Source organism: Pseudomonas brassicacearum subsp. brassicacearum (assembly GCF_008801605.1).
Taxonomy (GTDB): Bacteria; Pseudomonadota; Gammaproteobacteria; order Pseudomonadales; family Pseudomonadaceae; genus Aquipseudomonas; species Aquipseudomonas brassicacearum.
This window is the reverse complement of record NZ_VZPJ01000009.1, coordinates 114,020-169,914: the sequence shown is the minus strand read 5'-3', so window position 1 is coordinate 169,914 and position 55,895 is coordinate 114,020. Positions and strand designations below refer to the sequence as shown.

At 60.4% G+C, this 55,895-nt stretch carries 57 protein-coding genes and 1 pseudogene (2 of these 58 running past the window's edge); 29 read left to right on the top strand and 29 right to left on the bottom strand.

Annotation, left to right across the window (positions count from 1 at the left end; translation table 11 throughout):
- Window positions 1-67, bottom strand: the 5' portion of a protein-coding gene (locus F7R20_RS20760; protein WP_032833301.1) for a hypothetical protein. 134 nt of this gene lie to the left of the window's left edge; the window shows 67 of its 201 coding nt (coding positions 1-67); its start codon is at window positions 65-67; its stop codon lies off the left edge, out of view.
- Window positions 68-168: 101 nt separating this feature from the next.
- Between F7R20_RS20760 and F7R20_RS20755 the strand changes: the two genes are divergently transcribed.
- The 8 genes from F7R20_RS20755 (at window position 169) to F7R20_RS20715 (ending at window position 5,494) form a co-directional block, all read left to right on the top strand.
- On the top strand, window positions 169-924 hold the full coding sequence (locus F7R20_RS20755; protein ID WP_003203802.1) for a hypothetical protein: 756 nt from the start codon (window positions 169-171) through the stop codon (window positions 922-924).
- A 467-nt stretch (window positions 925-1,391) separates the two neighbouring features.
- On the top strand, window positions 1,392-1,937 hold the full coding sequence (locus F7R20_RS20745; protein ID WP_003203800.1) for a DUF4410 domain-containing protein: 546 nt from the start codon (window positions 1,392-1,394) through the stop codon (window positions 1,935-1,937).
- 61 nt (window positions 1,938-1,998) lie between these two features.
- On the top strand, window positions 1,999-2,217 hold the full coding sequence (locus F7R20_RS20740) for a hypothetical protein (protein ID WP_003203797.1): 219 nt from the start codon (window positions 1,999-2,001) through the stop codon (window positions 2,215-2,217).
- 253 nt (window positions 2,218-2,470) lie between these two features.
- Window positions 2,471-2,896: a hypothetical protein gene (locus F7R20_RS31975; protein ID WP_003203795.1), complete on the top strand. Its 426-nt coding sequence runs from the start codon at window positions 2,471-2,473 to the stop codon at window positions 2,894-2,896.
- A 105-nt stretch (window positions 2,897-3,001) separates the two neighbouring features.
- The gene (locus F7R20_RS20730) at window positions 3,002-3,202 is read left to right on the top strand and encodes a hypothetical protein (protein WP_013693816.1); all 201 of its coding nucleotides are present in this window, start codon (window positions 3,002-3,004) and stop codon (window positions 3,200-3,202) included.
- Between the two features lie 362 nt (window positions 3,203-3,564).
- Window positions 3,565-4,071, top strand: a complete 507-nt coding sequence (locus F7R20_RS20725) for an AAA family ATPase (RefSeq protein WP_033028133.1) — start codon at window positions 3,565-3,567, stop codon at window positions 4,069-4,071.
- 63 nt (window positions 4,072-4,134) lie between these two features.
- Window positions 4,135-4,572: a GNAT family N-acetyltransferase gene (locus F7R20_RS20720; RefSeq protein WP_033028208.1), complete on the top strand. Its 438-nt coding sequence runs from the start codon at window positions 4,135-4,137 to the stop codon at window positions 4,570-4,572.
- 190 nt (window positions 4,573-4,762) lie between these two features.
- A complete protein-coding gene (locus F7R20_RS20715; RefSeq protein ID WP_003203790.1) occupies window positions 4,763-5,494 on the top strand; it encodes a polyphenol oxidase family protein in 732 nt (243 codons plus the stop codon).
- 137 nt (window positions 5,495-5,631) lie between these two features.
- Here F7R20_RS20715 and F7R20_RS20710 read toward each other — a convergent pair whose 3' ends face one another.
- Together F7R20_RS20710 and F7R20_RS20700 are read right to left on the bottom strand one after the other, a co-directional pair.
- Window positions 5,632-5,841 carry a hypothetical protein gene (locus tag F7R20_RS20710; RefSeq protein ID WP_003203789.1) on the bottom strand — a complete coding sequence of 70 codons (210 nt, stop codon included), beginning with the start codon at window positions 5,839-5,841 and terminating at the stop codon, window positions 5,632-5,634.
- 625 nt (window positions 5,842-6,466) lie between these two features.
- Window positions 6,467-7,351 carry a LysR substrate-binding domain-containing protein gene (locus tag F7R20_RS20700; RefSeq protein WP_003203788.1) on the bottom strand — a complete coding sequence of 295 codons (885 nt, stop codon included), beginning with the start codon at window positions 7,349-7,351 and terminating at the stop codon, window positions 6,467-6,469.
- A gap of 106 nt (window positions 7,352-7,457) precedes the next feature.
- On the opposite strand from F7R20_RS20700, the gene F7R20_RS20695 reads away from it, so the two are divergent.
- The 4 genes from F7R20_RS20695 (at window position 7,458) to F7R20_RS20680 (ending at window position 9,416) form a co-directional block, all read left to right on the top strand.
- On the top strand, window positions 7,458-7,907 hold the full coding sequence (locus tag F7R20_RS20695; protein WP_003203787.1) for a PACE efflux transporter: 450 nt from the start codon (window positions 7,458-7,460) through the stop codon (window positions 7,905-7,907).
- Window positions 7,908-8,026: 119 nt separating this feature from the next.
- Window positions 8,027-8,434 (top strand): hypothetical protein, encoded by a 408-nt coding sequence (locus F7R20_RS20690; RefSeq protein ID WP_003203785.1) that lies wholly within the window; start codon window positions 8,027-8,029, stop codon window positions 8,432-8,434.
- Window positions 8,435-8,582: 148 nt separating this feature from the next.
- Window positions 8,583-8,951, top strand: a complete 369-nt coding sequence (locus F7R20_RS20685; protein WP_003203784.1) for a hypothetical protein — start codon at window positions 8,583-8,585, stop codon at window positions 8,949-8,951.
- A 183-nt stretch (window positions 8,952-9,134) separates the two neighbouring features.
- Window positions 9,135-9,416, top strand: coding sequence for a hypothetical protein (locus F7R20_RS20680; protein ID WP_003203782.1), 282 nt, complete (start codon window positions 9,135-9,137; stop codon window positions 9,414-9,416).
- Between the two features lie 240 nt (window positions 9,417-9,656).
- On the opposite strand, the pseudogene F7R20_RS20675 reads toward F7R20_RS20680, so the two are convergent.
- Window positions 9,657-10,025, bottom strand: a pseudogene (locus tag F7R20_RS20675) (aminoglycoside phosphotransferase APH(3')); the annotation flags it as partial.
- 168 nt (window positions 10,026-10,193) lie between these two features.
- On the opposite strand from F7R20_RS20675, the gene F7R20_RS31695 reads away from it, so the two are divergent.
- Complete coding sequence (locus F7R20_RS31695; protein WP_167780664.1) at window positions 10,194-10,346, top strand: hypothetical protein; 153 nt, start codon at window positions 10,194-10,196, stop codon at window positions 10,344-10,346.
- Window positions 10,347-10,446: 100 nt separating this feature from the next.
- Here F7R20_RS31695 and F7R20_RS20670 read toward each other — a convergent pair whose 3' ends face one another.
- Window positions 10,447-10,875 (bottom strand): DUF2628 domain-containing protein, encoded by a 429-nt coding sequence (locus F7R20_RS20670; RefSeq protein ID WP_003203778.1) that lies wholly within the window; start codon window positions 10,873-10,875, stop codon window positions 10,447-10,449.
- Window positions 10,876-11,113: 238 nt separating this feature from the next.
- Window positions 11,114-12,028 (bottom strand): LysR family transcriptional regulator, encoded by a 915-nt coding sequence (locus tag F7R20_RS20665; protein ID WP_003203776.1) that lies wholly within the window; start codon window positions 12,026-12,028, stop codon window positions 11,114-11,116.
- Window positions 12,029-12,261: 233 nt separating this feature from the next.
- Between F7R20_RS20665 and F7R20_RS20660 the strand changes: the two genes are divergently transcribed.
- The 3 genes from F7R20_RS20660 (at window position 12,262) to F7R20_RS20650 (ending at window position 14,135) form a co-directional block, all read left to right on the top strand.
- Complete coding sequence (locus F7R20_RS20660) at window positions 12,262-13,026, top strand: sulfite exporter TauE/SafE family protein (RefSeq protein WP_003203774.1); 765 nt, start codon at window positions 12,262-12,264, stop codon at window positions 13,024-13,026.
- A 93-nt stretch (window positions 13,027-13,119) separates the two neighbouring features.
- Window positions 13,120-13,830: an AzlC family ABC transporter permease gene (locus tag F7R20_RS20655; RefSeq protein ID WP_003203772.1), complete on the top strand. Its 711-nt coding sequence runs from the start codon at window positions 13,120-13,122 to the stop codon at window positions 13,828-13,830.
- Entirely contained in the window at window positions 13,827-14,135 is a 309-nt protein-coding gene (locus F7R20_RS20650) for an AzlD family protein (protein ID WP_003203770.1), read from the top strand. The genes F7R20_RS20655 and F7R20_RS20650 overlap by 4 nt, the downstream gene beginning before the upstream one ends.
- Before the next feature lie 53 nt (window positions 14,136-14,188).
- Here the strand turns inward: F7R20_RS20650 and F7R20_RS20645 are convergent, their stop codons facing one another.
- Both F7R20_RS20645 and F7R20_RS20640 read right to left on the bottom strand, forming a co-directional pair.
- The gene (locus tag F7R20_RS20645) at window positions 14,189-14,395 is read right to left on the bottom strand and encodes a hypothetical protein (RefSeq protein WP_027912993.1); all 207 of its coding nucleotides are present in this window, start codon (window positions 14,393-14,395) and stop codon (window positions 14,189-14,191) included.
- 234 nt (window positions 14,396-14,629) lie between these two features.
- Entirely contained in the window at window positions 14,630-15,841 is a 1,212-nt protein-coding gene (locus F7R20_RS20640) for an MFS transporter (RefSeq protein WP_003203768.1), read from the bottom strand.
- A gap of 129 nt (window positions 15,842-15,970) precedes the next feature.
- Here F7R20_RS20640 and F7R20_RS20635 point away from each other — a divergent pair, with 129 nt between their 5' ends.
- Entirely contained in the window at window positions 15,971-16,483 is a 513-nt protein-coding gene (locus F7R20_RS20635) for an anti-virulence regulator CigR family protein (RefSeq protein WP_003203767.1), read from the top strand.
- A 465-nt stretch (window positions 16,484-16,948) separates the two neighbouring features.
- On the opposite strand, the gene F7R20_RS20625 is transcribed toward F7R20_RS20635, so the two are convergent.
- Window positions 16,949-18,799 (bottom strand): sigma-54-dependent Fis family transcriptional regulator, encoded by a 1,851-nt coding sequence (locus F7R20_RS20625; protein WP_003203766.1) that lies wholly within the window; start codon window positions 18,797-18,799, stop codon window positions 16,949-16,951.
- 307 nt (window positions 18,800-19,106) lie between these two features.
- On the opposite strand from F7R20_RS20625, the gene F7R20_RS20620 reads away from it, so the two are divergent.
- Genes F7R20_RS20620 through F7R20_RS20595 form a run of 6 tightly spaced genes read left to right on the top strand, consistent with a single transcriptional unit; the run spans window position 19,107 to window position 25,058 of the window.
- Window positions 19,107-20,201 (top strand): ABC transporter ATP-binding protein, encoded by a 1,095-nt coding sequence (locus F7R20_RS20620; protein ID WP_003203764.1) that lies wholly within the window; start codon window positions 19,107-19,109, stop codon window positions 20,199-20,201.
- Entirely contained in the window at window positions 20,201-21,310 is a 1,110-nt protein-coding gene (locus F7R20_RS20615) for an ABC transporter ATP-binding protein (protein ID WP_003203761.1), read from the top strand. Before F7R20_RS20620 ends, F7R20_RS20615 begins: the two co-directional genes overlap by 1 nt.
- Window positions 21,307-22,173, top strand: coding sequence for a carbohydrate ABC transporter permease (locus tag F7R20_RS20610; RefSeq protein ID WP_003179834.1), 867 nt, complete (start codon window positions 21,307-21,309; stop codon window positions 22,171-22,173). The genes F7R20_RS20615 and F7R20_RS20610 overlap by 4 nt, the downstream gene beginning before the upstream one ends.
- A 10-nt stretch (window positions 22,174-22,183) precedes the next feature.
- A complete protein-coding gene (locus tag F7R20_RS20605) occupies window positions 22,184-22,984 on the top strand; it encodes a carbohydrate ABC transporter permease (RefSeq protein WP_003203759.1) in 801 nt (266 codons plus the stop codon).
- Between the two features lie 10 nt (window positions 22,985-22,994).
- Window positions 22,995-23,267, top strand: a complete 273-nt coding sequence (locus tag F7R20_RS20600) for a DUF2160 domain-containing protein (protein WP_003203757.1) — start codon at window positions 22,995-22,997, stop codon at window positions 23,265-23,267.
- Between the two features lie 48 nt (window positions 23,268-23,315).
- The gene (locus tag F7R20_RS20595) at window positions 23,316-25,058 is read left to right on the top strand and encodes an ABC transporter substrate-binding protein (RefSeq protein ID WP_003203755.1); all 1,743 of its coding nucleotides are present in this window, start codon (window positions 23,316-23,318) and stop codon (window positions 25,056-25,058) included.
- A gap of 319 nt (window positions 25,059-25,377) precedes the next feature.
- Here the strand turns inward: F7R20_RS20595 and F7R20_RS20590 are convergent, their stop codons facing one another.
- From F7R20_RS20590 to F7R20_RS20510, 17 genes are all read right to left on the bottom strand, one after another.
- Entirely contained in the window at window positions 25,378-26,316 is a 939-nt protein-coding gene (locus F7R20_RS20590; protein ID WP_003203753.1) for an alpha/beta hydrolase, read from the bottom strand.
- 125 nt (window positions 26,317-26,441) lie between these two features.
- Window positions 26,442-27,236, bottom strand: a complete 795-nt coding sequence (locus tag F7R20_RS20585) for a ChbG/HpnK family deacetylase (RefSeq protein WP_003203752.1) — start codon at window positions 27,234-27,236, stop codon at window positions 26,442-26,444.
- A complete protein-coding gene (locus F7R20_RS20580) occupies window positions 27,208-28,383 on the bottom strand; it encodes a GNAT family N-acetyltransferase (RefSeq protein WP_003203750.1) in 1,176 nt (391 codons plus the stop codon). Before F7R20_RS20580 ends, F7R20_RS20585 begins: the two co-directional genes overlap by 29 nt.
- Before the next feature lie 5 nt (window positions 28,384-28,388).
- Window positions 28,389-29,078, bottom strand: a complete 690-nt coding sequence (locus F7R20_RS20575; protein ID WP_003203748.1) for a GNAT family N-acetyltransferase — start codon at window positions 29,076-29,078, stop codon at window positions 28,389-28,391.
- A complete protein-coding gene (locus F7R20_RS20570; RefSeq protein ID WP_049798030.1) occupies window positions 29,075-31,024 on the bottom strand; it encodes a hypothetical protein in 1,950 nt (649 codons plus the stop codon). The genes F7R20_RS20575 and F7R20_RS20570 overlap by 4 nt, the downstream gene beginning before the upstream one ends.
- Window positions 31,025-31,137: 113 nt before the next feature.
- Window positions 31,138-32,442 carry a lipopolysaccharide biosynthesis protein gene (locus tag F7R20_RS20565; RefSeq protein WP_003203744.1) on the bottom strand — a complete coding sequence of 435 codons (1,305 nt, stop codon included), beginning with the start codon at window positions 32,440-32,442 and terminating at the stop codon, window positions 31,138-31,140.
- Window positions 32,439-33,443 carry a polysaccharide deacetylase family protein gene (locus F7R20_RS20560; RefSeq protein WP_003203742.1) on the bottom strand — a complete coding sequence of 335 codons (1,005 nt, stop codon included), beginning with the start codon at window positions 33,441-33,443 and terminating at the stop codon, window positions 32,439-32,441. The genes F7R20_RS20565 and F7R20_RS20560 overlap by 4 nt, the downstream gene beginning before the upstream one ends.
- Window positions 33,444-33,455: 12 nt before the next feature.
- Window positions 33,456-34,592, bottom strand: a complete 1,137-nt coding sequence (locus F7R20_RS20555; protein WP_003203741.1) for a glycosyltransferase family 2 protein — start codon at window positions 34,590-34,592, stop codon at window positions 33,456-33,458.
- The gene (locus F7R20_RS20550) at window positions 34,585-35,544 is read right to left on the bottom strand and encodes a glycosyltransferase (protein ID WP_003203738.1); all 960 of its coding nucleotides are present in this window, start codon (window positions 35,542-35,544) and stop codon (window positions 34,585-34,587) included. Before F7R20_RS20550 ends, F7R20_RS20555 begins: the two co-directional genes overlap by 8 nt.
- Window positions 35,541-36,911: an O-antigen ligase family protein gene (locus tag F7R20_RS20545; RefSeq protein WP_003203736.1), complete on the bottom strand. Its 1,371-nt coding sequence runs from the start codon at window positions 36,909-36,911 to the stop codon at window positions 35,541-35,543. The genes F7R20_RS20550 and F7R20_RS20545 overlap by 4 nt, the downstream gene beginning before the upstream one ends.
- Window positions 36,908-38,011: a glycosyltransferase family 4 protein gene (locus tag F7R20_RS20540; RefSeq protein ID WP_003203734.1), complete on the bottom strand. Its 1,104-nt coding sequence runs from the start codon at window positions 38,009-38,011 to the stop codon at window positions 36,908-36,910. Before F7R20_RS20540 ends, F7R20_RS20545 begins: the two co-directional genes overlap by 4 nt.
- A complete protein-coding gene (locus F7R20_RS20535; protein ID WP_003203733.1) occupies window positions 38,008-39,600 on the bottom strand; it encodes a GumC family protein in 1,593 nt (530 codons plus the stop codon). Before F7R20_RS20535 ends, F7R20_RS20540 begins: the two co-directional genes overlap by 4 nt.
- A 16-nt stretch (window positions 39,601-39,616) precedes the next feature.
- Entirely contained in the window at window positions 39,617-40,642 is a 1,026-nt protein-coding gene (locus tag F7R20_RS20530; protein ID WP_003203731.1) for a polysaccharide biosynthesis/export family protein, read from the bottom strand.
- 20 nt (window positions 40,643-40,662) lie between these two features.
- Window positions 40,663-41,307, bottom strand: a complete 645-nt coding sequence (locus tag F7R20_RS20525; RefSeq protein WP_003203727.1) for a CpsD/CapB family tyrosine-protein kinase — start codon at window positions 41,305-41,307, stop codon at window positions 40,663-40,665.
- Entirely contained in the window at window positions 41,308-42,054 is a 747-nt protein-coding gene (locus F7R20_RS20520) for a sugar transferase (protein WP_003203726.1), read from the bottom strand.
- Window positions 42,041-43,120 carry an NAD-dependent epimerase gene (locus F7R20_RS20515; RefSeq protein WP_003203724.1) on the bottom strand — a complete coding sequence of 360 codons (1,080 nt, stop codon included), beginning with the start codon at window positions 43,118-43,120 and terminating at the stop codon, window positions 42,041-42,043. Before F7R20_RS20515 ends, F7R20_RS20520 begins: the two co-directional genes overlap by 14 nt.
- Window positions 43,117-44,481: a UDP-glucose dehydrogenase family protein gene (locus F7R20_RS20510; protein ID WP_003203722.1), complete on the bottom strand. Its 1,365-nt coding sequence runs from the start codon at window positions 44,479-44,481 to the stop codon at window positions 43,117-43,119. The genes F7R20_RS20515 and F7R20_RS20510 overlap by 4 nt, the downstream gene beginning before the upstream one ends.
- 375 nt (window positions 44,482-44,856) lie before the next feature.
- Between F7R20_RS20510 and F7R20_RS20505 the strand changes: the two genes are divergently transcribed.
- The 6 genes from F7R20_RS20505 (at window position 44,857) to F7R20_RS31690 (ending at window position 52,290) form a co-directional block, all read left to right on the top strand.
- Entirely contained in the window at window positions 44,857-46,554 is a 1,698-nt protein-coding gene (locus F7R20_RS20505; protein WP_003203720.1) for a sulfatase-like hydrolase/transferase, read from the top strand.
- Between the two features lie 1,026 nt (window positions 46,555-47,580).
- Window positions 47,581-48,249, top strand: a complete 669-nt coding sequence (locus F7R20_RS20495) for an ABC transporter ATP-binding protein (protein ID WP_003203718.1) — start codon at window positions 47,581-47,583, stop codon at window positions 48,247-48,249.
- Entirely contained in the window at window positions 48,249-50,717 is a 2,469-nt protein-coding gene (locus F7R20_RS20490; protein WP_003203716.1) for an ABC transporter permease, read from the top strand. The genes F7R20_RS20495 and F7R20_RS20490 overlap by 1 nt, the downstream gene beginning before the upstream one ends.
- On the top strand, window positions 50,707-51,777 hold the full coding sequence (locus F7R20_RS20485) for a lipocalin-like domain-containing protein (RefSeq protein WP_003203714.1): 1,071 nt from the start codon (window positions 50,707-50,709) through the stop codon (window positions 51,775-51,777). The genes F7R20_RS20490 and F7R20_RS20485 overlap by 11 nt, the downstream gene beginning before the upstream one ends.
- A 65-nt stretch (window positions 51,778-51,842) precedes the next feature.
- Window positions 51,843-52,085 (top strand): hypothetical protein, encoded by a 243-nt coding sequence (locus F7R20_RS20480; protein ID WP_003203712.1) that lies wholly within the window; start codon window positions 51,843-51,845, stop codon window positions 52,083-52,085.
- Window positions 52,086-52,116: 31 nt separating this feature from the next.
- On the top strand, window positions 52,117-52,290 hold the full coding sequence (locus tag F7R20_RS31690; RefSeq protein WP_003203710.1) for a hypothetical protein: 174 nt from the start codon (window positions 52,117-52,119) through the stop codon (window positions 52,288-52,290).
- Between the two features lie 535 nt (window positions 52,291-52,825).
- Here F7R20_RS31690 and F7R20_RS20475 read toward each other — a convergent pair.
- The 3 genes from F7R20_RS20475 to glcF form a co-directional block, all read right to left on the bottom strand.
- Entirely contained in the window at window positions 52,826-53,344 is a 519-nt protein-coding gene (locus tag F7R20_RS20475) for an Hcp family type VI secretion system effector (RefSeq protein ID WP_003203708.1), read from the bottom strand.
- 298 nt (window positions 53,345-53,642) lie between these two features.
- Window positions 53,643-55,019 (bottom strand): 2-oxoadipate dioxygenase/decarboxylase HglS, encoded by a 1,377-nt coding sequence (gene hglS / locus F7R20_RS20470; RefSeq protein ID WP_003203706.1) that lies wholly within the window; start codon window positions 55,017-55,019, stop codon window positions 53,643-53,645.
- A gap of 88 nt (window positions 55,020-55,107) precedes the next feature.
- Window positions 55,108-55,895: the 3' portion of a glycolate oxidase subunit GlcF gene (gene glcF, locus F7R20_RS20465; RefSeq protein ID WP_003203704.1), read on the bottom strand. Its footprint extends 433 nt past the window's final position; 788 of the gene's 1,221 nt are visible here — the last part of the coding sequence; the start codon falls outside the window, past its right edge; its stop codon occupies window positions 55,108-55,110.

Here is a 55,895-nt window from a genome sequence, read left to right as displayed (position 1 = left end):
TGACCCGGGTGGCAATTGCCGGGCGCGCCAGCAGTTCGGCGAGCAGTCGCCAGGAGAAATTGAGCATCGGTAATCCTGACCTGATAGCGTTGCGTGAAAGGGTCATGGATGGGGACAGCGAATGGCCAAACCATGTGTTCCGATGTCTATTCGGAATGAGGACCGTTAATGCCGTACAACTACACGAACGGCCGCTACCTGGTCTTCAAAGGCCGGGGCAGCGATGGGGCGCCCTTTGGCCGGATTCACCAGGACGGAAAAGTTCGAAACCTTCTGGGTGAGCCGCTGTACTACATAGACATGGACGAACGTGCGTTCATTTCGGTCGATTTTGTCTTTCTGGGTGAAATACAAAAATGTCGCGGCACGTTTTGTGTGCTCAGCGACAAAACGCTTTTCACATTTTCCGAGATGAAGGTTAAGCCACTGGGAAACGAGACCGAGGAGCAGGCGCTTCACAGGGAGTTCAAAAGGAGGGCGCTAAGTTTGGCAGGGCAGATCGTTCAGGCGAAGAATGAGATGGTGCAGGCACGCTTGGATATGGCCTGGTCCAATTTAAACCCTTGCCGTCGTTTCCGTGCCTTCTTCACGAGCCGAGCCCGAAGGGGGCGAGCATTAGGGTGGCGTTACAGTGGGTTGGAAAGTGATCATGAGTTCAAATCGGAGTCTGTCTCCATCTCCTCATCATCAATCGCGACAATGGTCTTGTGGGCTGCGGATGCAAGAAAAATGCGGGCAGACCAGGATTATGAAGCGGTCCGATTAGACTTGAACTCAAATCGCGGCCTGTCCCCAGCTTTCTGGTTTTCGTCGATCGAGGTGGGTTCCATAGCGGCACTTGCAGCAAGTCCCCGTCGTAGCTCGCGCTGGGAAAACATCCAGTCAATCTACACTCCGCGTTTTGCCCAGACACTCGTCAATTAATTGGGACTTAAATGAAAAAGGTAGTTTTGACTCTCTCGCTGGTCACACTGGCAGCCTGCATGCCTTATCAATCAGTGACCTCGCCAGATCCAAATTGGATGCGTCTGGGTGGAGATGAGCCTGAAGGTTATCCAAGGTCGTTTGTTGAGAACCTGAGCGGCAATTGCGCTCTGGTTACCGAGTCATGGTCTGAGGGACGAATCAATGGTCGTCTGCTGTGGACCAAGAAGCAGGCTCGAAAGGCTGTTACCTGCCCATAGGCGCCTGCGTAAGGGCTGGTTTCGCGCCGCTAAGAAGTGACAAACCACGATTCTGAGGCCGCTAGATTAATGCACGCACCTGGCCCGCCCTTGGCTCGTAGCAGCGAAGTAATGGTGCTAAATTCTGCGCGTCCAGCATGTGGGCCCATCTGGCTCGGCGGGATATTTAACTCCTCTCTCAACCGATTTTGTGGATATGGAAATTCAATGAACACATCCAAGCTTTCGATTGCGCTGTCCTGCGCGGTAGCTGTTTTGATGTTGAGCGGATGCGCTGCCTCTGTAAAAAGCGGCGGGACTGAAACGCTCGTCATTCAGGAGTCAGCCAAGCAGAACCTGATCGTAAACTTTCAAGGCAACAGCAAGGTTCAACAAAACGAGGACTGGCCTCGCTTGAAGCAAGAGTGGAATGACGCCCTGCAAGTCGAAGCAACTCGCGCCGGCTACAGCCTTAAAGAGGCTCAGGCATCAAGCCTCGAGGGCAAGGACGGTGTCGGTATCAAGATCAACGTAACCAATTTCCGTTACCTGACTCCAGGCGCGCGCTACGGAGCCGGGGTCATGGTGGGAAATGCGTGGGTCAATTCCAGTGCCGACTACTCGGACTTGAAATCGGGTCACCTGATTGGAACTCGCACCTATGACACGTCCTCGTCGGCTTGGGAAGGTGTCATGTCGGCTATGACCAAAGAGCAGGTCCAGGCTATTTCTCAGAAAATCATCAGTGACATCAAGAGCGCAAAAGCCAAGTAATGCGATCCTGGTTAACCGGCGTCCTGAGTCGACGAATAAAGCGGGTTGCGGAAGAGCGCGGATGACTCAATGGAAAACACAGGGGTTCTGGAGTAAGGCGTGGACCTATGCGTTGTTGGTATTTCTCGTAGTGTTTTCCTTTTACTCCGACGCGACCTGGCTGGGCGACGGCCCATCCAAGCCCAAGCGGGTCTTCAGCCCCGGCTTCATCGCGTTCTGCGCATTGGTGGCTGTGTTTGAGCTAATAGTGCTGAATCACTTCTATGGTGCGAGTAGATGAGGTGAGAGTTAAAGGATTGAGGGGACGCGGGGCAGGCCACGATTATGAGACGGGCTGATTACAGATGAACTAAAAATCGTGGTCTGTCCCCCTGTTTCCCACCTCACGCCCGGCTGCATCCCTCCAGCTTCACTCAATCCGGCTCCGGAACTTTTCCTTAAAATGATGTCAATTTGATAGCGTGTCGCGACGCTCAATAAAACAGGATCAACCAGTGCCAGGCTGTTTCCTGGCAGGCCCAGGAACGTATGAAATGAAAGTGATTCTTGCGATGGTATTGATGTTCAGCGGTTACGCCTTTGCCGGTTGTGGCAACATCGATGATCATGACCAGCGCGCTTATTGCAATGCCAGGGAAAGCGGCAGCAGTTGCGGGAACATTGATAATCACGATTTGCGTGCGGCGTGTAACGCAGAGCTGGGAGGCAGTTCCTGCGGCAACATTGATGATCATGACCAGCGTGCCTATTGCAATGCCAAGCAGGGCGGCAGCAGTTGCGGCAACATCGATAATCATGACTTGCGTGCGCGATGCAACGCGGAGACGGGTAGCAGTTCCTGCGGCAACATTGATGACCATGACCAGCGCGCCTACTGCAATGCCACCACCGGCAGCAGTAGTTGCGGGAATATCGACAATCATGACCTGCGCGTCCAGTGTGAGTCCGCGAAGCGCTGATTGGGGGCATCGGCGGGGGATGGGTAGGGAGCACCTGCATAGCGTTCTGCCGTGATGTATCTGCGTCGAAGCTGATGAAGCAACGCCCCCAGGGAGGGTTGATCAATGCCAAAGAAACTTCAGGAAAGCAAAGCAGCGACGGCTGCTGACATTGAGCGCTCCATCCAGGCACTGAACAAAATGGCGGAACGCCTCTGGGGCGATGGTCGGGAGGCTGAGGCGAAAGCCCTGCTCGATGCCTTGGATGCTTTAAACAGGGCGCTCGACAGGATCAGGATTGGGGAGAGTCGCAGGGTTCTTCATTGAAGCATGAAGGGAAATGGGTCACACCCACGATATGAAACGGGCCGATTACAAGGGGGCCAAAATCGTGGTCTTGTCCCTGGTTTCACGGCGTCGGCGTACCTTTGGCGCGCAAAGAAAAGCCCGACTGGGGAGGCCGGGCTAAAAGGGTTTCACTAGGAGCTGAGATGACCATAGGCGCTCGGCTGTGAAAGGGATGTGAAAGATTGCGTTCGGTACGAGTTTTAAAATCGTGTCTGTCCCTGGTTTCATTAACGAAATATTGATCCAGCTGTCGATGCGGCGAGCGAGTGAGATCGGGCAATCGCTACCGCATAAGCGGCTGCTGCCTACACTGGATTAGCTCACTAATCGAAGGACATGGAATGCTCATCGTCTTCAGCGGCCTTCCGGGCACCGGAAAAACGACTATCGCCAATGATCTTGCCGCTACAACAGGCGCCTTGTACCTGCGGATCGATACGATTGAACAGGCGATTCGAAATTCGGGTGCTCTTGCGCATGACGTAGGGCGCAGTGGTTACATGGTCGCCAATGAGCTTGCGCTGAGTAATCTTCGTTTGGGCCGCACAGTCATCGTTGATTGTGTCAATCCTGTCCTCGAAAGCCGAATCGCATGGAGCGAAATCGCCTCACAGGCTGGTATTCGATTGGCAAATATCCAAGTGGTTTGTTCCGATAAAGATGAACATCAGCGCCGGGTCGAAACAAGGATGGTTGATGTTCCCGGGCTGACTCCACCCACTTGGCAGTCGGTACTGGATCATGAATATGAGCCGTGGGAGGAAGCTCCGTTTTGCATAGACACAGCCCTGGCCTCTCCGGTGCAAGCGGTCTCGATGATCATCGACCGATTTTTGTCCAGTGAGTAGCATCCCTGCGCCGCTCGGATATAAATGATGGGCGAGCCTATGCAATACCCAGTTGAGAACAACATGAAAGTGCGAAAAGCCTTACTAGCCGATGCAGAATCGGTATCCAAACTCCTAGGCCAGTTAGGCTACCAAGTCTCGCAAAAGCTAATCCGAGATAAGCTTGAGGCTTTAGAGCTTAGCGCTCGCGATACCGTGCTGCTGGCACAAGACGGTAAAAATATTGTCGGTGTCATAAGCTTGCACGTACTTGAGCTGTTTCATCAGCCGGGTAGGCTCGGACGCATAACTTCCCTTGTCATTGATGAAAATTTCCGAGGACAAGGAGTAGGGGCAATGCTTGTTTCCGCTGCTGACGCGTTTTTTACAGAGCAGCTTTGCGTCCGAGCTGAGGTGACTAGCAGTGATCATCGAATACAGGCTCACACTTTTTATCAACAGCACGGTTACGCGGTCGACGAGCGCCGGTTTGTCAAACGGTATGATTCTTCCGGGGCATAGTAGGTTTAAATTCGGCTAGCACGTCACCCTGACCAAAGAACGTCCTGCGAAGTCACCTTGCGCTCCCTGGCGCTGGACTTAAGCCCATAACTCCGTGGCATCTGCGCGGCGCGGGTATCTACGGGCTTGATCCGCCCTCCATGCCGAAGTTGCGTCGGTATCACGGATTCCCATCAATAGGATCTGCTTTATGACCTACCACGCCTCGTTGCTGCTCGATATCCCCGGCATAGATCATGGTTTCGAAACTTCTGGAAATTTAACGCTGCCGGAAGGAACACGTTACTGCACTCAGGCTCATGGTACGGTCATCATCGATGCTGACGTGGTAGGGCGGGGTGAACGCCCTGTCGCCGATGCACTGTTCTCAAGAGGAGTTCGGGATGCAGTAGCGGTCATCACTGCCGATTGCTTACCGGTGTTGGTGGCGTCGGTAGATCAACCACTTGTAGCGGCAATCCACGCCGGGTGGCAGGGGTTGAAAGCTGGCATCCTCGGCCATTCGTTAAGCCGGTTAGAGAAGGAAGGTGCTCCTCTCGCTGGATTGCGAATAGCAATAGGCCCCTCCATCGGCCCCTGTTGTTATGAGGTGAACAGGACGTTTGTCGAGCGTATTGAACATGCCGATAGCCATCTTTGGCAAAACGATTCTCCTCCGTGGACGGCCCACAGAGTGCCACCCGCGAATACGCCATGGGTCGAGCCCGAGGCCACACATAATGAAGCCTGGTTCGATCTACGAAAATATGCGTTGTATCACCTGGCGGGGAGTGGTGTAAGTCGTGAACAGGTCCAGGTGCTTGGACATTGTACTTATTGCTGCGGCGCTGATCTGGGCAGCTACCGGCGGAGGAGCCATCGAGCCGAACCTAAAACCTTCCAGTATTCTTGGATAAGACGTCAAGGGGAGCAGATTCGCTGAGGGTGGAATATCAGCATGAGGCAGAATGCTTGAGGTAGATAACGCGGACAGGGAACTTACTTTGTGCAGAGAACGGCGGAAACGGCTTTCAAATAGCCTCGTCTCCATTCAAACCCAACATTGTACGGATACGGGGTCTAGAACTGGTGCAGCGCCACCATTATCGCAATCACCACAGCAGCAATTCCTAATCCCATCGTCCAGTTCGACTCGGGCGTATCCTTGAACCACATACCTTTACTCGGGTAGCGGCCCCAACTGATGAGCTTGACTATCGGCCAACCGATTGGATAAAAAATTGCCCGCGCCACAGGTTCGAGAACGAAGTCCACTAATATGTCCAGCATCGTAGCTCCACCTCGCGATCCTCGGTAAGCGTACCGCAAGCACGCCTTGCGTAGTTAAATGGATGCCCACTTATGAAACAGCAATTTCAGTCGCTCGTTTCGTCGGTAGACGAGTCCGGGGGGACAGAGACAGACCACGATGGTCGACGTGCTGCTTTCAGGATCTGCTGGGTGGATTATGGTACCGAACAGGCCTCAGGTATGGATGAAAACAGAAAAAAGCGCCTTCAGATACTAGCAGAGTGGGCAGATAACCATAGTTGGAACAACCGTGAAGAAATAGCGGCAAGTGAACGCTGTCTTTGTACGGGATGCGGTCTATGGTTGAAGCCTTCCGAGATCCTTAAGTGGTATCAGGACAGGCATGCGTGCTGTCCCGACTGCGGTTTGACCGGGGTCATTGTCGGCTCCAGGTCGGGTATTCCGCTTGATGAGTACCGGAGCAATATGGAGATTGAATAGCTCAGTTTTACAGGGCGAGAGCAGATCACGATTATTCGGTGGACCGATAATGGATGGACTTTTAAGCAGTTCCATCTCGCAGCTTTTGGACTTCCAGCTTCTGCGGGAACGATGCTTTCATGGCGCTGAAGGCAGAATGAAAGTTTGTAGTTGCGAATAGGCTTTACTCATTAATCACCCCCAACAACCACTCACTAAACCCCCGCACCGCCGTCTGCCGCTCCCGTCCCGGCACACACACCACCGTATACCGCGCACCCGTCAAGCGAACTTCAGGGCGATATTCAACCAGCTCCCCACGCGCAACAGCCTCAGTAACCAGCACATTGCTGGCAAGTACCAGCCCGTGCCCGGCGATCGCCGCCTGCAGGGCATGCTGCTCCTCGTCATAATGCCGGAAACGCGCGTTCTCCAGCCAGCCCAGGGTGCCGGCCTTGGTGCACCACGCAGGCCAGTCGACTGCCACCTTTGCACTGCTCAGCCACGGCACGTCGATCAGTTCGACGGGCGAGCCCGCTGCGGGCGGTTGCCAGCCGGGGCGGCAATAGACGCCAAAGTACTCGTCCAGCAAAGGCTGTTCGAACAGCTGTGGGTCAGGCGTGAAGAGGGCGCGGATCGCCAGGTCGATGCTGGCGTCACGCTGCAGGTCGACCACGTCGTTGCTGGTATGCAGCCTGACGTCGATCTCCGGGTACAACCGATGAAAATCCCCGAGCCGCGGTATCAGCCACAGGCTGGCGAATGCCGGCGTCGTGCTCACTACCAGCGACTGTGCAGCACAAGGCGGTGACAGCACCTGCAGGCCATGTTGGATATCAAGCAGGGCGCGGTGCATGAACGGCTGAAGGCGCTCGCCATCGGCGCTCAGGCGTACGCTTTGGCTGGAGCGTTCGAACAGCCGCACGCCAAGGAAGGCTTCAAGGCTTTTGACCTGATGGGAGATCGCCGCCGGGCTGACGTTCAGTTCCTGGGCCGCTGCCTTGAAGCTGCCCAGCCGTGCAGCGGACTCGAAGCCGCGCAAGGCGGTGAGGGGCAGTTTGGCGAACATGGGTGGGTAGGTTACTCAGGTTGAGCGTGGCTCAATTTAGCTCAATTGTGCGCGGGTGCTCAACTTGCCAGGCTGTGGTCTCCCACCTCGCTCCAGGAGCCCAGCGATGCAAGGCACGCCCCGTAAAATCCTTCAGGCCATCCTCTACGAAGCCGGCGGCGTGCTGTTCGTGGCCCCGGCGCTCGCGCTGACCTACGAACAAGGGATGGGCTATTCAACTCTGCTGTCGCTGGTGATTTCTGCCGTCGCGCTGGCTTGGAACATGCTTTTCAACGGCCTGTTCGAGTGGTGGGAACGTCGCCAATCCAGTCGCCATCGCAACTGGCAGCGACGGCTGCTTCACTCCCTGGGATTTGAAGGCGGCTTGACGTTGATTCTTACCCCGGTGATTGCTGCGTGGCTAGGTATCAGTCTATGGCTGGCGCTGATGACCAATCTGGGACTGTTTGTGTTCTTCTTTTTTTACTCGCTGGTTTTTCAATGGCTGTTTGATCGAGTGTTTGATGTTCCGCTTTCGGCGCAGGCCGATCAGGGTTCTGTATCCAACGCCCGTTGAGTCAGTTGCAGGAATTTGTATGGGAGGCAGTGAGTTATTCCTGGCCGAAAGTCGTTACAATTTGGCACGACTCGGGGCATTCGCAACGCGCCGCATTTCATTGAACAAGGAAGTACTACGTGAAACGGAATTTCTCCCTGGTCCTCGTCCTGGCTGCAACTCTCCTTGGCTGCGCCGCCAACAAGTCGGCCAACGACCCATCCTTGATCGGTTCATGGAAAGGCCTGCGGGCAGAAAACGGCAAATGCCAGTTCCTCTCCTGGAAAAATGACTTCAAGCCCGACGGTCGTTTCACCATCACCTTTTTCCGGGATGCCCAACAGACTCAGCCAATTCAAACCGAACATGGCACCTGGTCCGCTGCCAATGGCAAGAATGAATTGAGAACCGATGGCGTGCGTATGCCAGATGTCTACGCGTACAAGTTGATCGATGTCGACACGGTGCACTACGTAAGTGTGGCGTCAGACCCTGCCGGCGATTGTCAGGAAGATTATGACTTCACTGAGCGCCGCATTCGTGGTTAAGCCAATTTGACGTGAGATTGCCTTATCGGCGACGTTTTTTCCGTAATGGGACATCCACTCGTTGGCCTGAGCCTGTTTGATCTTGCGTGAATGGATGAAGCTGATAGGGTGGCGCCTCGTTTAAACCAGCATTCCAGAGGGATCTCTTATGCGCTCATTTTTCGCCAAGACTTTTGGCGGTCTTACGACCAGCTACTACATCCGCCAGTTTCTTTTTGGGCTGGTGTTTACAGTGATGATCATCTCCCTGGCGGCCAACAGCCCCGCAGGAATCGGTGCGAAGCCTGGGCTGATCGTGTTGGCGATCATCAATACTTTGCTTTATCCGTACTCTCGGTTCGTCTACGAAAGCGTTGTCGGCTACATCATGGGCAACAATGTTTTTTTCGTGAATGCACTGTTCATGCTGATGGTGAAGGCTTTCACCATGGCCATGTGCTGGTCGTTCGCGATTTTCGTAGCGCCGGTGGGGTTGGCGTACCTGTTCTGGCGCAACAGCCGTTCGGTCGTTGAATAGGTCAATAGCTCAACGCGTTTGCAGTTGAAAATTGGTGTGGGTAGGGCAAACGTGAACAGACCTTGATTATGGGGAGACTCATAATCGTGGTCGGTGCCCGGTTTCCCAGTACGAGGAAAGCCGCAGGGTTCTCTATTGATCCGCTACCGGATGTGAGTCCTCAATTTACGATATGGAAATCTCATGAAAAAAAACCTCGCAATACTTGCTCTCTTGGCCCTGACCGGCTGCGCCTATCAGAAATCTCAGTACGTTCTCGATATCGAGAATGCGCCCCTGCCAACGACTCCTGAAGCAACAGCCAGCGAGTGCGCTCGCATCTACGCCGAGATCGACAAGAATAACCAGGCTATGGCTCGCAGCTACCAGGACGGTAGCTTCACCATGAAGGCTCAGAACGAAAAAGATGCGCGTAATGAAGCGCTATCTATTCGGACATTCAAGATAGGCTGCCCTCGGCGGTAACGTTAGCATTAGCGGTCCCGATGGTTATTAACCGATTCCAATCGAATGCATGGATCGGGAAGAAAGGGGGGATTCCAGTGCTTCGCTGCGCTGAAGCTTTCCTGAAAGGGAGAGCCGTTTTGCTTGGATCAGTTGAGGTTGCCTGGGAAATAAATCTGAGAATCATCTGCCCGGTCTTTATGAGCGATGTGACATTGCGCCTGGTTGTTGCTGATCGTCAGTCATAACCGGGTGCCGGTGCTAGAAGAACTCATCCAGAAGCCGATAAAAATAAATTCGATCCTGATCGGCTTCGAGCACTGCGTATCGCCGCAGAAACGGCGCGATCCATTGTTCTCCCAACTCCTCGGCAATGTCCCGAGTTGCCAGCGCCAGGTCCTGATATCGATCCGCGACGCCCAGCCGACCGCAGTCAATGAAACCCGTAAAACGACCGTCATCGACGATGATATTGGGCATGCACGCGTCGCCGTGGGTCACGACGAGATCTTGTTCGGCTGGTTGACGGTTTAGCAATCTTTCAAAGAGTAGGGCGGGGGAGAGTCCCCTGTGCTCTTCGTCCAATTCCTCCTGATCGACAAGCCGGGCTTCCATTCGAACTCGGGCCTTGGCGGTGCAGGTGTCATTGGTCGGCGACTCGTCTAGACCGGGGGTTTATGCCGGGCTGAGGGTTGCCACACAGGGTGTTGCCGACTACCCTGAAAATGTTTGGATTGTTACGAGAAATTTCAAGCGTGGCGATTTTCGATCAACCCACTTAAGGATGAGGTGAACACAATGTTTTCTCATGAAGGTACTGCAATAGAGGTGTTGCTCTTCATTTTTGGCTTTGCCGGGTTTGCCCTGGCACTGTGGTTTGTTCATGCCTATTTCGAGCGAAAGGCTAAAGATGGTGTAAAAAAACAACATTCAGCTCATAGAGGCAGTTGAGCATCGGCTGATGCTGCTCCCCAAGAATTTTTAACCCTCAGAAACAACAAGCCCGCACACTCATGATGAGGTGCGGGCTCTTGATGACCCCAGCCTGCAATCAGAGACGCATGCCTTTGAACGGGTTCCAGCCTTGCTCGCCTTTCACTTCCTTGAGGTAGTAGGCGTAGTTGGCCATGAGTGCGTACATCATCGACAGGGCAATGCTCAGGCCTGTACTCAACGGCCGAGGAAACTCCATGCCGAGGATTGCGAAAATCACGCTCAATGCGATATTGATCGCCAGGAAAATACCCAGCAGGGCGAGGTTTTTCTTCCAGAGGCCGAGGACGAACAGGTAGATAGGGCCGAAGAAAAACGCAATCACGTTGGCGTTGATGAGGATTTTCTTCTTGACGCCTGGCAGCGTCTTGACGGCTTCCTTGTAGCGCGGGTCGTTTGGTGCACCATAGGTTTCAAAGAAGTCAAAGCGTTCCTGCCACTTGGCGCTGTATTTACCCGTGCTTTGTACTTGTTCAGTTGTGCTCATTTTGCAAGGCTCCTGCTTTCCATTAGTAATTTTTCTTTCTTCCAAGAAATCCTGTGCTCTGTTTCTAGCGCATTGATTGCTTTGATCTTTGACAAAGGGCGCGAGTGAATCGCCTGAGGTGTTTATTTTGCCGTTTTATGGTCATTGGTGTGGAACATTCCGCACTGGCCACTTGAGCGGTCGCCTGGTCTGTGACGTGCTTCACTCTATTTTTTTCAACGGGGGCGCCGGCCGACTTTCAGGAGCGGCTGACGCTGTCTCCGTAGACACGGATCATGTCCAGCAGGTTCTTGACCCGCAACGGCAGGTTGCCGGCTGGATAGACCGCATGCATGCGCGGGTCTTCACCTGTGCTGGAGGTCAGCTTGTACTCGGGGAACACCCGCGCCAGGCGTCCCGCCGCCACTTCCGGCTCCGCCAGCCAGTCGGCCAGGCGGGCAATCCCGGCACCGGCCAGCGCAGCCTGGAACACCGCCGCGCCGGAACTGAAGCGAAACTTGGGGTGCACGCGAAAGCTGCCGGCCTGGCCCGGCCCACGAAAATTCCATTCCTTGAGAATCCGCGGTGCCGTGTGCAGGATCAATGCGTGCTGTTCCAGCGCCTCGATGGAAGCCGGCAGCCCGCATCGTTCCAGGTAGCCAGGGCTGGCGTAGAGGTAGCGCGAATAGCTCCACAGCGGGTAGCCGATCAGGTCGCTGGATTGTGGAAAGGCGCCGCGAATCGAAAAGTCCAGCTTGCCCTTGACCGGATCGACCGCCGCATCGGTGAAGATCACATCCACGCTGACATCGGGATAACGCTGGCTGTACTGGGCGATCAACCCGGGGATCACCGTGTGGGCGAAGGATTGCGGTGCGGAAAAGCGGATCCAGCCGGTGGCCAGGCCGCTGAGCCCGGCCAGGTCCTCGTCCGCCTCACGTTGCAGATCGAGCATTCTGTAGGCGTGGGGCAGTAGCCGCTCGCCGGCCTCGGTCAGCGTCACGGCATTGGCCGAGCGATTGAACAGCTTGACCCCGCTGCGTTCTTCCAGCCCTTGAATGGCGCGGGTCAGCGAGCTGGGGGAGCGCCCCAGGCTGCGGGCTGCGACGACAAAGCTGCGCTTGCGGGCCACCGTCGCAAAGGCTTCAAGATCAGCCAACATATCCAGCGCCACCGGCTACCTCATTGCACTTTTCACAATATGACATTGCAACACAAAAAAGCCCTTTCCGTTAGCCTTCCCGCTCTCAGCACAAGGACGTAGCTAAACAGGAGCGATGGATATGTCGACGCTGGATGAAACACTCAGAAAAGCAACCGCTCTTGCGGGTGAAGCGACCCACGAATGGCGGGTGCCAAAAGCCCCCCTCTCGACCACCCACCCCTTTATTGCCAGAGCCTGATTCAATGTTCGATATCGTCCTGCTATGTGTCTTCGCCTTCGCCGCCGGCCTGATCGATGCGGCCGTCGGCGGCGGCGGCCTGATCCAGATCCCGGCACTGTTCAATGTGCTGCCCAGCGCCCAGCCCGCAGCGCTGCTCGGCACCAACAAGGTCGCGGCGGCCTGCGGCACGGCCTTTGCTGCGCGCTCGTTCTTGCGCAAGGTGGTGATCGACTGGAGCCTGGTGGTTCCTGCCGCTGGCGCGGCCTTTGTCATGGCCTTCGCTGGCGCGGCGACGGTATCGATCGTGCCGCAGGCACTGATGCGCCCGGCGGTGTTGGTGCTAATCATATTGATGGCGATCTACACCTTCTGGAAAAAGGACTTCGGCAGCCTGCACAAGCCCATGCGCATCGGCACCAAGGAGAAGCTGCTGGCGGTACTGATCGGTGGCGCCATCGGTTTCTACGACGGTTTGTTCGGACCGGGCACCGGCAGCTTCCTGATCTTCCTGTTCATTCGCTGCTTCGCCTTCGACTTCCTGCACGCCTCGGCGTCGGCCAAGCTGGTGAATATCGCCACCAATGTCGCGGCGCTGCTGTTCTTTATCCCGAGCGGCAACGTGCTCTACTTGGTAGCGCTGCCGATGGCGCTGTTCAATATCTTTGGCGCGCTGACCGGCACCTGGCTGGCGGTGCGCAAGGGAGTGCCCTTTGTCCGCGCGCTGTTCCTGGTGCTGCTGGTGATCCTGATCAGCAAGCTGTCCTATGACCTGATCTCGGCGGGTTGAGTTGCCCATTGCCCCGCCAAAAAGTGTTCGGCAAGCAGATTCAGCCCCATACTCTCGGTTTTTGCCCCGCAGATATTCAGAAGAGGCCCTGTTTTGTCGAATGTTGAACCCCACCTGCACGCGCTGACGTTGAATCACATCTACGACGGTTTCAAACAGCTGATCCCCATCTCTCTTTTCGTCGTCGTGTTCGGCGTTGCTTTCGGCCTGGCGGCTGCGCAAACGGGCTTGAGTGATACGTCAGCGGTGCTCATGAGCACGCTGGTTTTTGCCGGCGCTTCTCAATTTGCCGCGCTGGACCTATGGGGCCAGCAAGTGCCGGTCGTTCCGCTGATGATCACCGTCTTCGCCATCAACGCCCGGCACTTATTGATGGGCGCGACGCTTTACCCGTGGCTGCGGGAGCTGCCCGTTGCCAAGCGCTACGGTGTCATGCTGGTTGTTTCGGACGCCAACTGGGCCATGGCGATGCAGGCGTTCAGTCGTGGCAAGCCGGGGCTCGGGCTTTTATTCGGCGGCGGCATTGCACTCTGGGTCGCGTGGATCCTGGGCAGTTGGCTGGGGCTTCATTTTGGCAGCGCCATTGAGAACCCGGTCAGTTTCGGGCTCGATATGGTGATGGGCTGTTTCTTGTTGGCGATGGTCGTCGGCGGGAAGAAAAACCTGCGCATGTTCATCATCTGGACCGTGGCGGCCTGCTCATCGCTGTTGGCTTACTGGTACTTGCCGGCGAACAGTCATGTCGTGGTCGGCGCTTTGGCGGGGGGCATTCTGGGCGCGCTGTGGATGGAGAAAAAACAATGAGCATTGAAACGGCGGGTTACGGCACCCTGGTTGTCATATTGATAATGGCCGCAGTGACATTGGCGACTCGGTGGGGCGGTGTTTTCGTGATGTCGTTCGTGCCGATCAACTATCGGGTGCAGCAGTTCATCACGGCCATGTCCGGTTCGGTGTTGGTGGCGGTGTTGGCTCCGCTGGCGGTTAAAGGTGACAACGGCGCGCGCCTGGCTTTGCTGACCACGGCAATCGTCATGCTGACACTGAAAAAACCGCTGCCGGCAATTGCGGCCGGCATACTTGCAGCTGCTTTAGCCAGGCAGTTCTGAAAGGTCGAGTCGCCCGCGAACAAGCGAGCGACGAAACCCCATCAATACCCAGGTCAAAAACTCAGCGCCGCCGCTTCCCCAAACGAGTGATCCTGTACGCCCGTCATGAAGTGCAGCGACATCTCCTGTGGCGCCTCGATGGGTGGAATTTCAAAACTCCCCACCACCTGACCCTGAAGCGCACTCAGCCGCATCGACTCTTCTTCCTTTAACTTTGCCATTCTCGCGTGATTCGCTGCGATTTCGTTGAGAGTTGACACAGTACATCTCCGTTTGCTGACCAAGCATTGATTAATTTGCCGCCGCGTCAGAATTACGTCGTTCTTGGCTGCTGAGACAGGCCAGTGCAAACCCTGAGCCAGACGTGGCCGCCTGTTGGCCCCGATACTCGACAGGTGACGAATGGCGGACAGACGTGCATTGACGTCGGCAACGTTGCAACCATGCCTCAACAATAAGTCACTGATAATACAATCCGGCCCCCCCCGATAGGGTCAGTCGGTCTCGGCGTTGTAGACGCTTGATCGGTATGTCGAATGCCTGTGCAGCACAACCACTGCGGCTCCGATCAGACTGGTGGCAACCGCCAACAGCAGAATCACCTGCTGCGTTCCAACCGGCGCGGCCAGCACCGCGACCAGCAGGCCCGCGAGCGGTTGCGACAGGTTGTTGAGCAGTGTGATGACGCCGACGGTCTTGCCGAAGTCCTGGGGCGGAATGACTTGCTGGCGGAGGGTGCGGAAGTAGACGTTGAACATTTTGTCGAAACCGACAATCAGCAAGAAACCGACGACGTAGCCCCCTGTGTTCGGACTGAGGGCGGTGATGAAGGCGCCGACGGCAATCAGCGTGTAGGAGAGGGCACCCAGTAGTTTCAAGGGCAAGGTGACCCGAGCCAGGAGAAACAGGATGAGGATGGTGGTGACGGCACCGGCTGCCTGTAAACCTGCGTAGTCATCCTTGTCGGCGCCGTAATGGCCGATGACCATGGCCGCCGAGGTGGCGAGGGTGACGCCGATGATCAGGTTGACGCCCACTGCCAGGCTGATGATCTTTTTCAGTTCCGCCAGGTTGCGAATGTGGCCTAAGGCAATGCGCAATGGGTTCAGCCAGAGATCGTGATGTTGCTCGAAGGTTTCCAGGGTGACCGAACTGATGCGCTGCCAGTACAGCATCGCCAGGTCCGCCAGCAGGAACAGCCCGGCAATCGCCAGCACCACCCAGTGCCACGCCCACACCTCAAGCAGCAGCGCAGCGATCAGCGGGCCCAGTACCAAGCCGGTCTGGTCGGCGATTTGCGAGTAGGACAGGGTCTTGGTGTAGGTGTAGTGCTTGAAGATGTACGGCATCACCACTTCGCGGGCCATGATGCCCTGCGTGGTCAGCACGCCGCACAGGGTCGAGAGCGCGACGATCCAATAGATACCGCCGAAGACACCATAGAGCACGACCGTCACCCCGCAGGCGACGGCGCGATAGACCTGGCTGATGTGCAGGATGCGAATCGGCGAAAACTTGTCGCACAGCGCGCCGCAGATGGGGAACGCCAGATAGCGTGGCAAGGACTCGACGAAGAACGCCAGGCCTGCCCAGGCGACGCTGTTGGTGGTCTGGAAAACAATCAGCGGGACGATGAACAGCAAAATCTGGTCGGCCAACCGGGAGAGGAACATCGAGACGAAAAAAGCCAGGTAATCCTTGCGCATGAAACTCCTTGATTGCTGTGTTCAGGTGTTATCCGGTCCAGGCAAACGGCGCTCAGCGTGATATGGAACTAATATCACCGTTAGTCTCTATATCTTTACAGGGGTCATCCCTTTTTTGAGAGAACTGCCATGTTCAAATCGCGCTCGTTGGTTGCTGCAGTGACCTGTTTCGCCCTGGCGGCTGGCCCTGGCATTGTTGTCGCGGACCCGGGCAACGGCAAGGGAAACGCTCAATTCGATCAAGGTCCTGGCCACGGACAGGGAGGCAAAGGCGGGCAGGGCAACAAGGGCGGCCAAGGAAATCCCGGTAACAAGGGTAACCAGGGCGGCAAAGGCAACCAAGGTGGTGGCGGCGGCGATTGGCATAACGGCCCGAGCCTCGACCGCAGCGGCATCCTCGGTGTGATTGGCGGTTATCGCGATTACTGGAGCCCCGGCCCGGCGTTGCCGCCAGGCATCCAGAAAAATCTTGCACGAGGCAAGCCGTTGCCACCCGGTATCGCCAAAAAGCTCGATGGGCGACTGCTGGGGCGGTTGCCGCACTATGACGGCTATGAGTGGCAACAGGTCGGCACGGACCTGATCCTGGTGGCGATCGCCACTGGCATCATCTATGAAGTGCTCAATGGTGCGTTCGACTAAGTCGGAGTAATGCCAATCAGTTAAGCGAAAACACCTGTGGGAGCGAGTATGACCGGGAGAGTCAGGCCGGCCGCAAGGCCGCCTCGCGAGCAAGCTTTGCTCCCACAGATCTGACGGGTGTATGACCGGGAGAGCCAGGTCGGCTGTCAGGCCGCCTCGCGAGCAAGCTTTGCTCCCACAGGTCTGATGGGTGTACGACCGGGAGAGTCAGGCCGGCTGTCAGGCCGCCTCGCGTCGGACGTTGATCGCGGCGGGCCCACGGAGCAATGCCTTCGTTCAGGCATGCCGAGCCTAAGCGAGGCACCGAGTGGTGGGGCATGTAGCGCTTTGGTTACTTTCGACTGGGCCGGCTTCCGGGCTTTTCGAAAGTGACTCGCCGTCAGGGCGGAACCCTAAGTGGCCGTTACCGCAGCAACGGATATGTACTCAATCAACAAGAGCCAGCCCACTCCCACAGGTTTCGTATCAGCTTTCCAGTTGCCGCAAGCGTTTGTACAAGGTATTGCGGCTGACCCCCAGCCGTCGCGCCAGGTGTGAAATATTCCCGCCCACTGCCTGCAACTGACGGTTCAGGTCCTCGGCATCGTTCAGGTCCACCGTCAGCGGCTCAGGCGTTTCCACCGGTTCCATTTCAAGGTCGACAAAGAAGTCGTCGGGCAGGTGTTCCGGGCGGATCGGCTGCTCCTCGGCCATTGCCAGGGCCACTTGCAGCACGCTGCTGACCTGTCGCAGGTTGCCCGGCCATGGATGGCGCTCGAACAGGTCCAGTACCTCGCGGCTCAGGCCGGCCCATTGGGTCGGTTCGCGGTGGTGTTCCCACAGGCGTTTGAACAGGGCCTGTTTATCGCTGCGTTCGCGCAGCGGTGGCAGTTCCAGGGTCAGGCCGCCGATGCGGTAGTACAAGTCTTCGCGAAACCGCCCCAACTGCACCTGTTCACGCAGCGAGCGGTTGGTGGCGGAGATGATGCGGATGTCCACCGGGAACAGCTCCGCGCTGCCCACCGGCTGTACGCAACGTTCCTGCAAGACTCGCAGCAGCCGGGCCTGGGTCGGCAGGGGCATGTCGCCGATCTCGTCGAGGAACAGCGTGCCCCGGTCGGCCTTGCGGATCAGGCCGATGCTGCCTTTCTGATTGGCGCCGGTGAAGGCGCCTTTTTCATAACCGAACAATTCCGATTCCACCAACTCGGCGGGGATCGCTGCGCAGTTGACGGCAATGAACGGCTGCTTGCAGCGCGAACTGGCCTGGTGCAGGGCTTTGACGAAGACCTCCTTGCCAACGCCGGTCTCGCCGTGGATCAGCAGCGGAATGTCCTTCTCCAGCAAGCGCTCGGCCTGGCGCACGGCTTTCTCCACGCGGCTGTCACCGAAGTGCAGGGTGTTGAGGCTGATGACATGGGAGGCAGGAGCCGAGGTCGGCATGGGCGCGGGCTCGGTAAAGACCCGCGCCTTGATAGAAACCTGGCTCGGGCGCCTGAGCAAGCACTGGAAACGATTGCTGCCGGACGCTTGCAGGGCGAACGGCAGGCCGTCGGGCTGGTTCAGCAGTTCCAGCAGCGAGACCTTGAACAGGCTTTCGATGCTGACCCGCGACAGGCTCAGGCCCAGCAGGTTGTCGGCCCGACGGTTGGCGGACAGGACCTGGCCGCTCTCATCGAAGATCAGCAGCCCGGCCCATTGGCTGTCGAGGTTGTTCAGGCCGGTGTTGAAGGTCAGTTGAAAGTGTTCACCGCGAAACAGGTTGAGGATCAGCCGGTTCTCCACGGTCTGGCTCATCATCTTGACCATGCCCAGGGTATGGGAGGGCGGCAGGTAGCTGTCACTGGAGACGTCCAGCACGGCGATGACCTTGCGCTCGGCATCGAAGATCGGCGCGGCGGAGCCGGTCATGAAGCGATTGGCCTTGAGGAAGTGTTCATCGTGCTCGATGTGCACCGCCTGTTCGCAGGCCAGCGCGGTGCCGATGGCGTTGGTGCCGGTGCAGCGCTCCATCCAGCTCGCCCCGGCGCTGAAGCCATGGGCCAGTTTCGGTTCGATGAAGCGCTGGGTGCCCCAGGAGGTCAGCACTTGGCCCTGGTTGTCGGCCAGCATGATCAGGCAGTTGGAGTTGCTCAGGATGTTTTCGTAGTACGGCAGGACTTCCTGGTGGGTGGTCTGCACCAGTGAATGCTGGCTCTCCAGCAACTGGGCGATGCCTTGGGCGGGCAACTGGTCGAAGGCCGGCACGCTTTGATGGTTCAGGCCGAAGGCACGGCAACGGGACCAGGAGGCCTGGATGATTGCCTCGTGAGACAAGGCTGGAGCAGGTGCGGCCATGGGGCACTCTCGCAGGAGCTGTTTTTATTGTTGTGGCAAGTCTCGCACAGACTCCTTGTGCTGGGGCAGATCCAAACACTACTTAAATTGGCTCGCTCCCACTGGTTCAGTGTTGTTCAAAATTGTTCATTGTCAACCCGCTCGTTGTTCAGTTGTTCATTCCTGATTGTTCACTTGTGTTCATCAACGAACGTCTTTTTCCTACGGATAAATAGAAATTTTAAACAGATCAATAGGTTGTGGTTTCTGGCACGGCTTTCGCTTTCTAACTCGGGTCGCTTGACTCCAATAATAAAAAGGCCGAGCCATGTCATTAAAGCTTGAGCACATCTGTCGCACCGTCGAAGGCCAGACCTGGATCGACGATGCCAATCTGAGTTTCGAACCCGGATCCTTCAACGTTTTGCTGGGCCGTACATTGTCCGGCAAGACCAGCCTCATGCGCCTGATGGCCGGGCTGGACAAGCCCGACAGCGGCCGCATCCTGATGAACGGCGTCGACGTCACCAAGCGCCCGGTGCGGCTGCGCAACGTGTCGATGGTCTATCAGCAGTTCATCAACTACCCGACCATGACCGTTTTCGAAAACATCGCCTCGCCGCTGCGCCAGGCCGGTGTGTCCAACGAGGTGATCCAGAGCAAGGTGCTGGAAACCGCCAGGATGCTGCGCATCGAGAAATTCCTGCAGCGTCACCCGCTGGAATTGTCCGGCGGCCAGCAGCAGCGCACGGCCATGGCCCGGGCCTTGGTCAAGGACGCCGAACTGATCCTGTTCGACGAGCCGCTGGTGAACCTGGACTACAAGCTGCGTGAAGAGCTTCGCCAGGAAATGCGCGAATTGTTCCAGGCCCGCCACACCATTGCCGTTTACGCCACCACCGAGCCCAACGAGGCGTTGGCCCTGGGTGGCACCACCACGATCCTGCATGAGGGCCGGGTGATCCAGAGCGGCAAATCGTCCTCTGTGTATCACCAGCCGCAAACCGTGCTGGCCGCCGAATTGTTCTCCGAACCACCGATCAATCTCATGCCGGGACGCATCGCCGGCAACGAGGTGAGCTTCGCCAATTTCGTGCACTTCCCGCTGAACGTCGACCTGCGCCCGGTGGGCGAGGGTGAGTTCCGTTTTGGCGTGCGCCCCAGCCACATTTCCCTGGTGCCGAGCAACGACGACGACCTCGAACTGGCCGTGACCGTCGAGGTGGCCGAGATCAGTGGCTCGGAGACCTTCCTGCACGTGCGCAACGAGCATTTCCTGCTGGTGTTGCACTTGCCAGGGGTGCATGAGTACGACGTGGATGCGCCGATTCGCATCTACATTCCGACCCATAAACTGTTTGTCTTCGACGCCCAGGGCAAGCTGGTCCAAGCCCCAGGGCAGCGTATCGCGAGGGTTGCCTGATGGCCGAAATTCGTTTGCAGAACCTCGCCCACAGCTACACCAGCACGCCGGCGGGCCCCGAGGATTATGCGATCCGCGAGATGAACCACATCTGGGAGCAGGGCGGCGCCTATGCACTGCTCGGGCCTTCGGGCTGCGGCAAGTCCACGTTGCTCAACATCATTTCCGGACTGCTGAGCCCTTCCGAAGGGCAGGTGATGTTCGACAGCAAGGTCGTCAACGAGCTGACCCCGGAGCGCCGCAACATTGCCCAGGTGTTCCAGTTCCCGGTGGTGTACGACACCATGACCGTGTTCGACAACCTGGCATTCCCGCTGCGCAACCAGGGCATGGCCGAGGCGAGGATCCACACCAAGGTGCAGGAAATCGCCGAGGTCCTGGACCTGCAGAACCTGTTGGACAAAAAGGCCCGCAACCTCACCGCCGACGAAAAACAGAAAGTCTCCATGGGCCGCGGGCTGGTGCGCGACGATGTGTCGGCGATCCTGTTCGACGAGCCGCTGACGGTGATCGACCCGCACCTGAAATGGAAACTGCGGCGCAAGCTCAAGCAGATCCACGAGCAGTTCAACATCACCATGGTCTACGTCACCCACGACCAGTTGGAAGCCTCGACGTTCGCCGACAAGATCGCCGTGATGTACGGCGGCCAGATCGTGCAATTCGGCACGCCTCGGGATTTGTTCGAGCGCCCCAGCCACACCTTTGTCGGCTACTTCATTGGCAGCCCGGGGATGAACCTGATCGAGGTCACGGCGCAGCCCGGTGGCGTCGGCTTCGGCTCGACTCACTTGCCTCTGTCCGAAACCTTGCAACGTCGGGTCGCCGAAGCCCAGGGCAAAAGCCTGAAGGTCGGTATCCGTCCCGAGTTCGTGCATGTCTGGGACGGCCCTTACGACGATGCGATGCGCGCTGACGTGGTCCACGTCGAAGACCTGGGCACCTACAAGATCCTGACCCTCAACCTCGATGGCGTACCGCTGAAAGTGCGCCTGGCCGAAGACAAGCCAGTGCCCGAAGGCACCGCGTACATCAGTTTTCCGGGCCAATGGCTGATGGTCTATGCCGATGAATACCTGCTGGAACCGTTGAGTGAGGTGCAGCCATGAACAAGGTGCAGAACAACAAGGCCTGGTGGCTGGTATTGCCGGTGTTCCTGCTGGTGGCCTTCAGTGCCGTGATCCCGATGATGACCGTGGTCAACTATTCGGTGCAGGACATCTTCGACCAGTCCAGCCGCTACTTCGTCGGCGCCGACTGGTACAAGCAGGTGCTGCTCGATCCACGGCTGCACGACTCGCTGCTGCGCCAGTTCATCTACTCGGCGTGCGTGCTGCTGATCGAAATCCCCCTGGGCATCGCCATCGCCCTGACCATGCCGACCAAGGGCAAATGGTCGTCCCTGGTGTTGATCATCCTGGCGATCCCGCTGCTGATTCCCTGGAACGTGGTCGGCACCATCTGGCAGATTTTCGGCCGCGCCGACATCGGCTTGCTGGGCTCCACCCTCAATGGCCTGGGCATCAACTACAACTATGCGGCCAACACCATGGACGCCTGGGTCACCGTGTTGGTGATGGACGTCTGGCACTGGACTTCGTTGGTAGCGCTGTTGTGCTACTCGGGGCTGCGGGCGATTCCGGACGTGTACTACCAGGCCGCGCGGATCGACCGGGCTTCCAGCTGGGCGGTGTTCCGGCACATCCAGTTGCCGAAGATGAAGAGCGTGCTGCTGATCGCCGTGATGCTGCGCTTCATGGACAGTTTCATGATCTACACCGAGCCGTTCGTACTCACTGGCGGCGGGCCGGGCAACGCCACCACGTTCCTCAGCCAGACCCTGACGCAGATGGCTATCGGCCAATTCGACCTGGGCCCGGCGGCGGCGTTTTCCCTGGTGTACTTCCTGATCATTCTGTTGGTGTCCTGGCTGTTCTACACCGCCATGACGCACTCCGACGCCAACCGTTGAGGCCCGCACGATGAGCAAGAGAAAGCTGATACCCCTGCTGATCTACATCCTGTTCCTGCTGGTGCCCATCTACTGGCTGCTGAACATGTCGTTCAAGAGCAACACCGAGATCCTTGGCAGCCTGACTTTGTGGCCGCAGGATTTCACGTTCCACAACTACAAGGTGATCTTCACCGACCCGAGCTGGTACACCGGTTACCTCAACTCGCTGTACTACGTGAGCCTGAACACGGTGATTTCCCTGTGCGTCGCGTTGCCGGCGGCCTATGCGTTTTCCCGTTACCGGTTCCTGGGGGACAAGCACCTGTTCTTCTGGCTGCTGACCAACCGCATGGCCCCACCGGCGGTGTTCCTGCTGCCGTTCTTCCAGCTGTATTCGTCCATCGGGTTGTTCGACACCCATATCGCCGTGGCCCTGGCCCACTGCCTGTTCAACGTGCCGCTGGCGGTGTGGATCCTCGAAGGGTTCATGTCCGGGGTGCCGAAAGAAATTGACGAGACCGCCTACATTGACGGCTACAGTTTCCCCAAGTTCTTCACCAAGATCTTCATTCCGTTGATCGGCTCCGGCATCGGTGTCACGGCATTCTTCTGCTTCATGTTTTCCTGGGTCGAGCTGTTGCTGGCCCGGACGTTGACCTCGGTGAATGCCAAGCCGATCGCGGCGGTCATGACCCGTACGGTGTCGGCGTCCGGTATCGACTGGGGCGTGCTGGCGGCGGCGGGGGTGTTGACCATCCTGCCGGGCATGCTGGTGATCTGGTTCGTTCGCAACCACGTGGCCAAGGGCTTCGCCCTGGGCCGAGTCTGAGGAGTCGATGATGGAATGGATGAATTGGACCGTCCCCACGGCGGTATTTTTCGGGGTTATCGCCTTGTTTCTGGCAGGCATGACCACCTGGGAGTTGCGTTCGCCGAGCATCCCTCGGCGTGGTTTCCTGCCGATTACCACGACCCGTGGCGATCGGTTGTTTATCGGTCTTCTCGGTAGCGCCTACCTGCACCTGCTGGTAATCGGCGCCACCGACTGGAGCATCTGGATAGCGTTCGCGTTGTCTTGGGTGTGGCTGTTGGCAGTGATGCGGTGGGGCTAGTCGCGAAGGTTCGCCGATCAGGCTCTTAAACCCAAACAGGAGGTCTCTATGTTCAATAAAAACAATAAGCTGCGACATAGCGTTTCATTGGCAGCCATGCTGGCACTCAGCGGGCTGAGTGCTGCGGCCTGGGCCGACGCCTATGAAGACGCCGCAAAAAAATGGATCGGCAGTGAATTCAAACCGTCGACCTTGACGCAAGACCAGCAGCTTGAAGAACTCAAATGGTTCATCAAGGCATCCGAGCCGTTTCGCGGCATGAAGATCAACGTGGTGTCGGAAACCCTCACCACTCACGAATACGAGTCCAAGGTACTGGCCAAGGCCTTTACCGAAATCACCGGGATCCAGTTGACCCACGACCTGCTGCAAGAAGGCGACGTGGTGGAGAAGATGCAGACGGTGATGCAGTCGGACAAGAACATCTATGACGGCTGGGTCAACGATTCGGACCTGATTGGTACGCACTTTCGCTACGGCAAGACCGAATCGATCACCGACCTGATGGCCAACGAAGGCAAGGCCTACACTTCGCCAACCCTGGACATCAAGGACTTCATCGGTATTTCCTTCACCACTGCGCCGGACGGCAAGATCTATCAGTTGCCCGACCAGCAATTCGCCAACTTGTACTGGTTCCGTGCCGACTGGTTCGAGCGTCCGGAGCTGAAGGCCAAGTTCAAGGAGAAATACGGCTACGAGCTGGGCGTACCAGTGAACTGGTCGGCCTATGAAGACATCGCCAAGTTCTTCTCCGAAGACGTCAAGGAAATCGACGGCAAGCGTATCTACGGTCACATGGACTACGGCAAGAAAGACCCCTCCCTGGGCTGGCGCTTCACCGATGCCTGGTTCTCCATGGCTGGCGGCGGCGACAAGGGCCTGCCCAACGGTCTGCCGGTGGACGAGTGGGGTATTCGCGTCGAAGACTGCCATCCGGTCGGCTCCAGCGTCACCCGTGGCGGCGATACCAACGGCCCTGCAGCGGTGTTCGCCACCACCAAGTACGTGGACTGGTTGAAGAAGTACGCGCCGCCGGAAGCGGCGGGCATGACCTTCTCCGAATCCGGCCCGGTACCGTCCCAAGGCAACATCGCCCAGCAGATTTTCTGGTACACCGCGTTTACCGCCGACATGACCAAGCCGGGCCTGCCGGTGGTGAACGCCGATGGCACGCCGAAATGGCGCATGGCACCTTCGCCACGTGGTCCGTATTGGGAGCAGGGCATGAAGCTGGGGTATCAGGACGTGGGTTCCTGGACATTCATGAAGTCCACGCCTGAGAAACAGAAACTCGCGGCCTGGCTCTATGCGCAGTTCGTGACGTCCAAGACCGTGTCGCTGAAGAAGACCATCGTTGGCCTGACGCCGATTCGTGAGTCGGACATCAACTCCCAGGCGATGACCGACCTGGCGCCGAAACTCGGTGGCCTGGTGGAGTTCTACCGCAGCCCGGCCCGCGTGCAATGGACCCCGACCGGGACCAACGTGCCGGACTATCCGCGCCTGGCGCAGCTGTGGTGGAGCCACATCGCCGAAGCCGCCAGCGGCGAGAAGACCCCGCAGCAGGCCCTCGATGGCTTGGCCAAGGACCAGGATGCGATCATGACGCGCCTGGAACGCTCCAAGGCCCAAGCCACCTGCGCCCCGAAAATGAACCCCGAGCGCGACGCGCAATACTGGTTCGACCAACCGGGTGCACCGAAGCCGAAACTGGCGAACGAGAAGCCTAAAGGTGAAACCGTGAGCTACACCGAGCTGTTGAAATCGTGGGAGGCAGCACGCAAGTAAAGCCCCAAGCGTGAAAACGAACGGCACCGAAAGGTGCCGTTTTTTTTTGCGTGCGCTTGCACAGTTTTTCCGCGTCGCTCACAGACCTCGCGTACACCACAAATCCCTTGCTCGCGAAGGCGGTGGCACATTCAGCATTGATGCAAGCAGACCCACCGCTATCGCGAGCAAGCTCGGCTCCCACAGGGATCGGCAGTGAGCACTGATCCTGTAAACAACCAAAGAACTGTGTGGAGGGCGATCTGTGGGAGCAAAGCTTGCTCGCGATAGCGGTGTGACAGTCAATGAAGGTATTGGGTGTCAGCCGGGGACCTGTGCGTTAGCCGGCCTTGGCCGAGCTTACCTGGGGGCGTTCGGCCATGGGCGATGGCTTGTTTTTCATCAACGTGTCCAGCGCTTGCCGGTAGTTTTTGCCCGCCAGGCTCATGCTGTTGTTATGCGTGGCCCCCGGCACCAGCAGCAGGCGCTTGGGCTCCCGGGCGGCGTTGAACAGTTGCTCGCTGAAGCGCGGCGGTACGTAGCGATCGGCAGAGCCATGCACCACCAGCAGCGGCATGTTGATCTCGCCGATTTTGTCGATGGAGTCGAATTTCTGCGACAACAACCAGCGCACCGGCAGGGACGTATTCGCCATCGCGGTGGCGACATCGCCCAGGGAGGTGAACGTGGATTCGATGACCAGGCCTCGGACCTGGGCAGCACCATTCTTCGCGGCCTCCTGGCCCAACTGCGCAGCGAGATCCACCGCGACGGCACCGCCCAGAGAATGACCGTAGATCAGCCGCAGGGCCGGGTCCGGTTGCAGTACCTTGAGACGTTCCCAGGCGATGCGCGCATCTTCATAGACGCTGGCTTCCGACGGCAGATCCCCATGGCTTTTGCCAAAGCCACGGTAATCGATAGCCAGCACCGAATAGCCCAGCGCCCTCAGTTGCTGGATACGAAACAACTGGCCGGTCAAATTCCAACGCACACCGTGCAAGTACAGGATGGCCGGCGCATTCTTGCGTTCGGCCGGCCACCACCAACCGTGGATATTTTCCCCGGCCTTGAAGCTCTTGGGCTTGAGATCGAATTCCTGCACGCCGCTGGGAAGCCCACTGAACCAGCTCGCGGTCCCCGGCTCGATGCGAAAGACCAGCTCGCGTTCCTTATGCTGCAGCACTGCACAGCCCACCGGCAGCCCGACCACCATTGCGCTCATGACAAGGAAGGCCAGCCAGCGCCGCCGAAGGCGAGAGAATAAAGGTAAAGGCATCGACGCAATTCGCTACTCGAAACTGAAGATGCCTTGTAGCAGATTCTCCGAAAGCGGCGCAGGGATTTCGGACGGTCGTGGCGAGGTAGCAAACGCCCTCGCCACAGGTATACACCGCGTCCCTGTCAGTGCACATCCCCATACTCAACCAGCGTCAATACCTGCGCGGTCCGGCCGTACGCGACCTTGGGCACGCCCGCCAGGCGCTTGTTCAGTACTTGGGTCAACGACTCGCCTGGCCTCAGGCTGGCATCGCCAAAATCCTCGTCCAGTTGCATCGGATGCACGATGACCTCAAGCGAGCCATATGCCGGTGGCGCGGCGTAGTCCAGGTCGGCCGGGGTGCAAACGTAGTCCGCTGTCGCACCGCACAGGCTGCGAATGCGCCGGTTGAACAGGGTTTTGAAGATACGCTTGGGCGGGGTCAAGTTCGCCCCCAGGTTGCGCGCCAGGCGCATGGGCACGCCTTGCCTGGCGGCGAAGCGGGCCACCAGTTCGCCGATGGGCCAGATGTTGTGCACATGTTGATGGGAGTCGAGATGGCTGGGACGCAGGCCGCGGTCCAGGCAGTGTTGCCATTGCGCCTGCAGTTCATCTTCCACTGCCGCCAGATCCTTTGAACCCAGGCGCAGGCAATAACGCGACAGGTTCAGGTCGAACTGGCCATTGGCGTCGCAAAAAACCGGGCGCGAGGTGATCGCCTGGCCCAGCGGCGGGCCGTAGCTGAGGTTGAAATGCAGGCCAACGTGGCCGTTGAGCAGCGGTTGCCGGGCCATTTCACACGCCTGCTCGAAACCCGGCATGTTGGCCATGGCCGTGGCCGAACTGATCACGCCGGTCTCGAAGGCCCGCAGGATCAGCGCGTTCTCACTGAGGCTGAGCCCGAAGTCGTCAGCGTTGACGATCACTTGACGCGGCATCTGTCTTCTCCTGGTTTTTAGGGGGGGACGATGCCGTCGTCGCGGTCGGTTTGCTTCGGCGTTTGCCAAACCATGGCTTCAAGCTTTTCCAGAGTCGCAAGGCAAATCCCAGAAGCAAACCACCGGGCTGCCATGAATAGAAACTCCAGCGCCAGTGTTCCAGTTGGCCGGTCATGCGTTCGTGTAACTGATGGCTGGAGTTCTCCAGGCTGACCCGTGATGCGTCGATCCAGCGCCAGTTTTCGTCCAGCCCCCAGCGAATCCACTCCTCGAGCAACACCCGGCCGCTGCCCAGGTCGGCATGCTGCGGCAGGAACGCCAGGTTGTAGTCGTACAGCCGCCCCTGGTCCAGCAGGCCGAGGCGATAGCTGATGCATTCGCCGTTCAGCTCCAGCATCACCACCCGCACCAGGCCTTGGGCGGCGAGGGCGGTGAAGGCGAGGTTCATCCATTGCCGGCGCCCGGGGTCGGCGAAGATGCCGACGCCTTCCTCGCCTTTCCAACTGGCCGCCTCGACATCGGCGAGGGTCCGCAACAGCTGGCCCATGCTGATGGCGTCCGGTTTCACCCGGAGGATCTCGGCACCGCAGGCAGCGATCCGCTTGCGGGCCCGGCGCAACTTGTAGCGTGGGTCGCCAGAGATTTCCTGATGGTCATTGTCGCTGATCAAATGCACTGGCACCCGGCAACTCAGGCGGCGCTCCCCGGTGGAGCTCAGTGCCATCCAGGCGCTGAGGACGCTTTGCTCACCGACCGGCTCGATCACTTCATTCAATTGCAGCAGTGCGTGGGGCAAGTGCTGACGGATCTGCGTCAGCGCCTGCCCCATGCCTTCGGCGTCCAGGCGCACCATCAAGGCGATGCGGTCGGCCAATGGATAACCCAAGTGACGCAACACCCGGAACCGCAGCCCGCCGATACGCTCACGCCCCGATACCAAGGGCAGGCACAGGCACAGTGTCTGGTCTTGCCAGCCCAGCAACACGTGCAGCTGCTGGTCCGGCAGCAGGGCGAATTCCGCCGCTTGCAGCCAAGCCAGGGTGTTGAAGGGCGTAGCGTCGGGCACCTGGGTTCGCAGCTGTTCATAAGCTGTCATGGGAAAGTCCTCGGCGCCCAGGGAGCGACACCATTGGAACCGGATCGCCATGGGGGTCAGGCCGCTGCAGTCGAAGCAACCGGCTGGGCCGGTTTACGAAAGGCGTCCAATGCCGAGCCGTTGTAAAGCGTGTCGTGGAAAAAACGCCAGCGACCGAACAGTCGATACATGTGGGTGATCTTGCCGCGCTCCTGGAAGCCCATGCGCAGGTGCATCTTGATCGCCGGGATGTTTTGCAAGTCGCAGACATCGACCATCGTGCTGCAACCTTTGTCCGCCATGACTTTCCACATCTCCAGCTGCATGTCCGCCGATATACTGGAGCCCCAGTATTTACGAATCGCCTCGCCACCGAACTGAAAGTACTCGCCAGGCTTGATCGGGAAGTTGCATTGGTAGAAATGGCGGTCGAAATAGTCTCGCGTACTGCCCCAGGCGAACCCCACGGTGTCGCCTTGATCATCCAGGTACATCAAGCCTGTGTAGCCTTCGGCGGCCAGTTCGCGCATGGTTTTGACGCGGTCGCCGAAATACCGGGCAAAAGCGTCGGCATTGCTGACCGTGATGAACTCCAGGCGCATCGGCGGGTAGGCCTTGAGGTTATGCGGGGGCAGTGGAGTGCGCACATCGTGTTCCAGCCACACCAGTTTCGAGTGGAGAAACACGTAGCGTCTGAGCAGCTGTTTGAAGACGGCGCGCAGGCCTTTTTTCTGAATGCGGTCACGCAATTTCTGCAGAACGTTCATGGTGCCTCCTGACGGGTGGCGGGTTGGGGGGAAACGGGAGCGGTCCAGCTCAGGGCAAACAGGCTTTCTCCTGGCAGGAGAAAGCGGATCTGCCCGGCCTCGCAGTTGAACGGGGCGCTGAGGCTATGGTTGTCGGGGCCGAAATACACTAGCTCGGCTTTCGCCTGGGGGCAGGGCACGCCGTCCAGGCTGACCTGTTGCGGGCGGGTGCTTTTGTTCACGCCCAGCAGGCCGCGTCTTGCGTCGGTGGCCATGGCCAGCACGTCGACTTCAAAGGCGTCGTTGTCCAGGCGCAACACCTGTTCGAGCCAATGCTGTTGGATGAATTGCTGGGCCAGCCCCACCGGCTTGAGTTCCAAGCGCTGGTTGTCCAGCACTCGCACCATGCCTTTTGGGTACTCCGGTTCGTCGGCGGACTGGAACCAGTTGAGCATGTCCAGCCAACCGTCCGCCGAGGCATTGATCACCACGGACGTCCACCACAGGGCGGCGTAATGGGTTTCCTGGTCGTAGGGGCTCAGGCTAGAGCCGCTGGACATGTTGGTCTGATCCAGCAACAAGGCCTTGCGCGGCCGGCCGTTACTGTCCAGGCCCACCAGGTCGGCGGCGCGGCGCACGCTGTTGCGATAGACCCGGGTCGCCAGCAGGTCGCGGATCATCCATTCGTGCCAGGCCAGGGCGTCGATCTGGTCACTGGACTCGGCCAGCAAGCGTCGCGCCCAGTCGATCCCGCGTCGATCAGCGGCGTTTTCCGCCAGGGGACCATTGGTGAACCGGGAGCTGGCCGGTATGGCAATGCGCACCCCGGCGCGGGTGTTGGCGGGGTCGGCGCGAACCTGGCTGGCCATGCTCTTGAACACCTGCTGGAAGCTGGCGAAGTCCGGGTAGTTGAGGTTCGGCTCATCGGCGAAACTGAGGTAGTGGAGGCCTTTGCCGTCCATGGCGCGAGTCGACTTGAGCCAGGCCTGCAAACCGCTGGTGCTGACGCGATCGGCCTGCAGGTCGGCCTTGCGTGCGCTACCGGCCAGCAGGGTGATGTCCCGGGTAATGCCGAAGCGGTCCTGGTACAGGCGCCGGAACCTATCTTCGTGGTCCGGCTTGGCAGCGGTGACGTCGACAAAACTGTAATAAGTGGCGGCCTGGGGCTTGAGGGTATCGATTACCGGGTAGGCAGAGGGCGGGGGCATGGCGTAGGGCAGGGAAATGCCCAGTTTCGGGGTTGTTCCCAGGACGTCGCCATAGAGTTTCAGGTGAGCCTGCCCCGGGTCCTGGCGCAGCGGCTGCAGGTGCTCAGCGGTCTGGGCGAACAGGTTCGCCGTGCCGTCCAGCCAGAACGCTGCCTTGCCGTTGCCCTGCAACTGCAAACGCCAGGTTTGCTCGACGTTGGCAACGGGCAGGGCGACCTGATCGAACTGCCAATAGGCCGGGTATGGCTTGAGGTTCAGCTGCACCTGTTTGCCATCGGCGACGCGCCGGGCTTGCAGGCTGCGCACACCGCCGTGGAACTTGCCTGCCAGCACGGCTTGTTCACCGGGGGCGACCTTGAAGTACAACTCATCGCCGTCATGGGTTTCAGCGCTGAAATGCACCTTGGCCGGGGCGAACATCGCTTGGGTACGGGCGTCGTGCTCGACGGTGTAGCGGCGGAAACTGTAGCCGGGAATTTCCAGTCGATAACTGGCGGCTCCCGGCAGCAAGGGCCACTGCTGCTCGCCACGTTCCTGGGTCGCCTTGATCAAGCGCTCACCCACCAGGCGCCCCTGGCCGTTGAGCAGGTACAGGTGTTCTGAATTGGCGTTGGCCTGCCAGGCCGGGACCCAGCGCACGGTCACGTAATCCGGACGGTCGGTCTGCAGGTACAGGCTGCCGTCGCGGATGCCGGTCCATTGCATCGCCGCGCCCTGGGCCAAGAAGGCCAGGCTCCAGAGGCACAGGCCAGCAGCCATTTTCCACCAACGCTGCATCGGCCCCATCGCGAGCAAGCCCGCTCCCACAGGGCAATCAGCAACCCCTGTGGGAGCGAGCTTGCTCGCGATGGCGGTTTGGCAGGCAACCACACTCATGCCGATTTCCCCAACAGCATCTGGCGCATCGGCAGCAAGTCGCTGGGCAGGATGATCAGTGTCTGCCACAGCGCCACGCCGCTGAGGCGGCAGTACATGGCCAGCAGCGCCACGGTCACGCCCAGGTAGGCGATTGAAGACGCGGCGGCGGCCCCGACGATGCCGTAGCGGGGAATCAGGATCAGGTTCAGCGCCAGGTTCAGCACTGCGCCCACGCCCATCAACAGCGAAACCGTGCCGGGGCGGTTCTTGCCCAGCAGATCCAGGCGCAGGATGCTCGCGTAGCACAGCCCGAACAGCCCCGGCAGTAGCGCCAGCAAGGCGGGATACGCCGGCTGGTAGGCGGCGCCAAACAAGGTAACGATCAACCATTGACCGATCAGCGCCATACTCAGGCAGGCGCCGAGCATCACCGTGGCGGTCAGGCGCAGGGCCAGGGGCGTCAGGCGCTGCATGTCGCTGTCCTGTTGCAACAGGCGTTTCATCAGCGGCGTGGTGACAGCTTCGGGCACGATCAGCAGCAGTTCGGCGGCGGCGCTGGCCATGGCGTAGTGACCCAGGGCCGTGCTGCCCAGCAGGGCACCGATGAACAGGAAGTCCGAGCGCAGCAGCACTTGCTGGAACAGCAGGTCCGGGTGGCTGCGGGCACCGTAGCGCAACAATTCGTTCTGACCGGTGCGATCCCAGCGCAGGGTGACCACATGATCGCGGCGCAACCACACCCAACCGGCCAGCACCACCAGGCTCAAGCCGGCCAGCCAACTGATCAGCGCCGCTTCCAGGGCGGCGTCTTTCCACATCCAGAACAGTGCAACGAACAGCAGCAGGGGCGCCAGGGATTCCATCAGGCGCAAGGCATTGAAGGCGCCCACTCCGCCGCAAGCATTGTGCATCGTCAGCAGACCGCTCTTGAGCACGGTCAACGGCACGGCCAGCAACAGCAACCAGGCGAGCAATCCCAATTGCGTGGCGATGTCCAGTTCGCCGCCGAACTCGCGCACCAGCGCCACCACCAGCAAGGTTAACAAGCCAGCCAACAGGCAGCCGAAGACCAGCACCTGGCTGAGCAGCAGACCCATCGAGCGCTGCTGCGCCGCCTGATAACCCACGGCGGAATTCAGGCCACCGCTGGTGGCGGCGCTGATCAGGTCCGGCAGGGTGCTGAGCAAGGCGAACAGCCCGCGTTCACTGGGTCCGAGAATCCGCGCCAGCAGCACATTGCGCAGCAGGCGCAGGCCGATCATCGCCAGGCGCGTGCCCATGCTCAGTGCCAGGTGCTTGAGGTAATGAGCGCGGCTCATGGGCGTGTTCCTCGGCGAATGCGCCAGGCCAGTAATTCAGGGTGGTGGGCGTTGCTCTGGCTGACGCCGAAACGCGGCAGGTTCAGCGGGTCACCGTCGTTGCGATACAGCCCCGCCTCGGTGCCGAGGGCGAAGGCAAAACCGTGGGCCGCCACCTGTTGGCGTACCCGGGCATCGTGATCGCCGTTGGGGTAGCAATACACCGGCAAAGGATGGGCGCAGCCGTTTTCCAGGGCGATCCAGCTGCGCGTCAGTTCTTCGTGCAGGCGCTGGTCATCCAGCCCGGTCAGGATCGCGTGGCTGGCGCCATGGGGGCCGAAGCGGACCAGCCCGGAATCTTCGAGCATGCGTACCTGGGGCCAGTCCAGGGCCTGGGGCTGGGAACCCTGCGGGCAGGCGTCGGTGAGGTCGCTCAACGTGTGTGCATCGAGACTCTTGAGACTCTGCAGGTAATGCAGCAGCGCCAGGCTGCGGCGCTCGTCGTCGATGTCATCGAGCAGCACCGGCAACGGTCGGCCGACGTGCTGCAAGTGCTCGATCAATGAGCGCCGTGCCACCTGGCCATGGCTGCCCCAGAGGGTTTCACCGATGCTTTCCCACCAGAAGTGCTGGCGACTGCCGATGAAATCGGTGGAGAGGAAAATACTCGCTGGCACCTGGTATTGGCGCAGCAACGGAAAGGCATTCATGGCGTTGTCGCGCCAACCGTCGTCGAAGGTCAGGGCGACCCGCGGGCGGTTCGGAACGCTCTCAGGGTCGGCCAGCAACAAGCTCATCAGCGGCACACACTCGAAATGCCGTAGCAGCCAGATCAGCAGATGTTCAAACGCTTCGGGCCCCACGCACAGCTCGTTGCGATGGGGCAGTTCGGCGGCACGGTCGTTGTTCAGCACGCGATGGAGCATCAGTATGACGCCGGCGCCACGCAATGGATGGCGACCCAGGGACGTGTTCAGGTACAGCCAGCCGCCGGTGCGCTTGAAGACTTGTTTGATCGACATCGGCCGTACTCCTTAGCGATTCTGCTCGGGGTTCCACTGGCTATAGCGCTGGCCCCGCAGGAACTGCCAGAGCCCGATGCTCATGCCCGCCAGCGTCACCAGCACGAATGCGGCCAGGCGAAAGGGCCGGGGCAGGCGGTGGCGCGCGTCCATCAAGCCGATCAGTGCCATGGCGTAGCCGAGCAATTGCGCCACCAGGCTCAGGCGATAGAACGGATGGTCGTTCCACAGCCAGGCATTGCTCAGCAAGAGCGGCAGCAGCAACACCGGCGCCAGGCGGCGGATCAACTTGTGGCTGATCAACCCAATGGCGTAGAGCCCATGGCGCAGCGGGTTGAGCAGTTCCCGGCGCTGAGCCAGGCTCTGCAACCCGCCGACGGTGACCCGCTGGCGACGGCGAAACTGCTTGTCGGCTTCGTCCACACCCTGGTCGGTCACCCGGGCCATGGGGGCATAGACGATGGACTTGCCGGCGGCTGGCGCGCAGGTGCTGAGGAAAAAGTCATCGTTGACCTGGGCCGGTATCGGTTGGAACAGCACCCGGCGCAGGGCCAACAGCGCACCGTCGGCCGAGACCATGCAACCGGTGCGACTCTCCACCCGACGCAACCAGCCTTCGTAATGGCGATACAGGCTGTCGCCCAGGCTCAGGCCCTTGCCCGGCACCGGGATCTCCATGTGCCCGGCACAGGCACCGACTTCCGGATCGCCCAAGGGTGCCAACAGATGGCTGAGGGTGTCGCTGGCCCATTGGTTATCGGCGTCGGTGAACACCAGGATTTCGCCGCTGCTGTGGGCGACACCGGTATTGAGGGCGGCGGCCTTGCCCTGGCGCGGCAGGTCGAGCACGGTGATGCGCGGGTCGATCACCTTGCGTGCGCAGGCCACCGTGTCGTCGGTGGAGCCGTCGCTGGCGAGGATGATTCGCAATGAATGGGCCCGATAATCCTGGGCCAGCAAGGTGCGCAATTTTTCCTCGATGTGCCGCGCCTCGTTGTGGGCGGCAATGACGATGCTCACGTCCATCGGAAACGCCTTGCCGTAGCGCCGCATCGGAAACAGCGGCGCCAGCAGGCTCAACATCAAGGGATAACCGAGGTAGGCGTACACCGGCAGCAACAGGCACGACCAGTAAATGAATTCAGCCACGGGCAGGTCTCCTGGCATTCCAATGACACAGATTGAGCAGCAGGGCGGCGCCGGTCAGGTGCAGGCGCACCCCATGCAAGGCCCACAATTGCAAGGTCAGGCGCGGATCACGCCGGCTCTGGCGCAGGCTCAGGAACAAGGGTGGCAGGGTGGTGACCAGCAACAACGTCAGCGCCAGGTGCAATTGCCCCTGGAGCAACGCGAGCACCGCCAGCAGGTCCAAGCCCCAGGCGCCAATGGACAGCGCCGGGAAGCGCAGCAGGCGCAGGCTCGGGCCATGGCTGCGGAGCAATTGCAGATGGCTGCCCTGGCGCCACAGTTCCTTGCTCATCCACTCGCGCCAACTGCCTTCGTAGCCCCAGTGCAGGGCGACGCTTTCGTTGACCAGCAGCAATTGCGCGTCGGCCTGGCGCAGGCGCAAGGAGAAGTCCTTGTCTTCGCCGGTGCGCAGGGTTTCGTCGAAGCCTGCGACCCGTTCGAACCAGCTGCGACGCATCAACAGGTTGGCACTGGGCAGCCACTGCACCCGATGCAGGAGGCGTGACCCCGGACGTTGGCTGCGGCGCTGCCAGGCTTCGGCGAACCACGGCGCCTGCCGGGGCGTGTCGAGGTCCAGGCCGAGTACGTCGCCCTGGTGGCCTTCGAGTTCCAGCAACAGCTTGAGCCAGTCGGCCGGCATCTCGATGTCGGCATCGATGAACGCCAGCCAGTCACCCTGGGCGACGGCAGCACCGCGGTTGCGCAGGGCGCCGATGTGCACGCCTGGCACGATCAACACCCGTGCCCCCAACTCGTTGGCAATGCGCGGGCCATGGTCGTCGGAGCCGTTGTCCACCACGATCAACTCACATGCCAGGCCTGCCTGGCGGGCGGCTTCCTGCGCTGCGTGCAGCGTACGGCCGATGTGTCGGGCCTCGTTGTACATCGGGATCACAATACTGACGCAGCTCATGGACGAGCCTCCTGCGGCGCGGCCTGCTCGGCGTCGTAGCGCAACACACTGGTGAGGGCGAGCATGATCCACAGCAACTTGTGGTTCGGCGCACTGAGGAACATCAGGAACAACGCCAGCGAGAGGAAACTCATGCCCAGGTGCGTCAGCAGGTCCGCTTGCGCCCAGTCCCGGCGTTGCAGCCAGAGCCGACGGGCGTGCAGCAGGTTGTACAGGCCAAGGCCGATCATGCCGACGAACATCAGCCCGCCCGGGACGCCGATTTCGCTGAAGATTTCCAGGTAGGTGTTATGGGCCCGGCGATACAGGTCCCCCAGCTTGCGGTTGGCCGAGAACGCCTTGGCATAGCCGGTGGGTGCGTAGTGCAGCGGAAAGGTCCCGGGGCCTGAGCCGAGTATCGGGTTTTCGCGGATCATCTGGCTGCCGACGACGATGTACGAGGCGCGGCGGCCGAGGGATTCATCCTGGTGGGCGCTGGCGCCGGCGCTGAGGATGCTCAACGACTGGATGCGCGCGACATAGCCGGCCGGCATCACGGCGATCGCCAGGGGGATGATGAGCGCCAGCCCGAGCATGGCGAAGCCCAGGTGCCGTGGGCGGATGCGCGGCAGCTGCGCGCGGTAGTGATACAGCCCGATCATCAGGCTGAGCATCAACACCACCAGCCCCGAGCGCGATTCGGTCTTGGTCATGCCGCCCAGCAGCAGGATGAAACAGCCGCCCCAGAACAACCGGTGCAGCAAGCTCGGGCCGCGCACCACCAGCAGCAACGCCAGCGGCACGGTAAAGGCAATCAGCAGGGCGAAAGTGTTCGGGTCTTCCAGCAGGCCGGACGCGCGGCCCTGGTCCTGGTACTTGGCCGAGAACATCGCCAATACGCAGGTGGTGGTGACGCTCAAGGTCACCAGGCGACAGAACAGGTCCAGGTTCAATTCACGACCGATCAGCAGGGTGATTACAAACAGAATCAACCCCACCCCCAGTTCGCGAAAATGGGTCATGGACAGGCCCATGTTTTCCGACAACATCAGGCTCAGGCCATAGAGCACCATGAAACCGATCAGCGGCCGCCAGATATTGCTGCGCAGGCGTGTCCCGGGAATCTGGTGCACCGCCAGTTGCAACATCAGGATCATGATCAACGCCAGGCCAAGGAATTTGCTGCCGGAAAAGGCGTTGTCCTTGAACAGGCCTTCGAACGGCACCAGTGCGGCAATGCCCAGCAAACCCCAACCGGGCTTGCGGTACAGCACGGCGACGCCGACCAGGCCGAGCACAGCGCCCGGTGCCAGGAACGGATAAGGGCTGGCCAGCAGCGCCAGGCATACAAGGCCCAGCAGGCTGACGATCGAGAGTGGGACAATCATGAGCGAGCCTCCCGTGCCGTGCGGATGTAAAGCTGCGACCAGCGTTCGGCCAGCGTGCGCAGGTCGTAGCGGTCCCGTTGGGTGCGGCGTGCGTTATCGGCCAGGATCCGCGCCAGGGGCGGTTCGCTGAACAGCGTTTCGATCTGCGCCGCCAGTTCCGCGCTGTTGGCCGGTGCCGCGAGCAGGCCGTTATGACGGTCCTGCAACACGTCGGGAATGCCGCCGACGCCGAACGCCACCACCGGCACGCCAGCTTGCATGGCTTCGAGCAGAATCATCGGGGTGCCTTCGGTGCGCGAGCTGATCACCAAGGCGTCGAGGCGACTCCACCAGGCGTTCATGTCGGTCTGATAGCCCGGCAATTCGATGCGCGTGGGCAGTCCGGCGTCGGTGATGCGCTTGAGCAGTGCCTGGCGTTCCGGGCCGTCGCCGAGCATCACCGCGTGCAGCGATGCATGCTTCTGGCACAGCGGGATCATGGCGTCGAGGAACAGGTCCGGACCTTTCTCGCTGCTCAAGCGGCCGACGTAGCCGACCCGCCAGCGTTGCTTGTCAGAGCGGTGGGCCAGTGGCGTGCTGGCCGCTGGCAGGCCATTGGGGATGACGTCGAGTTTTTCCGCCCGCACGCTGGCCCGGCGATGCAGCGTGGCAATGCTCTCGGCCACGCAGACGACCCGCTTGACCGAGGCGGTGCGGCACAGTTGCAGGCTCAGCCAGGTATAGAAACGCTGCTTGGGGCTCCTTGGGGTGAAGCCATGCTGGGTAATCACCAGCGGCAGGCCCAGTAACGTGGCGGCGGACCAGCCGAACAACAGCCCCTTGAAGTTGTGGGTGTTGATCAGCGGCCGGTCGTCCCGGCGCTGGCGCAGGTGCTGCAACAACTCGGCCCAACTGGCGCAATGACGGCAATCGACCCCGGCCTGGCGAAAACGCGTGATCAAGGTCGGTGGCGCCGCCAGGAACAGCACCTGGTGCTGCCCGGGTGTCGCCAGGCAATGATCGAGCAGCATCCGCTCGGCCCCATAGAAGCCGCCGCTGTCGAGCAGATGAATGATCGACAGGGGGTTGCTGTGGCGGGGCGGGCCGAACGGCGCGTTCAATTTCGCACCCAATGGACAAGGCTGGGCAGGCTCCAGTTGCGGTGCGGGTTGACCTTGTCGGGGGACTGCTCGTTGATCACCAACAGCACCGGCACATCCAGTTGCTGGGTGATTTGCGCTGGATGCTTGAAGCGATGGTCGAAGAACTCACGCACATAGACCAGGGCAATCGCCAGCAGCAGGCCGCTGAACATGCCGAAGGCAATGATCAGCATCGGCTTGGGAAAGGCCGGGGCGGTTGGTTCGAACGGCGGGCTCAGGACCCGGGCGTTGGACAGGTCGTTGTCCAGCGAACGCGCGGTGCTGGCTTCGGCGAACCGCTGGGCATAGGTGGAGAACGCCGCATGCAGGGCGTTGATCTCGGTGTCCATCTGCCGCAGCTTGCTCTGGGTTTCCTGCAATTGATGGATACGCTGCTTGAAGGCGGCGATGCGTTCGATCTTCTGGTTGATCACCGAGCTGACGACGGCCAGGTCGGTGGTGCGTTCCTGGATCCGGTTGTTCACCACCTTCAGGAACTGCTGGCGCGTGCGGACGATCTGTTCCCGGGCCAGCAGCATCGGTTCGCTGCCGGGCTGGAAGATCGCCAGGTCATTCATGTAGCGGCTGACCTGGCTGGTCAGTTGCTCGCCCAGCTGCCTGATTTCCCGGTCTTCGAAGGCAATGTTGTCCACGGTGGTGGTGAAGGTGAACGGGAAGGTGTAGTCGTTGAACCGCGAGCTGTTCGCCGCCGCGAGACTGGTCTTGAGGTAATCGAGCCAGCGTTGGCTTTGCAGCAGGCGATCCTGGTACAGGTTCAGGGCCTGCTCTTCGGTATTGATGGCGTTCAGGCGGAAGGTGACTTCTTCCTTGGGATCGGACGAGCCGATGTTTTCAAGCAGCCCCAGCCGGTTGCCTTCCAGGCCGTCGAGACGGGTCTGGTATTGGGCTTTCTTCTGCTCATAGAACGTCTGTGGCAGCTCGATCGATTGCAGGTCCTGGCGGCTGCTGAGGTAGTTCTGCAGCAGTTGCGCCACGAACCGGGTGCCCTGGGCCGGGTCGCCGAAACTGTAGACGATGGAGATGACGTTGGAGCCGGGCAGGGTCTCGATCTTCAGGTTTTCGATGGCCTCGTCGGTCAGCGTATCGAGCACGGTGTCGCGCACCGGATCGACCTCCAGCCCCAGGCCATCGCGCAACGGGTTGATGACGTACTCGCGCAGGGGCTGGGTTATGTAACGCTTGAAGGGATCGCTCACCCACTTGTTGAAGATGCCCGGGCTGGGCGTGTATTCGCCCTGGTCGCGCAGGGTGCTGATGGTCTGCCGGATCAACGCCGGCGAGCGCAGGATATTGCTCTCGGTTTCCATGTCCGCCAGGGACGGCGGGATGAAGGTGGCGTTTTCCTGGTTCAGCGACGTGGTGGCGTCGCCCTGGGAGAGTTTTTTCGACTGGACGATCACCTGGGCGGTGATATCGAAGCTCTGCTTGAGCATCAACGGCAGCACCAGGGCGATCACGGCGAAAATCAGGAAGATACGCTTCACCCACTGCTTGTTGGCGAAGAAGATCCTGAAGAACTCATGCAGATAGTTTTCCTTGGGGTTCATGTCAGGTCACCTGGGGTCAGTTGCTGTTGCTGCCTTTGTTGTCGACGCGGTAGCCGAAGCTGAACCCCACGCCCTGGAACAGCACTACGTCGGCCAGTTGTCTGGCCAGTTCGCCGGCGCTGGCTAGCTTGGTCTTGGGCACGAAAAGCATGTCTTCCGGTTGCAGGTAGGCGATCTGCGAGGCGTCACCGCTCAGGGCTTTTTCCACGTCATAGTGGCGGGCTTCGACCAGGTTGCCGTTGCGTCGCATGATCACCACCGAGTCGAGCCGGGCCTTGACGTTCGTGCCGCGGGCCAGCGTCAGGGCTTCGAGCACCGAGATCGGCCGGCGGATCGGATAGGAACCGGGCTGGGCCACTTCCCCGAGGACGTAGATCTCGTTGCCGGCGGTGGACTTGAGCAGCACATCGACGGTCATGTGGCCTGGCAACTGGGCGTAGCGCTCGTTGAGGAAGGTCTCCAACTGGTTGACCGTCATGCCTTGCAGCGGCACGGAACCGATTTCCGGGAAGCTGGCGTAACCATCCCTGCCCACGGTGATTTCCCGGCTCATGCCGGTGCCCGGGTGGGTCAAGGTGTTGCGCAAGTTGGTCTCGCCGGACAGCGGACTGGTCACCAGCACCGTCAATTGGTTGCGATTGGGCTGGAACAGCATTTTCTGGTCATAGGCACGCTGCACCGCCAGGCGGGCTTCGTCGGTGGTCAGGCCGGCGACTTTCACCGAGGTGTTGGCCCCAGGCAGTTCGATAGTGCCGTCGGGCATCACCTGTTGCGTACCGTTGAGCTGGCTGGCGGCCGTGAAGTTCAGGGCAACCTGGTCACCGGCCTGCACGCGATAGGCTTGGGAGCCGGTGGTGCTGATGTGGAAAATCACATCCAGCACGTCCTGGGGCCGCAGGGTCTGTTCGACCTTGGGCATGTCGGTGGCCTGGGCGTTGGCCGGCGGGGCCGTGAGGATCTGCACCGGCATCGAGCGGGTATCGGTATTGCTGGAGCAACCGGCAAGCGGCAGCAACAGCAGGACAAGCATTCTGGCGTTCATCTCGTCATCCTTTTGCAGGCTTACAGGTTGTTGTAGAGCCACTTGGGCATGTAGTACTTGCGGCGATTGAACACGCTGCCTACCACTTTCGCGCCGGCCTGGGACAGGCGCTGGCGGGCGGCCTGGGCCACTTCCCAGCGAGTGTCTTCACCGCGCACCACCAGCACCACGCCGTCGACCTGGGTGCTGAGCACCAGCGTGTCGCTGGCCGAATACACTGCGTCGGCGTCGATCACCACAAAGCGGTATTGCGCCGCCAGTTGCCTGAACAGTGGGCGCAGTCGCTCGGGGCTCAAGCGTTCGGCATTGCGACCCAGGCGCCCATGGGGCAACACGTCGAAGGGCAGGCTGGACGCCTGCACCACGCAGTCCTGCAACAGGGGCGGGGCGAGGCTGTTGAACAGCAGGTCGGTAAAACCGCGCTCCTTGTGCAACGACAGTTGCTGGCTGAGGTTGCGCGGTGACTGGCTGGCATCCACCAGCAGTACGCGACCGTTGCTCATCTGCGCCAGTTGAGCAGCCAGCGCCATCGCGCTGGTGCTGGTTCCGGTGCCGGTGTTGGCGGCCGTCAAAAGCAGGATCCGCAGGGAAGGGTCGAGCACGGTCGAGGTCAGGTTGGTCTCGCTCGGGCTTGCTATGGTCAGGATATTGGTTGAACCGTCCATTTAACTCGCTCCGTGGCCGCTGAAAACTTTGAAGGGGGTAATCATCAGGATCTTCAAATCCAGCCACAGGCTTTGTTCAGCGATATAGCTGAGGTCCAATTCCACACGCTGGTCGAAGTCGATATTGCTGCGCCCGGAGATCTGCCAAAGGCCGGTCATGCCGGGATAGATGCTCAGGCGCACAAGATGGTTGTCCTTGTAGCGATAGGCGTTGAACGAGGTCGGCCGCGGGCCCACCAGGCGCATGTCGCCGGTCACTACATTGATCAGGTTCGGCAGTTCGTCGAGGCTGCTGCGTCGCAGGAACCGGCCGATGGGCGTGATGCGCGGATCGTTGTCGATCTTGAAGTCGATGGCATCGGCGCCGTGTTTGTTGAGGTGGCGCAGCGACTCCTTGAGAGCCTCGGCGTCGGCAACCATGGTGCGGAACTTGTACATGCCGAAGACTCGGCCGCGATAACCGGTGCGCTTCTGCACGAACAGCACGGGACCGGGGCTGGAAAACTTGATCAGCAGCGCCAGGCCCAGCAGCAGTGGGCAGAGCATCAGCAGGATCGCCAGGGCGCCGAGGCAGGCCACTACGCGGTTGGTGCGCGAGACGGTCCAGGGCCGACCACCGTCGCGACCGGTCAACCAACCTCGGCCCTGACGGTGGATGGCCGCGTCCAGGCGCCTGCGGTGGTCGGGATCGACACGCTTGTCGCGTCCGGGGGCGTTGATCTCGATGACTTGCTCATGTCGGGTCATGGATTCCTCCGCTGAGGTTGGGCCGCAAGCGTTCAGTCGCGAGCGGTGCGTGGGCAGGCCGTGCGTAGTAATCGAGGAACCACTGGATGAAGCGGCCCAGGCCTTCGTCCAGTTCGATACGCGGCTTGAAACCGGTGGCTCGTGCCAGGTCGCTGGCATCGGCGCAGGTGTTGAGCACATCCCCCGCTTGCAGGGGCAGCAGTTCGATGCGGGCGGTTTGTCCCAGGTGTTTTTCCAGCAGTGCGACATAGCTGCGCAGCGCCACCGGGTGCTGCCCGCCGATGTTGTAGATCCGCCAGGGCGCACGGCTGGTGGCCGGGTCCGGTTGTTCGTGATCCAACAGGGGGGTGACCTGGGGCGCACGGTCGATCAGGCGGGCGATGCTTTCGACGATGTCGTCGATGTAGGTGAAATCGCGTTGGTGCTCGCCATGATTGAACAGTTGCAGCACACGGTCTTCGACGATGGCGCGGGCAAACTGGATCGGCGACATGTCCGGGCGGCCCCAAGGGCCGTACACCGTGAAAAACCGCAGGCCGGTGCAGGGAATGCCGAACAGGTGGCTGTAGCTGTGGGCCATCAGTTCGTTGGCTTTTTTGCTGGCCGCGTACAGCGACAGCGGATGGTCGACGTTGTCCTGCACCGAATAAGGCGTGCGCGGGTTGGCGCCGTATACCGAGCTTGAGGAGGCGTAGATCAGGTGCTTGACCGGATAGCGACGGCAGTTCTCCAGGATGTTCAGGAACCCGGTGATGTTGCTGTCTACATAGGCCTGCGGGTTTTCCAGGGAGTAGCGCACGCCGGCCTGGGCGGCGAGGTGAATCACTACGTCCGGCCGCCGGGTCTGGAACAGTTCATCGATGGCCGGCGCGTCGACCAGGTCGATCCGCGCCAGGGGGAACTCGCCAGCCTGGTCGTTTACCCAGGTCACACGGTCGTGCTTGAGCTGCGGGTCGTAGTAGTCGTTGAAATTGTCCAGCCCGCACACCCGATGGCCGTCGCGCAGCAGTCGCAGCACGACGTGGGCGCCGATGAAACCGGCCGCGCCGGTGACCAGGATGTTCATGCTTGTGACCCGGGCAGCGGGGTGCCCGGCACGGTGTGCCGCAGCCCGATACCGCGATACAGCAGCCCGGCGGCGGCCAGGTGTTCGGGGTTGTACAGGTTGCGGCCATCGATGATCACCCGGGCGCGCAGCTTGCTGGCCAGCAGGTCGAAGTCCACCACGCGAAAATTTTTCCACTCGGTGCAGATCACCAGGGCGTCGGCGTCTTCCAGGGTGTCGTCGCGGGTGGCGCACAGGTTCAGGTCCTTGCGATAGCCGTAGAGGCGCCGGCATTCGGACATGGCTTCCGGGTCATAGGCGTGGACCCGGGCGCCTTCGCGCCACAGTGCTTCCATCAGGTAGCGGCTGGGGGCTTCGCGCATGTCGTCGGTGTTGGGCTTGAATGCCAGGCCCCAGATGGCAATCGATTTGCCGGCCAGGCCATCCTGGAATTGCGTCGCCAGTTTCTCGAAGAGGATGTGCCGCTGGCTGTCGTTGACATCGGTGACGCTGCGCAACAAGCGCAGTGGCATGCCGCTTTGTTCGGCGGTGTGGAGCAAGGCCCGCAGGTCCTTGGGAAAGCACGAGCCGCCAAAACCGCAGCCGGGGTAGATGAAGTGGTAACCGATGCGTGGGTCCGAACCGATGCCTTTGCGCACTGCTTCGATGTCGGCGCCCAGCCGTTCGGTGAGGTTGGCCAGTTCGTTCATGAAGCTGATGCGGGTGGCGAGCATGGCATTGGCGGCGTACTTGGTCAGTTCGGCGCTGCGGTTGTCCATGAACATCAGTTTTTCGTGGTTGCGGCAAAAGGGCGCGTAGAGCTCCGTCATCTGGTCGCGGGCCAGCGGGTCGGCGGTGCCGACGATGATCCGGTCGGGGCGCATGCAATCGGCAAGCGCACTGCCTTCCTTGAGAAACTCGGGGTTGGACACCACCCGCACGTTCAACTGCTTCAGGCCCCGCCGCGCCAACGCCTGGCGGGCGCATTCGGCCACCTTGTCGGCCGTGCCCACCGGCACTGTGGACTTGATGACCAGGGTGCGGTCGCTGTCCATGAAATCGGCGATTTGCTGGGTGACGGCCAGCACATGGCTCAGGTCTGCCGAGCCGTCTTCATCGGCGGGGGTGCCGACGGCGATGAAAATCAGTTCGCCATGGTTGACCGCGTCGCTGGCCTGGGAACTGAACGACAAGCGTCCGGACTTGATGTTGTCTTCGAGCAAGCTGGACAACCCCGGCTCGCTGATGGTGGGTACGGCTTGTTGCAGTTGCTGGATTTTTTTCGGGTCGATGTCGATGCACAGAACGCGGTGTCCGACGTCGGCCATTGCGGCCGCCTGGATCAACCCTACATACCCCGTACCAAATACGCTCACGTCCATTTTTGGCGCGCCTCGTAAACCGGTTGATGTAACTCGGATGAAACTGTTTAGAGGGGTATAGCGCAGCTTCAGAAAAGCGTGTCAGCAAAATGACAGTTGTCAGTGTTGGCAATTCAAGTGAAATCGGGCCTTTTGATATCAAGTCCTTGACTGTCTTAGTAAAGTGGCTGTTTTATTGGGCTTAACGGGAATTTGACAAAGCGATAAACGGTAGTAATCCATAGTTTTTTACATTTTGTGACGGGTTTTCGTGTCATTTTTGGGGTAACTTTTTTTTGACGCGTGGTGCGGTGAAGCATTTCTTGCGCTTTGAAAAACGGCTGCTAACGTGCAGGAACGAAGTGCTTTTGACACGGTGATCTGGTCGAGGAAAACATGGTCCGCTACCTCAAGGAATTGCTGCTGGTTCTGTACCTGCTCAAGGGATACGACTATTACCTCGACCGTCTCAACGCGTTGGGCCTGGGGTTCGCAACGTTGCTGTTCGGCGCCATGTTCGCGGTACTGGTGCTGGCGCTGTGGATGACTGCCTACATACGCCAGACCCTGGTGAGGCATGTGTTTGCCTTGGCGATGTTTGTTTCAGCAGTGTTTTTCGAGGTGTACACCCGGGTCACGGACAGTTACCTGACCTATAGCCAGTTCGTTTCGCTGGTGTACTCGGGGGGATTTATCCAGGAGGCGGCTTATCAGTACCGCGAGATGATTGTCAGCGCGGTGATCAGCGGCTTGCTGCTGTTGTTCGGTATCGCGCTCAAGCCTCGGCGGTCGGTGCGATTGCCCGGTTATCTGCCGATAGCGGCGCCGGTGCTGGGCGTGTTGTTGCTCAGTGGCGTGTTGTTCCTGCGGGCGGGCGAGGGTGCGCGCGGCCTGCCGGTGATGTACACGCCGTTGGCCTATTTGAATCTGTTTGCCTACGAGTCCTTGCACAACACCATTGGCCCTCGGGAGCCGGTCACCCTGGTGCGACGGTCGTCTTCGATCGAGCAGGATATCGTGCTGATCATCGATGAAAGCGTTGGCGGCAATTACCTGGATATCAACGCGCCATTCGGCGTGCACACCGGCCTGAAGACGCCGCCCGAGGGGGTGGATATCTTCAATTTCGGCTATGCGGCCTCTATCGCCAATTGCAGCGTCGACACCAATGTCACCCTGCGCTATGGCGGTACGCGCGCCGACTACATACGCATCAACAGCACCCGGCCGTCGATCTGGCAATATGCCAAAAAGGCTGGTTTGCGTACCGTCTACATCGACGCCCAGCGCACTGGCGGCTACCTGCAGAACCTGATGACCGAGCTGGAAAAACAGGACATCGACGAATTCGTCCAATTCGACCATACCAGCGTGCGCGACCGCGACATGGCGGCTGCGGCGAAGTTGATCGAACTGCTGGGCGACGACCAGGCTGAACTGGTGGTGATCAACAAGGTGGGGGCGCATTTCCCGGTACACGACAAATACCCCGACGACTTCATGACCTACCGTCCGGCCTTGCCGCGAGGGCAGTTCCAGGAAGTGGCGGACACGGGCAGCCGCGATGGCTTCAACGGCCAGAAAGATGACTGGTTGCTGTACCGCAACGCTTACCAGAACACCCTGCTGTGGAACGTCGGCGAGTTCTTCAAGCGAATCTTCCAGCAGGGCGATTTGAGCCATGCCGTGTTGATCTACACCTCCGACCACGGCCAGGACCTGCACGAGCGCGGCAACCCCGGGCTCAACACCCATTGCGGCGGTGACCCGGTGGCGGAGGAGGGGTTAGTGCCGTTGGTGGTGATCCAGGGCTCACAGTTGCATGCCCTGGATTGGCGCCGAGCCTGGGCACAGAACAAAGACCGCTCCAGCCACTACAACATCTTCCCGACGCTGTTGCAGTTGATGGGGTACGACCCGGCCGGGGTTGAATCGGCCTACGGGAAATCCCTGAGCCAACCGACCGATGATGATTTCACTTTCAACTATCGCTTCAATGCGCGGTTGGGGGCGAAACCGGCTTGGAAACACATCGACTTGGGCGACATCGTGACACCGCAGTCCGGCCAGGTTGAGATGGCGGTGGGGCATTGACTGGCGCTGAGCTCTTGTTGATTGAGTACATATCCATTGCCGCGGTAACGGCCACTTAGGGTTTCGCCCTTACGGCGACTCACTTTTTTTCAGACGCCAAAAAAAGTAAGCAAAAAAGGCTTGCCCCACCACTCGGCACCTCGCTTAGGCTCGGTGTGCCCTCACTCCGGCATTGCTCCGTGGGCCGCCGCGAAGGGCCATCCATGGCCCAGCGCGGCTAACCCGGCATCCATGCCGGGTTGCCCACTGCGCAATGCCTGCGTTCGGCCAGCGTGGTTTAACGGGGCGCCCAAGATCAAAAGCCAAAGCAAAGCAAAAACGGGAGCATGTCCAGCATCTATGTGGCTGAACCACCGCTATCGCGAGCAAGCTCGCTCCCACATTGGATCTTCAGCAGACACAAACTCCATGTGCACCTAGCCCCCCCTGTGGGAGCGAGCTTGCTCGCGATGAGGCCGGCATATCCAACATCCTCATCGACTGTGACACCGCCTTCGCGAGCAGGCTCGCTCCCACATTGGATCTTCAGCAGACACAAACTCCATGTGCACCTGGCCCCCCTGTGGGAGCGAGCTTGCCCGCGAAGAGGCCGGCACATCCAACATCTTCATCGACTGTGACACCGCCTTCGCGAGCAAGCTCGCTCCCACAGGGGAAACGCGGTCCCACCAAGAACCAGGTCGGCTGTTAGGCCGCCTCGCGGCGGGCCCACGGAGCAATGCCGGAGTGAGGGCATGCCGAGCCTAAGCGAGGCACCAAGTGGTGGGGCAAAAGCGTTTTGCTTACTTTTGACTGGGCCGGCTTCCGGGCTTCTCAAAAGTGAGCCGCCGTCAGGGCGGAACCCTAAGTCGCCGTTACCGCAGCAACGGATATACACCCCAACCCGACGAGCAAATACCCAGCCTCTGTGGCATCTACCTCGTCGTAGCTGTTCTGGTTGCTGAGTATCAGGCAGGTTCATCCCGGGTGGGGCCCATCACTCAACTCCGCTATCCTGACCCCCACGTTCATTCATCGAGCCTTTTCATGCTTGAAGTCCGCGATGTCTTCAAAAGCTACCCCACGCCCCAAGGCCCATTGCCGGTGCTGCAAGGTATCAACCTGACCCTGATGCCCGGCAGCAGTCTGGCGCTGATGGGGGAGTCGGGCAGTGGCAAGAGCACCTTGCTGCACCTGGTCGCTGGGCTGGACAAGGTCGATCGCGGCAGCATTCGCAGTGGCGAGTATCGGCTAGATGGCATGAGTGAAAGCCAGTTGGCGAATTGGCGACGCACGGAAATCGGCCTGGTGTTCCAGCAGTTCAACCTCATCAGCAGCTTGTCGGTGGAGGACAACCTGGCGTTCCAGGCGCGTCTGTGTGGTCGTTATGACGCAGCTTGGCAAGCCCATCTGGTGCAGCGGCTCGGGCTTTCGGCGCTGTTGCGGCGTTATCCCGAGCAACTGTCCGGCGGTCAGCAACAGCGGGTGGCGCTGGGGCGGGCGCTGGCCTCGCGACCGCCCTTGTTGCTGGCCGATGAACCCACCGGCAGCCTCGACGAAGCCACCAGCGACGAAGTGCTGCAACTGCTGCTTGAGCTGCTGGAGGGGAGCCCCACAAGCCTGCTGATGGTGACCCACAGTCCACGGGTGGCGGCTCGCCTGGCCCAGCGCGTGGTGTTGCACGGCGGGCAGTTGGCGCAGGTGGCCCAGGGGTGATGATTTTTCGCCAGACCCTCAAGGCCCTGCTCAGCCATTGGCGCCAACACCCGGTGCAATTCTTCAGCGTGCTGACTGGCCTGTGGCTGGCCACCAGCCTGCTCACTGGCGTGCAGGCGCTGAACAGTCAGGCCCGGGACAGCTACGCCCGGGCCAGCCAACTGATCGGCGGCGAACCCCAGGCCAGCCTCAGTGCACCCGGTGGCGGCACCTTCCCCCAGCAATGGTTTGTCGAGTTGCGGCGCCAGGGCTGGCCGGTGTCGCCAGTGTTGCAGGCTCGGGTGCTGCTCAAGGACCAAGAGGATCAGCGTCTGCAACTGATGGGCATCGACCCGGTGTCGCTGCCGCCCGGTGCCGCGCTGGCGGGGCAGGCACGAGAGATGAGCGAGGTGGTGGCGTTCTTTACCGACCCCGGCCGCACCTGGATCGCCCCGCAAACCTTGCAAGCCCTGGGGCTGACCGAGGGGGACCGCCCCCGGAGCGTCGATGGGCAATCCCTGCCACCGCTGCATGCCCAGGAGGACATGGCGCCGGGCGTGCTGTTGATGGACATCGGTTTTGCCCAACAGGTACTCGGATTGCCGGAGCAACTGTCACGGCTGCTGTTGCCTGCCACGTTCAGCGCCGCGTTACCGGAAGCGTTCAACGGTCGCCTGCAATTCAAGCACGCCGATGAAGAAAACAACCTGTCGCGCCTGACCGAAAGTTTTCACCTGAACCTCGACGCCTTGGGTTTTTTATCCTTCGTGGTGGGGCTGTTCATCGTTCACGCGGCCATCGGCCTGGCCCTGGAGCAACGCCGCAGCCTGTTGCGAACCCTGCGCGCCTGTGGCGTCAGTGCGCGGGTACTGGTCACCAGCCTGACCATCGAATTGGGCGCGTTGGCCTTGCTGGGCGGGATCGCCGGGGTGCTCAGCGGCTATTGGCTGGCGAGCCTGTTGTTGCCCGATGTCGCGGCGAGCCTGCGGGGGTTGTACGGCGCCGAAGTGGCCGGACACTTGAACCTCAGCCCATGGTGGTGGTTCAGCGGTGTCGGTCTGAGTCTGCTCGGTGCGTTGCTGGCCGGCGCTGACAGTCTTTTGCGGGCGGCGCGCCTGCCCTTGCTGGCGCTGGCCAACCCCCAAGCCTGGCACCAGGCCCATGCGCGATGGCTGCGACGCCAGGGGTGGGTGGCTACGGTGACGGCGTTGATTGCCGCATCGGCGTTGATCTGGGGCGATAGCCTGGCCAGCGGTTTTGTCCTGATGACCGCCTTGTTGCTGGGGGCGGCGCTGGCCTTGCCGGTGTTGCTCAACAGTGCGCTGAAGCGGCTGTTGCGCCGCAGCCGCTCGGTGCTCGGGCAGTGGTTTCTTGCCGATTGCCGCCAGCAATTGCCGACGCTGAGCCTGGCGTTGATGGCCTTGTTGCTGGCGCTGGCGGCGAACATCGGCGCTGGCAGCATGACCGCCGGTTTCCGCCAGACTTTCAGCAACTGGCTCGAACAACGGTTGACTGCCGAGCTGTACATCAACCCGCAGACCCCGGCCCAGGCGGAGGAACTGCACGCCTGGCTCAAGCAGCAACCGGCGATCACTGCCGTCGTTCCCCTCTGGCAAGTCTCGGTCCCGTTGCAGGGCTGGCCGACGGATATCCACGGCATCATCGATCATCCCCACTATCGACAGCATTGGCCGCTGCTGGAATCGGCCGGCGACAAGCCGTGGGAGCAACTGGCTGCCGCCGACACCCTCATGCTCAGCGAACAACTGGCCCGGCGCCTCAAGGTGAGTATCGGCGATCAGTTGACCCTGCCGACGCCGCAGGGGCCATGGGCACTGCGAATCGTCGGCATTTACGCCGACTACGGCAATCCCAAGGGCCATGTGCTGGTCAACGCCGACCACTTGCTGGCGCACTGGCCGAACCTTACGCCGAACCGTTTCAACCTGCGCATCGAACCGTCCGCGATCCCGGCGCTACTGACAGCGTTGCAAGGCCGGTTCAGCCTGGATGACAGCCGCATCGTCGACCAGGCCCGGCTCAAGGGCTGGTCGACCCAGGTGTTCGAACGCACCTTCGCCGCTACCGCCGCCCTCAACAGCCTGACCCTGGCGGTGGCCGGGGTGGCGTTGTTCATCAGCTTGCTGACTCAGAGCCAGAGTCGTCTCGGCCAGTTGGCGCCGCTTTGGGCGCTGGGGGTGACGCGTCGGCAGTTGATGCTGCTCAACCTCGGCCAGACCTGGCTGCTGGCGCTGCTGACCTTGGTCCTGGCGTTGCCGCTGGGCATCGCCCTGGCCTGGTGCCTGGACACGGTGATCAACGTGCAGGCCTTCGGTTGGCGCCTGCCGTTGCGGGTGTTCCCGTTGCAATTGATGCAGTTGCTGGCCCTGGCGATGCTCGCCACGCTACTGGCATCGGCCTGGCCGCTGTATGCGCTGTACCGCACGCAGCCGGCGGATTTGCTGAGGACTTTTGCCCATGAAGATTAGAGTCGGCGTGTTGCTGCTGGCGTTGCTCAGCGGTTGTGATGACTCCGCGCCAGCGCAAAAGGGCTTTGCCGGCCTCGGCGACCAGGCTGTCGCGTTCACGCCGGTTGTGCCTGGGCGGGTGTTCAGTTTCCCCGCCGACCATGGCCTTCATGAAGGTTTTCGCATCGAGTGGTGGTACGTCACCGCCAATCTCAAGGATGCCCAGGGGCATGAGTTCGGCGTGCAATGGACGCTGTTTCGCAGTGCCTTGAGTGCCGCACCCCAGGCCGGCGGCTGGCGCAACCAGACGATCTGGCTCGGCCACGCGGCGGTCACATCCGCCACCGTGCACCATGCCGCCGAGCGTTATGCACGAGGCGGGGTGGGGCAGGCCGGGGTGCAGGCGGTGCCCTTCAATGCCTGGATCGACGACTGGCAGTTCGGTACCCAGGCTTCAGGGGACGAGCCGTTGGCGGACATGCAATTGAAGGCGCGCGACCCACGCTTCAGCTATGCATTGCGGCTGACGTCGAGCCGGCCGCTGGTGTTGCAGGGCGATCAAGGTTTCAGCCAGAAATCCGAACAGGGGCAGGCGTCGTACTACTACAGCCAGCCATTCTTCCAGGCCAGCGGTGAATTGGAAATCGATGGCCAGCGTTACGCGGTCAGCGGCCCGGCCTGGCTCGACCGCGAATGGAGCAGCCAGCCCCTGACCGCAAACCAGACCGGCTGGGACTGGTTTTCCCTGCACCTGGACAACGGCGAGCACCTGATGCTCTACCGCATGCGCCACAAGGACGGCGAGCCGTATCTCACGGGCACCTGGATCGACGCCCAGGGCCAAGCGCAAACCCTGCACGCCGGGGAAATCAGCCTCGTGCCTCAGGAAACCGCCAAGGTCGCCGGACGCTCTATGCCGGTCGGCTGGGCGATCAAGATCCCCAGCAAGCAACTCGACATCACCCTCCACGCGCTCAATCCCAATGCCTGGATGAACCTGCGCATTCCCTATTGGGAAGGACCGGTGCGACTGCGTGGCAGCCAGGGCGGCACCGGTTACCTGGAAATGACCGGCTACTGAGAATCGCCGGAACTCCCCGCGAACGCCGACCCTCATAGTTTATGAATGTCTCGCAGGAGCCCGTCATGAGCGATGACCTCAAACTTCCGTCGCTGGCCGATTGGCAGCGATTGTTCGACGACAAGGCCTACTGGCAGCAGTCCCCCGATGCTCACTTCACCGAACTGATGCGGGTGGCCAATGACCTGTTCGGTCAGGGCGCCATCGACCTGGCGCAGTGGCAGATCTTGAAGACCAAGGCCGAACAACTGCACCAGCGCTCTCCGGATGCCAACGTCGCTGAAGAAGTCGCCGACCCCGACGCCTGATCCCAGGCCTGAAAGATTCAAGGAGTTCGCCATGCAGCACCGCCCCGATCAAACCCGGCAAAACCCCGACGCCCCGGCATTGCCCGGTGAAGTGGAACGCGATAACGATGCCTTGCGGCCCAATGACCCGGCCAAGCGTAAACAACAGCACGGTGACCCTGAGGCAGGGGATACCGATGCGCAGAAAACCGGTCGGCGTGGCTGAGGTTTGTCACGTCGACCGGCATTAAAAAAAGTTTTTTAATGACTGTTTAACTTTGTTTGGATGTGTTCGCGGCAGATAACTTTTGTACTTATTCTTGTTTTTGTATAGCTGCTGTACAGCGCTATGTAGCGGTGCCGTCCAAACACAAAATCATGGCGAGGGAGCTGGCTCACGCTTTGCTGTGTAGGAGCCGCGGAGGAGCGGCGTAGGAGCTGTCGAGTGCAACGAGGCTGCGATCTTTCCCCAAACACTTGAATCTCAAGCGAAAGATCAAAAGATCGCAGGCTTCGCCAGCTTCTGCAGAGATCGCGGAGATAGTTGTAACAATGAATAATTATTTAAACGGGCGCGCGGACATATTCGGAAAGTTCCATTATTATTATTCGCGTTCGCCCAGTGTCAGGCTCTTTACCAGTGCATGGATTGCCGAGGCCATCGCACTGGGCGAACACCACCCTGAATCAACAACTATCGATTATTTTCAACTGCACATCGACCTGCAGAATTGGCCGATGCGTGAGTGGCTGCCTCCGATTCAACCAGCGGCCGGCGAGCGCCAGTCATCGGAGCCCGAGGTACCGCTGACTTCGTGGGTCCAGGTGATTTTGCGATACGTGAAGTGCACGTCCTCCAGATGGGTGAAGTGTGAGTTTTCCGGGTTCTGGCAGTTGAGCATGTAGTCCTTGATATCGACGATGATCGCGTCCTCCAATGTGGTGGTGTAGTAGTGCTCCTGGGTGCCTGCGGCCGAAGTGCGGTACCACTGGATCTTGACTTCCTCCAGGCGTTCGCCGCTCGTCAGGGCGACCTGAAGCAGTGGCGAGGCTTTGTCGAATACCTTGGTGATGGTCAGGGGTTTGTGTATGCGCTGACCGGTTGGCTGACCGGATTGAGGGTCGCGAGGGATGGTCACTTGGTGCTCGAAAGCCTGCACCATGACCTGATCTTCATGACCCTCTTGATAGGTGTTGCCCACTGAATCGGCGGTAAACGCACCGGCAGTGATCAGGCCTTGTTTAGTGCCTTTAACGGACATGTACGCGGGGGTAGCCAATGGATGCTCTCCTTCCTGGATAACGATAGGGCCTGGGACGGGAGTCGCCCCGAGGTGGCCTCACGGATATCAAGAGCTATGCCATTTTTTAAAAATCTATATATATCAATAGGTTGATCTTCTATCGGGAAGCGCCTCCCTGCAGGCAAGCGAGAAATCGCTCAGAGGTTTGCTCGGCCCATTGCAGTTCCTCGCGGCCCGATCAGACACCGCGATACCCGGGCCGGGTGGCTGAGAAAGGCGCGCTGCGCGCACGCCTCTCAGGCAGTTTTTTGCCGTTTTGCCCTTCAGCTTATTCCTACACGCGCAATGCAGACCGGCACTCATCGATGGAGCGCTGTTGCGTCTGGGCGTACAGCCTCAGCTCATCGATGGTCGCTCGTCCCAGCGCCTCTTCGAAGGCCTGGCGATTGGACTGGCCGGCATAATGACTCTGGGCGGCATCGCCGAGGTTCGACTGGAAAATGCCGGCGGCGCTGACGGGCAGGAAGTCCTCGTACACCAAGGGTTCGGCGCGCAGGTATTGCTGCTCGAGCAAGTGCTCCAGGGAGACGGCTTGCTCAAGTGTGCCCTTGGCGGCAAGGCCCTTGGGGGTGACGAAATAGCGGAAGTACGCCAATGCCTGTCGGCGCAGTTCGTCGTGGTTGTCAGGGAATTCGACAAAGTGTTCGGCCATCAGCCGGTTGTAGCGTTCGGCGTTGGCTTCGTTGGGAAACTCTCCCAGCGCGTCGCGCGCGGCGTTCAGCAATTGATCGTAGAGCGCGCGGCCCTTGGGCGTGAGGGCGGCACCGCGTTGTTCGATTTCGCCGAAGCGGGCGCTGTGGCTGCCTTGGGACTGTGGCTGGTCGGTGAAGGCGACGGGTTCGTCGAGTGCCTTGAAACTGGTCTGGCGCAGCAGGATCGGGCATTGGCGGCGGGGTGGGCCTTCGATCACGGCCTTGGGGGTAATGCCGTGCACGGGCATCCGGGCCTGGACGATGTCGATGTCCAGGGTGCGCGGCGTCAGATGATTGATGTGCGGGCCCTTGAACGCCACCACGTCGGCGATCAGGCGATGCTGGGCGCTCAATTGTCGGTACTGTTCGGCGGTAACGGTGGCGCTGTGGTGCCAGCGAAAGGTTTCCAGGGCCTGTAGGACGAAGTCCTCAGCCTGGGCTTCCGTCAGGCCACCTTGGCGTTCGGCCAGGTCAATGAGCTCAAGGGCCCTGGGGGTGAAGATCTGTCGTTTGTCCAACACCGACTCGGCAAAGGCCCGAAGCTCGGCGTTCTCGATCAGTTCCAGGCGCAGCAGCGAGGTGAACACCCGAAACGGGCTGATCTGCAACGCGCTTTCGTGCACGGCGCGAAAGGCGGTGGAATGCACCGGCACCCCGGCAGGCGTGAGGTCGTAGTAGCCCACCGGCTGCATGCCCATGACCGCGAACAGACGCCCCAGGGTCGCCAGCTCGGCGGCGGTGCCGACGCGGATCGCGCCGTGGCGTTCCAGGTCCAGGCGCTCGAGTTCGCCGGTGCTGCGCAGGTGTGCGGCCAGGACCGGGTCTTCGGCCAGCACCTGGGCGTTGGTGTGCTCCACCAGCTTCATCAGGGCGCCATACAGCGGCACCTCGTCGCGGTACATGTCGGACATCGCCCTGGAGAAGCGTTGGCGGATCAGGTCGGGGCTGACGAAGCTCATCGTAAGAGTTCCTGGCGAGGGCTGTGGGAAAGATGGACGAAAGATCGCAGCCTTCGCCGGCCCCGGCAAACGAAGAATCTTCAGGACTTCATTCTGCCAGGGACTGATCCACCAGCTCGATCCAGTGCCGCACGGGCGTGCGACCGGCGCCGTCGAGGTGGTTCTGGCAGCCGACGTTGGCAGTGACGATCAACTCCGGCTGGCCACTTTCCAGCGCATTGAGGCGGTTATCCCGCAGTTGCCGCGCCAGGGCCGGCTGGGTCAGCGAATAGGTGCCGGCCGAGCCGCAACACAAATGGCCGTCGGGCACCTCGGTAAGGTTGAAACCCAGCCGCGTCAGCAGCGCCTCGATGCTGCCGGCGAGTTTCTGCGCGTGCTGCAAGGTGCAGGGGCAATGCACGGCAATGCGCTGGTTCCTGGCCGCGCAGATCTGTTCCAGCGGTTCCTTGCCGAGCACTTGCACCAGGTCCAGCGCCCGCTCACTCACCTGCCTGGCCTTGGCGGCGTAGGCCGGGTCATGCTCCAGCAGGTGCCCGTAGTCCTTGATGAATGCGCCACAGCCGCTGGCCGTCTGGACGATGGCTTCAGCGCCGTTTTCCAGGTGTGGCCACCAGGCGTCGATGTTCTGCCGGGCGCGATCCAGCCCAGTGGCCTGGGCGTCGAGGTGATAATCCAGGGCGCCGCAGCAGCCGGCCTGCGCACAGGTGATCACGCTGATGCCGAGTCGATCCAGCACTCGTGCTGCCGAGGTATTGGTGTTGGGCGACAGGCCCGGTTGCACGCAACCTTCGAGCATCAACACCGTACGTCGATGCCGCAGAGGCGGGCGCTCGCCGTGAGGAGGGGAAGGGCGGGGCAACTTGGCGCTCAGGTTCG

Bases quoted from the DNA above. Each gene is read 5' to 3' on its own strand.
- F7R20_RS20755 (WP_003203802.1), top strand. From the start codon at position 169: ATGCCGTACAACTACACGAACGGCCGCTACCTGGTCTTCAAAGGCCGG.
- F7R20_RS20745 (WP_003203800.1), top strand. From the start codon at position 1,392: ATGAACACATCCAAGCTTTCGATTGCGCTGTCCTGCGCGGTAGCTGTT.
- F7R20_RS20740 (WP_003203797.1), top strand. From the start codon at position 1,999: ATGACTCAATGGAAAACACAGGGGTTCTGGAGTAAGGCGTGGACCTAT.
- F7R20_RS31975 (WP_003203795.1), top strand. From the start codon at position 2,471: ATGAAAGTGATTCTTGCGATGGTATTGATGTTCAGCGGTTACGCCTTT.
- F7R20_RS20730 (WP_013693816.1), top strand. From the start codon at position 3,002: ATGCCAAAGAAACTTCAGGAAAGCAAAGCAGCGACGGCTGCTGACATT.
- F7R20_RS20725 (WP_033028133.1), top strand. From the start codon at position 3,565: ATGCTCATCGTCTTCAGCGGCCTTCCGGGCACCGGAAAAACGACTATC.
- F7R20_RS20720 (WP_033028208.1), top strand. From the start codon at position 4,135: ATGAAAGTGCGAAAAGCCTTACTAGCCGATGCAGAATCGGTATCCAAA.
- F7R20_RS20715 (WP_003203790.1), top strand. From the start codon at position 4,763: ATGACCTACCACGCCTCGTTGCTGCTCGATATCCCCGGCATAGATCAT.
- F7R20_RS20710 (WP_003203789.1), bottom strand. From the start codon at position 5,841: ATGCTGGACATATTAGTGGACTTCGTTCTCGAACCTGTGGCGCGGGCA.
- F7R20_RS20700 (WP_003203788.1), bottom strand. From the start codon at position 7,351: ATGTTCGCCAAACTGCCCCTCACCGCCTTGCGCGGCTTCGAGTCCGCT.
- F7R20_RS20695 (WP_003203787.1), top strand. From the start codon at position 7,458: ATGCAAGGCACGCCCCGTAAAATCCTTCAGGCCATCCTCTACGAAGCC.
- F7R20_RS20685 (WP_003203784.1), top strand. From the start codon at position 8,583: ATGCGCTCATTTTTCGCCAAGACTTTTGGCGGTCTTACGACCAGCTAC.
- F7R20_RS20680 (WP_003203782.1), top strand. From the start codon at position 9,135: ATGAAAAAAAACCTCGCAATACTTGCTCTCTTGGCCCTGACCGGCTGC.
- F7R20_RS31695 (WP_167780664.1), top strand. From the start codon at position 10,194: ATGTTTTCTCATGAAGGTACTGCAATAGAGGTGTTGCTCTTCATTTTT.
- F7R20_RS20670 (WP_003203778.1), bottom strand. From the start codon at position 10,875: ATGAGCACAACTGAACAAGTACAAAGCACGGGTAAATACAGCGCCAAG.
- F7R20_RS20660 (WP_003203774.1), top strand. From the start codon at position 12,262: ATGTTCGATATCGTCCTGCTATGTGTCTTCGCCTTCGCCGCCGGCCTG.
- F7R20_RS20650 (WP_003203770.1), top strand. From the start codon at position 13,827: ATGAGCATTGAAACGGCGGGTTACGGCACCCTGGTTGTCATATTGATA.
- F7R20_RS20640 (WP_003203768.1), bottom strand. From the start codon at position 15,841: ATGCGCAAGGATTACCTGGCTTTTTTCGTCTCGATGTTCCTCTCCCGG.
- F7R20_RS20635 (WP_003203767.1), top strand. From the start codon at position 15,971: ATGTTCAAATCGCGCTCGTTGGTTGCTGCAGTGACCTGTTTCGCCCTG.
- F7R20_RS20625 (WP_003203766.1), bottom strand. From the start codon at position 18,799: ATGGCCGCACCTGCTCCAGCCTTGTCTCACGAGGCAATCATCCAGGCC.
- F7R20_RS20620 (WP_003203764.1), top strand. From the start codon at position 19,107: ATGTCATTAAAGCTTGAGCACATCTGTCGCACCGTCGAAGGCCAGACC.
- F7R20_RS20615 (WP_003203761.1), top strand. From the start codon at position 20,201: ATGGCCGAAATTCGTTTGCAGAACCTCGCCCACAGCTACACCAGCACG.
- F7R20_RS20610 (WP_003179834.1), top strand. From the start codon at position 21,307: ATGAACAAGGTGCAGAACAACAAGGCCTGGTGGCTGGTATTGCCGGTG.
- F7R20_RS20605 (WP_003203759.1), top strand. From the start codon at position 22,184: ATGAGCAAGAGAAAGCTGATACCCCTGCTGATCTACATCCTGTTCCTG.
- F7R20_RS20600 (WP_003203757.1), top strand. From the start codon at position 22,995: ATGGAATGGATGAATTGGACCGTCCCCACGGCGGTATTTTTCGGGGTT.
- F7R20_RS20595 (WP_003203755.1), top strand. From the start codon at position 23,316: ATGTTCAATAAAAACAATAAGCTGCGACATAGCGTTTCATTGGCAGCC.
- F7R20_RS20590 (WP_003203753.1), bottom strand. From the start codon at position 26,316: ATGCCTTTACCTTTATTCTCTCGCCTTCGGCGGCGCTGGCTGGCCTTC.
- F7R20_RS20585 (WP_003203752.1), bottom strand. From the start codon at position 27,236: ATGCCGCGTCAAGTGATCGTCAACGCTGACGACTTCGGGCTCAGCCTC.
- F7R20_RS20580 (WP_003203750.1), bottom strand. From the start codon at position 28,383: ATGGCGATCCGGTTCCAATGGTGTCGCTCCCTGGGCGCCGAGGACTTT.
- F7R20_RS20575 (WP_003203748.1), bottom strand. From the start codon at position 29,078: ATGAACGTTCTGCAGAAATTGCGTGACCGCATTCAGAAAAAAGGCCTG.
- F7R20_RS20570 (WP_049798030.1), bottom strand. From the start codon at position 31,024: ATGGCTGCTGGCCTGTGCCTCTGGAGCCTGGCCTTCTTGGCCCAGGGC.
- F7R20_RS20565 (WP_003203744.1), bottom strand. From the start codon at position 32,442: ATGAGCCGCGCTCATTACCTCAAGCACCTGGCACTGAGCATGGGCACG.
- F7R20_RS20560 (WP_003203742.1), bottom strand. From the start codon at position 33,443: ATGTCGATCAAACAAGTCTTCAAGCGCACCGGCGGCTGGCTGTACCTG.
- F7R20_RS20550 (WP_003203738.1), bottom strand. From the start codon at position 35,544: ATGAGCTGCGTCAGTATTGTGATCCCGATGTACAACGAGGCCCGACAC.
- F7R20_RS20545 (WP_003203736.1), bottom strand. From the start codon at position 36,911: ATGATTGTCCCACTCTCGATCGTCAGCCTGCTGGGCCTTGTATGCCTG.
- F7R20_RS20535 (WP_003203733.1), bottom strand. From the start codon at position 39,600: ATGAACCCCAAGGAAAACTATCTGCATGAGTTCTTCAGGATCTTCTTC.
- F7R20_RS20530 (WP_003203731.1), bottom strand. From the start codon at position 40,642: ATGAACGCCAGAATGCTTGTCCTGCTGTTGCTGCCGCTTGCCGGTTGC.
- F7R20_RS20525 (WP_003203727.1), bottom strand. From the start codon at position 41,307: ATGGACGGTTCAACCAATATCCTGACCATAGCAAGCCCGAGCGAGACC.
- F7R20_RS20520 (WP_003203726.1), bottom strand. From the start codon at position 42,054: ATGACCCGACATGAGCAAGTCATCGAGATCAACGCCCCCGGACGCGAC.
- F7R20_RS20515 (WP_003203724.1), bottom strand. From the start codon at position 43,120: ATGAACATCCTGGTCACCGGCGCGGCCGGTTTCATCGGCGCCCACGTC.
- F7R20_RS20510 (WP_003203722.1), bottom strand. From the start codon at position 44,481: ATGGACGTGAGCGTATTTGGTACGGGGTATGTAGGGTTGATCCAGGCG.
- F7R20_RS20505 (WP_003203720.1), top strand. From the start codon at position 44,857: ATGGTCCGCTACCTCAAGGAATTGCTGCTGGTTCTGTACCTGCTCAAG.
- F7R20_RS20495 (WP_003203718.1), top strand. From the start codon at position 47,581: ATGCTTGAAGTCCGCGATGTCTTCAAAAGCTACCCCACGCCCCAAGGC.
- F7R20_RS20490 (WP_003203716.1), top strand. From the start codon at position 48,249: ATGATTTTTCGCCAGACCCTCAAGGCCCTGCTCAGCCATTGGCGCCAA.
- F7R20_RS20485 (WP_003203714.1), top strand. From the start codon at position 50,707: ATGAAGATTAGAGTCGGCGTGTTGCTGCTGGCGTTGCTCAGCGGTTGT.
- F7R20_RS20480 (WP_003203712.1), top strand. From the start codon at position 51,843: ATGAGCGATGACCTCAAACTTCCGTCGCTGGCCGATTGGCAGCGATTG.
- F7R20_RS31690 (WP_003203710.1), top strand. From the start codon at position 52,117: ATGCAGCACCGCCCCGATCAAACCCGGCAAAACCCCGACGCCCCGGCA.
- hglS (WP_003203706.1), bottom strand. From the start codon at position 55,019: ATGAGCTTCGTCAGCCCCGACCTGATCCGCCAACGCTTCTCCAGGGCG.